Origin of the sequence: Novosphingobium flavum (assembly GCF_014230315.1) — a bacterium.
Taxonomy (GTDB): domain Bacteria; phylum Pseudomonadota; class Alphaproteobacteria; order Sphingomonadales; family Sphingomonadaceae; genus Novosphingobium; species Novosphingobium flavum.
In genome coordinates this window covers 1-56,269 of the sequence record NZ_JACLAW010000012.1, presented here as the reverse complement: position 1 = coordinate 56,269, position 56,269 = coordinate 1, and the positions used below count along the sequence as shown (strand labels likewise).

At 68.3% G+C, this 56,269-nt stretch carries 51 protein-coding genes and 1 tRNA gene (1 of these 52 cut by a window edge); 18 read left to right on the top strand and 34 right to left on the bottom strand.

Going from position 1 to position 56,269, the window contains the following annotated elements; genetic code table 11:
- The 4 genes from H7F51_RS14935 to H7F51_RS14920 form a co-directional block, all read left to right on the top strand.
- A protein-coding gene (locus H7F51_RS14935) for a fimbrial protein (protein WP_185665111.1) crosses the window boundary here: on the top strand, window positions 1–399 show its 3' portion. 135 nt of this gene lie to the left of the window's left edge; only the last 399 of its 534 coding nucleotides appear in the window; its start codon lies off the left edge, out of view; it ends in the stop codon at window positions 397–399.
- Window positions 400–467: 68 nt separating this feature from the next.
- On the top strand, window positions 468–1,241 hold the full coding sequence (locus tag H7F51_RS14930; protein WP_185665110.1) for a fimbrial biogenesis chaperone: 774 nt from the start codon (window positions 468–470) through the stop codon (window positions 1,239–1,241).
- Between the two features lie 16 nt (window positions 1,242–1,257).
- A complete protein-coding gene (locus H7F51_RS14925) occupies window positions 1,258–3,828 on the top strand; it encodes a fimbria/pilus outer membrane usher protein (protein ID WP_185665109.1) in 2,571 nt (856 codons plus the stop codon).
- Window positions 3,825–4,808, top strand: a complete 984-nt coding sequence (locus H7F51_RS14920; protein WP_185665108.1) for a fimbrial protein — start codon at window positions 3,825–3,827, stop codon at window positions 4,806–4,808. The genes H7F51_RS14925 and H7F51_RS14920 overlap by 4 nt, the downstream gene beginning before the upstream one ends.
- 4 nt (window positions 4,809–4,812) lie before the next feature.
- Here H7F51_RS14920 and H7F51_RS14915 read toward each other — a convergent pair whose 3' ends face one another.
- The 5 genes from H7F51_RS14915 to H7F51_RS14895 all read right to left on the bottom strand — a co-directional run bounded on the left by H7F51_RS14915 (window position 4,813) and on the right by H7F51_RS14895 (window position 12,872).
- Window positions 4,813–5,841, bottom strand: a complete 1,029-nt coding sequence (locus tag H7F51_RS14915) for a phytase (protein WP_185665107.1) — start codon at window positions 5,839–5,841, stop codon at window positions 4,813–4,815.
- A complete protein-coding gene (locus H7F51_RS14910; protein WP_185665106.1) occupies window positions 5,841–8,693 on the bottom strand; it encodes a TonB-dependent receptor in 2,853 nt (950 codons plus the stop codon). The genes H7F51_RS14915 and H7F51_RS14910 overlap by 1 nt, the downstream gene beginning before the upstream one ends.
- A gap of 114 nt (window positions 8,694–8,807) precedes the next feature.
- A complete protein-coding gene (locus H7F51_RS14905) occupies window positions 8,808–9,482 on the bottom strand; it encodes a response regulator transcription factor (protein WP_185665105.1) in 675 nt (224 codons plus the stop codon).
- Entirely contained in the window at window positions 9,479–10,942 is a 1,464-nt protein-coding gene (locus H7F51_RS14900) for a sensor histidine kinase (protein WP_185665104.1), read from the bottom strand. Before H7F51_RS14900 ends, H7F51_RS14905 begins: the two co-directional genes overlap by 4 nt.
- 10 nt (window positions 10,943–10,952) lie before the next feature.
- A complete protein-coding gene (locus H7F51_RS14895) occupies window positions 10,953–12,872 on the bottom strand; it encodes a KUP/HAK/KT family potassium transporter (protein WP_185665103.1) in 1,920 nt (639 codons plus the stop codon).
- Window positions 12,873–13,061: 189 nt separating this feature from the next.
- Here H7F51_RS14895 and H7F51_RS14890 point away from each other — a divergent pair, with 189 nt between their 5' ends.
- The gene (locus tag H7F51_RS14890) at window positions 13,062–13,271 is read left to right on the top strand and encodes a DUF3606 domain-containing protein (RefSeq protein WP_185665102.1); all 210 of its coding nucleotides are present in this window, start codon (window positions 13,062–13,064) and stop codon (window positions 13,269–13,271) included.
- 271 nt (window positions 13,272–13,542) lie between these two features.
- The gene (locus H7F51_RS14885) at window positions 13,543–13,968 is read left to right on the top strand and encodes a DUF983 domain-containing protein (protein ID WP_343061303.1); all 426 of its coding nucleotides are present in this window, start codon (window positions 13,543–13,545) and stop codon (window positions 13,966–13,968) included.
- Here H7F51_RS14885 and H7F51_RS14880 read toward each other — a convergent pair.
- The 16 genes from H7F51_RS14880 to H7F51_RS14805 all read right to left on the bottom strand — a co-directional run bounded on the left by H7F51_RS14880 (window position 13,965) and on the right by H7F51_RS14805 (window position 34,926).
- The gene (locus H7F51_RS14880) at window positions 13,965–15,281 is read right to left on the bottom strand and encodes a family 1 glycosylhydrolase (protein ID WP_185665100.1); all 1,317 of its coding nucleotides are present in this window, start codon (window positions 15,279–15,281) and stop codon (window positions 13,965–13,967) included. The two genes, H7F51_RS14885 and H7F51_RS14880, sit on opposite strands and share 4 nt — an antisense overlap.
- A gap of 33 nt (window positions 15,282–15,314) precedes the next feature.
- Window positions 15,315–15,758, bottom strand: a complete 444-nt coding sequence (locus H7F51_RS14875; protein ID WP_343061302.1) for a hypothetical protein — start codon at window positions 15,756–15,758, stop codon at window positions 15,315–15,317.
- Entirely contained in the window at window positions 15,751–16,608 is an 858-nt protein-coding gene (locus tag H7F51_RS14870; protein ID WP_185665099.1) for an alpha/beta hydrolase, read from the bottom strand. Before H7F51_RS14870 ends, H7F51_RS14875 begins: the two co-directional genes overlap by 8 nt.
- Before the next feature lie 16 nt (window positions 16,609–16,624).
- Window positions 16,625–17,605 carry an MBL fold metallo-hydrolase gene (locus H7F51_RS14865; protein WP_185665098.1) on the bottom strand — a complete coding sequence of 327 codons (981 nt, stop codon included), beginning with the start codon at window positions 17,603–17,605 and terminating at the stop codon, window positions 16,625–16,627.
- Window positions 17,605–20,013, bottom strand: a complete 2,409-nt coding sequence (locus tag H7F51_RS14860; RefSeq protein WP_246448558.1) for a TonB-dependent receptor — start codon at window positions 20,011–20,013, stop codon at window positions 17,605–17,607. The genes H7F51_RS14865 and H7F51_RS14860 overlap by 1 nt, the downstream gene beginning before the upstream one ends.
- Before the next feature lie 23 nt (window positions 20,014–20,036).
- Window positions 20,037–20,870 carry a fumarylacetoacetate hydrolase family protein gene (locus H7F51_RS14855; RefSeq protein WP_185665097.1) on the bottom strand — a complete coding sequence of 278 codons (834 nt, stop codon included), beginning with the start codon at window positions 20,868–20,870 and terminating at the stop codon, window positions 20,037–20,039.
- A gap of 88 nt (window positions 20,871–20,958) precedes the next feature.
- Window positions 20,959–21,864, bottom strand: a complete 906-nt coding sequence (locus H7F51_RS14850) for a VOC family protein (protein WP_185665096.1) — start codon at window positions 21,862–21,864, stop codon at window positions 20,959–20,961.
- Window positions 21,861–22,292, bottom strand: coding sequence for a GlcG/HbpS family heme-binding protein (locus H7F51_RS14845; RefSeq protein ID WP_185665095.1), 432 nt, complete (start codon window positions 22,290–22,292; stop codon window positions 21,861–21,863). The genes H7F51_RS14850 and H7F51_RS14845 overlap by 4 nt, the downstream gene beginning before the upstream one ends.
- The gene (locus tag H7F51_RS14840; protein ID WP_185665094.1) at window positions 22,289–23,809 is read right to left on the bottom strand and encodes a bifunctional 3-(3-hydroxy-phenyl)propionate/3-hydroxycinnamic acid hydroxylase; all 1,521 of its coding nucleotides are present in this window, start codon (window positions 23,807–23,809) and stop codon (window positions 22,289–22,291) included. The genes H7F51_RS14845 and H7F51_RS14840 overlap by 4 nt, the downstream gene beginning before the upstream one ends.
- Before the next feature lie 3 nt (window positions 23,810–23,812).
- On the bottom strand, window positions 23,813–25,042 hold the full coding sequence (locus tag H7F51_RS14835) for an amidohydrolase family protein (RefSeq protein WP_185665093.1): 1,230 nt from the start codon (window positions 25,040–25,042) through the stop codon (window positions 23,813–23,815).
- 78 nt (window positions 25,043–25,120) lie between these two features.
- Window positions 25,121–26,029, bottom strand: coding sequence for a LysR family transcriptional regulator (locus H7F51_RS14830; protein WP_185665092.1), 909 nt, complete (start codon window positions 26,027–26,029; stop codon window positions 25,121–25,123).
- A gap of 19 nt (window positions 26,030–26,048) precedes the next feature.
- Window positions 26,049–29,450, bottom strand: a complete 3,402-nt coding sequence (locus H7F51_RS14825) for a glycosyl hydrolase (RefSeq protein WP_185665091.1) — start codon at window positions 29,448–29,450, stop codon at window positions 26,049–26,051.
- 28 nt (window positions 29,451–29,478) lie between these two features.
- Window positions 29,479–30,534, bottom strand: a complete 1,056-nt coding sequence (locus tag H7F51_RS14820) for an alpha/beta hydrolase (RefSeq protein ID WP_185665090.1) — start codon at window positions 30,532–30,534, stop codon at window positions 29,479–29,481.
- Between the two features lie 49 nt (window positions 30,535–30,583).
- Window positions 30,584–31,873, bottom strand: coding sequence for an L-rhamnose catabolism isomerase (rhaI, locus tag H7F51_RS14815; RefSeq protein ID WP_185665089.1), 1,290 nt, complete (start codon window positions 31,871–31,873; stop codon window positions 30,584–30,586).
- Window positions 31,870–32,799 (bottom strand): alpha/beta hydrolase, encoded by a 930-nt coding sequence (locus H7F51_RS14810; protein ID WP_185665088.1) that lies wholly within the window; start codon window positions 32,797–32,799, stop codon window positions 31,870–31,872. Before H7F51_RS14810 ends, rhaI begins: the two co-directional genes overlap by 4 nt.
- A gap of 18 nt (window positions 32,800–32,817) precedes the next feature.
- On the bottom strand, window positions 32,818–34,926 hold the full coding sequence (locus tag H7F51_RS14805; protein ID WP_185665087.1) for a bifunctional rhamnulose-1-phosphate aldolase/short-chain dehydrogenase: 2,109 nt from the start codon (window positions 34,924–34,926) through the stop codon (window positions 32,818–32,820).
- A 122-nt stretch (window positions 34,927–35,048) separates the two neighbouring features.
- On the opposite strand from H7F51_RS14805, the gene H7F51_RS14800 reads away from it, so the two are divergent.
- Genes H7F51_RS14800 through H7F51_RS14785 form a run of 4 tightly spaced genes read left to right on the top strand, consistent with a single transcriptional unit; the run spans window position 35,049 to window position 39,683 of the window.
- Window positions 35,049–36,464, top strand: coding sequence for an FGGY-family carbohydrate kinase (locus H7F51_RS14800; RefSeq protein ID WP_246448546.1), 1,416 nt, complete (start codon window positions 35,049–35,051; stop codon window positions 36,462–36,464).
- Window positions 36,461–37,609: an FMN-dependent L-lactate dehydrogenase LldD gene (gene lldD, locus H7F51_RS14795; RefSeq protein WP_185665086.1), complete on the top strand. Its 1,149-nt coding sequence runs from the start codon at window positions 36,461–36,463 to the stop codon at window positions 37,607–37,609. Before H7F51_RS14800 ends, lldD begins: the two co-directional genes overlap by 4 nt.
- Window positions 37,610–37,611: 2 nt before the next feature.
- On the top strand, window positions 37,612–38,880 hold the full coding sequence (locus H7F51_RS14790) for an MFS transporter (protein WP_246448536.1): 1,269 nt from the start codon (window positions 37,612–37,614) through the stop codon (window positions 38,878–38,880).
- Window positions 38,881–38,903: 23 nt separating this feature from the next.
- Entirely contained in the window at window positions 38,904–39,683 is a 780-nt protein-coding gene (locus H7F51_RS14785) for a DeoR/GlpR family DNA-binding transcription regulator (protein WP_185665085.1), read from the top strand.
- Between the two features lie 89 nt (window positions 39,684–39,772).
- Here H7F51_RS14785 and H7F51_RS14780 read toward each other — a convergent pair.
- Window positions 39,773–39,847 (bottom strand) — tRNA-Gly (locus H7F51_RS14780).
- 212 nt (window positions 39,848–40,059) lie between these two features.
- On the opposite strand from H7F51_RS14780, the gene H7F51_RS14775 reads away from it, so the two are divergent.
- Window positions 40,060–40,959, top strand: coding sequence for a tetratricopeptide repeat protein (locus H7F51_RS14775; protein ID WP_185665170.1), 900 nt, complete (start codon window positions 40,060–40,062; stop codon window positions 40,957–40,959).
- Window positions 40,960–41,574 (top strand): LON peptidase substrate-binding domain-containing protein, encoded by a 615-nt coding sequence (locus H7F51_RS14770; RefSeq protein WP_185665084.1) that lies wholly within the window; start codon window positions 40,960–40,962, stop codon window positions 41,572–41,574.
- Between the two features lie 133 nt (window positions 41,575–41,707).
- Here the strand turns inward: H7F51_RS14770 and H7F51_RS14765 are convergent, their stop codons facing one another.
- The 6 genes from H7F51_RS14765 to H7F51_RS14740 form a co-directional block, all read right to left on the bottom strand.
- Entirely contained in the window at window positions 41,708–42,478 is a 771-nt protein-coding gene (locus H7F51_RS14765; RefSeq protein ID WP_185665083.1) for a hypothetical protein, read from the bottom strand.
- 38 nt (window positions 42,479–42,516) lie between these two features.
- Complete coding sequence (folD, locus tag H7F51_RS14760) at window positions 42,517–43,410, bottom strand: bifunctional methylenetetrahydrofolate dehydrogenase/methenyltetrahydrofolate cyclohydrolase FolD (RefSeq protein WP_185665082.1); 894 nt, start codon at window positions 43,408–43,410, stop codon at window positions 42,517–42,519.
- The gene (locus H7F51_RS14755) at window positions 43,407–43,706 is read right to left on the bottom strand and encodes a YggT family protein (RefSeq protein ID WP_185665081.1); all 300 of its coding nucleotides are present in this window, start codon (window positions 43,704–43,706) and stop codon (window positions 43,407–43,409) included. The genes folD and H7F51_RS14755 overlap by 4 nt, the downstream gene beginning before the upstream one ends.
- Window positions 43,707–43,842: 136 nt before the next feature.
- Window positions 43,843–44,436 (bottom strand): hypothetical protein, encoded by a 594-nt coding sequence (locus tag H7F51_RS14750; protein ID WP_185665080.1) that lies wholly within the window; start codon window positions 44,434–44,436, stop codon window positions 43,843–43,845.
- Window positions 44,437–44,471: 35 nt separating this feature from the next.
- A complete protein-coding gene (argB, locus tag H7F51_RS14745; RefSeq protein ID WP_185665079.1) occupies window positions 44,472–45,404 on the bottom strand; it encodes an acetylglutamate kinase in 933 nt (310 codons plus the stop codon).
- A gap of 41 nt (window positions 45,405–45,445) precedes the next feature.
- Window positions 45,446–46,078 (bottom strand): queuosine precursor transporter, encoded by a 633-nt coding sequence (locus tag H7F51_RS14740; RefSeq protein ID WP_185665078.1) that lies wholly within the window; start codon window positions 46,076–46,078, stop codon window positions 45,446–45,448.
- Between the two features lie 119 nt (window positions 46,079–46,197).
- Between H7F51_RS14740 and H7F51_RS14735 the strand changes: the two genes are divergently transcribed.
- From H7F51_RS14735 to H7F51_RS14725, 3 genes are all read left to right on the top strand, one after another.
- Complete coding sequence (locus H7F51_RS14735) at window positions 46,198–47,490, top strand: NupC/NupG family nucleoside CNT transporter (protein WP_185665077.1); 1,293 nt, start codon at window positions 46,198–46,200, stop codon at window positions 47,488–47,490.
- 102 nt (window positions 47,491–47,592) lie between these two features.
- Entirely contained in the window at window positions 47,593–47,973 is a 381-nt protein-coding gene (locus H7F51_RS14730; protein WP_185665076.1) for a thermonuclease family protein, read from the top strand.
- 99 nt (window positions 47,974–48,072) lie between these two features.
- The gene (locus H7F51_RS14725) at window positions 48,073–48,324 is read left to right on the top strand and encodes a hypothetical protein (RefSeq protein WP_185665075.1); all 252 of its coding nucleotides are present in this window, start codon (window positions 48,073–48,075) and stop codon (window positions 48,322–48,324) included.
- Between the two features lie 4 nt (window positions 48,325–48,328).
- On the opposite strand, the gene nadA is transcribed toward H7F51_RS14725, so the two are convergent.
- From nadA to H7F51_RS14695, 6 genes are all read right to left on the bottom strand, one after another.
- Window positions 48,329–49,315: a quinolinate synthase NadA gene (gene nadA / locus H7F51_RS14720; RefSeq protein ID WP_185665074.1), complete on the bottom strand. Its 987-nt coding sequence runs from the start codon at window positions 49,313–49,315 to the stop codon at window positions 48,329–48,331.
- A 118-nt stretch (window positions 49,316–49,433) separates the two neighbouring features.
- Window positions 49,434–50,168, bottom strand: a complete 735-nt coding sequence (locus tag H7F51_RS14715) for an adenylate cyclase (RefSeq protein WP_185665073.1) — start codon at window positions 50,166–50,168, stop codon at window positions 49,434–49,436.
- Between the two features lie 208 nt (window positions 50,169–50,376).
- Window positions 50,377–50,754 carry a UrcA family protein gene (locus tag H7F51_RS14710; protein WP_185665072.1) on the bottom strand — a complete coding sequence of 126 codons (378 nt, stop codon included), beginning with the start codon at window positions 50,752–50,754 and terminating at the stop codon, window positions 50,377–50,379.
- 191 nt (window positions 50,755–50,945) lie between these two features.
- Complete coding sequence (locus tag H7F51_RS14705; protein ID WP_185665071.1) at window positions 50,946–51,818, bottom strand: MBL fold metallo-hydrolase; 873 nt, start codon at window positions 51,816–51,818, stop codon at window positions 50,946–50,948.
- A 69-nt stretch (window positions 51,819–51,887) separates the two neighbouring features.
- Entirely contained in the window at window positions 51,888–52,367 is a 480-nt protein-coding gene (locus H7F51_RS14700; protein WP_185665070.1) for a DUF1465 family protein, read from the bottom strand.
- 147 nt (window positions 52,368–52,514) lie between these two features.
- On the bottom strand, window positions 52,515–52,697 hold the full coding sequence (locus H7F51_RS14695) for a YdcH family protein (protein ID WP_221774168.1): 183 nt from the start codon (window positions 52,695–52,697) through the stop codon (window positions 52,515–52,517).
- Window positions 52,698–52,949: 252 nt separating this feature from the next.
- Here H7F51_RS14695 and H7F51_RS14690 point away from each other — a divergent pair, with 252 nt between their 5' ends.
- The 3 genes from H7F51_RS14690 to H7F51_RS14680 all read left to right on the top strand — a co-directional run.
- On the top strand, window positions 52,950–53,105 hold the full coding sequence (locus H7F51_RS14690; protein WP_185665068.1) for a YdcH family protein: 156 nt from the start codon (window positions 52,950–52,952) through the stop codon (window positions 53,103–53,105).
- Window positions 53,106–53,257: 152 nt separating this feature from the next.
- A complete protein-coding gene (gene ptsP / locus H7F51_RS14685) occupies window positions 53,258–55,531 on the top strand; it encodes a phosphoenolpyruvate--protein phosphotransferase (RefSeq protein WP_185665067.1) in 2,274 nt (757 codons plus the stop codon).
- 131 nt (window positions 55,532–55,662) lie between these two features.
- Window positions 55,663–56,269: helix-turn-helix domain-containing protein (locus H7F51_RS14680; RefSeq protein WP_185665066.1), on the top strand; the 607-nt coding region annotated here is incomplete at its 3' end.

Here is a 56,269-nt window from a genome sequence, read left to right as displayed (position 1 = left end):
GGCGGCTCGGCCAGCGGCACGGTGACCCTGCCGACCGTCTCGACCAGCGCCCTCCCCTCGACCGGCAGCACCGCCGGCTCCACGCCCTTCACGCTCGACATTTCCGGCTGCACCTTCACCGGCGCGACGGCGGTGACCGCCTATTTCGAGGCCGGCGCCAACGTCAACGGCACGACCGGGCGGCTGACAAACACCGGCGGGGCGAGCAATGTCGAGCTGCAGCTCTACCTCGGCTCGAACTACGCCAGCAAGGTCGCCGCGGGCCAGTCCAACCAGAACGCCGCCACCCCGCTGACCGGCAACGGCCAGCTGCGCTACGGCGTCGAATACTACGCGACCGGGGCGGCCACGGCGGGCTCGGTGGCTTCCACCGTGACTTACTCGCTCATCTACAGCTGAGGCGCACGGCGCCGGCCGGGACGCCGTGGCGGACCGGCCGGCCCTCGGAGCCCCCGAAGAGGTGCGTCATGGAGAGTGAACCCGCACACGGCGCGGCGCGAGGCGCCCTGCGCCTTGCCTTGGCGGCCGCCAGTTTCGGCCTGCCCGTCCCAGCCGCCGAGGCCGGAGTCGTCGTCCACGCCACCCGGGTGGTCTATCCGGCGGCGCGCAAGGAGGTGACGGTCGACCTGCGCAACGAGGGCGCAGCCCCCGCGCTGGTCCAGGCCTGGATCGAGGCCGATGCAGAGCGCGCGCCCGATCGCCCGGCAGAAGTACCCTTCGCGCTCGGCCCGGCGATCTTCCGGCTCGATCCGGCCAGCGGACAGAGCCTGCGCATCCTCTACACCGGCAAGCCCCTGCCGGCAGACCGCGAGAGCGTGTTCTGGCTCAATGTCCTCGACATTCCGCCCAAGGCGCCGGCCAATCCCGATGCGCCCAACCGGCTCGATTTCGCCTTCCGCCACCGGATGAAGCTGTTCTTCCGCCCCGCCGGGCTCAAGGGCCGGCCCGAACAGGCCGCGGCCAGCGTCGGCTGGAGCCTGCGCAACGATGCCGCCGGCACGGTGCTGGTCGCGGTCAACCCCGCGCCCTACCACGTCTCGCTGGTCCGGATCGACCTCAGCGGCAGCGGCTGGAGCGCGGCGGCGGCGCCGGTCATGCTTGCCCCCCTCTCGACCACGACGATCCCTCTCGCCAAGCCGGTCCAGACGGGGGCGGTGCGGGTGCGCTATGCCTTCGTCGACGATTTCGGCGCCACGCGCGAGGCCGAGGCCACCGCGCCGGGCGGAACCCCGGCATCCTGAGCCCGGAATCCTGACCATGGCCCGGCGCCCCGTCCGTCACGCTGCCACCTGCCTTGCCGGCAGCGCCGTGCTGGCGCTCGCGGTACCGGCCGCCCGCGCGGCGGACGGGGCGGCTGACGGCGTGCCGGGCAATCCGCCTGCCGCCACCGAATTCGATCCCGCCTTCCTCCACGGCACGGGCGGCCGCGCGGTAGACGTCTCGCGCTTCGAGCGCGGCAACGCGGTCCTTCCGGGCGACTACCTCGTCGACCTCGTGGTCAACGGCACCTATGTCGATCGCCTCCACGTGGCCTTCCGCGCCCAGCCGGACGGCGATGCGCGGCCCTGCCTCACCCCGTCGCTGCTCGAGATCGCCGGGCTGGTTCCCGCCGCGCTCCCGCGCGAGGCGCGCGGCAAGCTGGCCGCCGCGCCCGCCGGGTCCTGCGTCGATCTCGCCAGCCTGTCGGACGAGATCCGCGCCAGCTTCGACCAGTCGCGCCTCGCCCTCGCGCTGAGCGTGCCGCAGCAATTCCTGTCGCGCGCGCCGCGCGGCTATGTCGGCCCCGATGCCTGGAACAAGGGGATCGATTCGGCGACCCTGCGCTACGACCTCAACTTCTTTCACACCGATACCAGCGCGGCGGTCGCCAATTCGCTTTACCTCAGGATGGATGCCGGGCTGAACCTCGGCACCTGGCACCTGCGGCAGAGCTTCACCATCACCGCCGACAATGACCGCACCCGCTACGACGGGATCGCCACTTACCTCGTTCACGACCTCCCCGCGCTGGAAAGCCGCCTCGTCATCGGCGATGCCTTCACCGACGGGGCCGTGTTCGACAGCTTCGCCATGCGCGGCGTCATGCTCGGAACCGACGACCGGATGCGGCCGGATTCGCGCGCCGGCTATGCCCCCACGGTGCGCGGAATCGCCCGCACCAATGCCCGGCTGCGGATCGTCCAGAACGGCGTGGTTCTGCTCGAAACCACGGTCCCGCCGGGCCCGTTCGAGATCGACGACCTCTATCCCACCGGCTACGGCGGCGACCTCGAGGTGACCGTGCTCGAGGCCGACGGCAGCCGCCAGTCATTCACCGTGCCCTATGCCGCCCTGCCGCAGATGTTGCGCCCGGGGGTCATGCGCTATGGCCTGGCAGGCGGGGAATACCGCGACAACGGGATCGCCACGGGCGAGGATTTCTTCCAGCTGACCCTGCAATATGGCCTGTCCAACGCCCTGACCGGCTATGGCGGCGTGCAGTTCGCCGGAAACTATGCCGCCGGCCTTGTCGGCGCCTCGCTCAACACCCCGCTCGGCGCGCTTGCGCTCGATGCCACGATCGCCCGCACCGATCCGCCCGGCCAGCCCCGTACACAGGGCACGTCGATCCGCGCCAGCCTGGCCAAGACCCTGACCCCCACCCAGACCACGCTGTCCTTCGCGGGCTACCGCTATTCCTCCAGCGGGTTCTACAGCCTGCAGGATGCACTGCGCGCACGGCTCGGCCGCTTTTCACTCGCTCGCCAGCGCGAGAGGATGCAGGTCAATGTCAGCCAGAAGCTCCCGGGCACGGGCGGCAACCTCTATTTCACCGGCAGCACAACTCGCTACTGGGGCCAGTCCGGCCAGGTCCTCGCGCTGCAGGCGGGCTACAACAATTCCGCGCGGCTGCTCGATCGCAGCGTCAACTACGGCTGGTCCTATGTCCACCAGAAGGACGAGGTCAGCGGGCGCGACGACGACCGCGCCCTGGTCACCATCGCCTTCGGGCTCGGCAGCGGGCCGAACGCGCCGCAGGTCTCGGCCAATGTGTCCCATGCCTCGGGCACGGGGCAGGGCGGCGACGCGGCGGGCCAGATCTCGGTCTCGGGCACGCTCGGTCCGGGGGCGCGGCTGAGCTATGGCCTGATCGCCACGGCCATGCCCGATTTCACCGCGCTCGGAGTGAACCTGGGCTATACCGGCAAGCGCACGACGCTGTCGGGCTCGGCCAGCGTCGGCAGCGGCTTTCGCCAGGCCTCGTTCGGGATGAGCGGCGGGGTCGTCGTCCACGCCGGCGGGATCACCTTCGCCAACCGGCTGGAAGATACCGTGGCCCTCGTCCACGCGCCGGGCGCGAAGGGCGCGGCCGTCAAGGCCGCGCTGGGGATCGAGGTGGACGGCAAGGGCTTTGCCGTGGTGCCCTATATCCGCCCCTACCGGATCAACGAGATCGCGCTCGACCCGGAAGGGCTGCCGCTCGATGTCACCCTCTCGGCCACCAGCCGCCGGATCGCCCCGCGCGCCGACACGGTCGCGTTGGTCCGCTTCGATACTTCGGCCGGGCAGGCGCTGGTCTTCCGCGTCACCCTGCCCGACGGCAGCGATGCCCCGTTCGGCGCCGCCGTGCTTGACAGCGCCGGGCACGACGTCGGCGTGGTCGGACAGGGAGGCCAGGTGTTCCTGCGCAGCGAGGCACTGTCCGGCCGCCTCACCGTGCGCTGGAACGAGGGCGCGGACGGGTCCTGCCGCTTCGCCTATGCTTTCGACGCGGCCGCCCCGGCGGGGCCGATCATTCGCAACGCAGACCAGGTCTGCCGTCCGCTGTCCCCGGAGAATCCGGCATGACCCAGTTCGCTCGCCTCCTGTCCGTCCTCGGCAGCTTCCTGCTGATGCTACTCGCCAGTGTCCCGGCCCATGCGATCTCGCTGCAGTTCGCCCCGGCCGCGCTCGCCCTCAGCCCCGGCGGACCCTACTCGTCGGCGCGCGACAAGCCGGTCGGCACGGTGATCGCCACGGCCAGCTCCACCCTTTCGGCCACCGACATCTCCGCACTGGGCTGCGCGGTGACCGCGCTGATGCTCTCGGGCTCACCCGCCAGCGGCAATACCTTCACCACCGGGGTCGCCGGGCTGGGGGTCAATCTCTACTACACCAGCGGCGGATCGCGCATCCAGATCACGCCCGGCATTCAGGCCAGCATCATCGCCACTCTCGGCGGCCCCGGCACGGTAACCGCGATCGAGGCAGACCTGATCGTGACCGGGCAGGTCGGCTCGGGCACCATGTCCAGCCTGCCGAGCGTGACCGTGACCTTCCTGGCAGCGGGCCTGGGCTGCGGCGTGCTCAACCTCGGGCTCAAGACCCTGACCGTGACCGCCACCGACGCTACCGTGGCGGGCCTGTCCTGCACGGTCACCACGCCTTCGCTGTCAGTCGCCCTGCCGCGCGTCTCGGCCTCGACGCTGGCCAGCGCCGGGACAACCGCCGGGGCAACGCGCCTGCGCGTCGGGCTCAATTGCGCCAGCACCGGGGCCAACGTCTACGTGACCTTCACCGATGCCAACAATGCCGCGAACCGCACGACCAGCCTCAGCCTCGGCGCGTCCTCGACCGCGTCCAACGTGGCGATCCAGCTGCTGCGCGATGATGGCAATCTGGTCGCCTATGGCCCGGATTCCGCCGCGACCGGCAATACCAACCAGCTCCTCGTCGGCCCCTCGGCCTCGGTCACCGGCATCCCGCTGACCGCGCGCTACGTGGCGACAGGTGCCGCCACGCCGGGGTCGGTGAGCGCGGCGGCGACCTTCACGATGAGCTACCAGTGAGCGGCTAGCGGCGGCGCAGCGCGGCCATCACGTCGCGCCACGAGACCAGCTTGAAGTTCTGCGCAGCCGCGCCGTTATGCCCGTCCTGCGCCACGAACAGGCCGTCCGGGTAAATCGCGCCGAAGCGGCCCGGCATGGCGGCGATACCATCGGTCTCCTCCGTCGCGCCGAACTTTCCGGCGGCGATGCGGAAGCGCCCGGCAGGGGTCATGCCGGGCAGGCGGTAAAGCGCATAGGCATTATCGCCCTGGCTCGAGGCGATCAGCCAGCCGCCCCGCGCGCCGACCGGTAACAGCGTCAGCCCCTCGGTATCGGCCACGAGCTGGCGCCCGTCCGCCTCGGCCACCAGCGCGCCCTTGCGGCTGGCCGGGTCGGTCGAAAAGGCCCAGATGCCGCGGTCCTCCTCCCCGACGTAGAGCGTGCCGCTGCGCGGATCGACCACGCAGCCCTCGGTCTGGGTCGCAAGCTGGAGGCTGCGCACGATCCTGCCCTCGGCCCGGCCCCCCGCCCCCTCGCCTGCCAACGCGATCCGCACCTGCTGGATGGCGCCATGCTTGAGAATGGAAAAGGCTTCGAGCCCGTCCTTGCCGGCCACGAGGCAGACCCCATAGGCCTCGCCCGCCCCGCCGCTGACGCTGCCGAGCGAAACCAGCCGCGCACCGGCCGTGTCGAGCCGGTAGACCTGCAGTTTCGCCGCCGCCACGTCGTTCCGGTCGCTCGCCACCACGATCACCCCGCGCGGACCAAGGTCGACCAGATCGACATTGTTGACCCGCCCGGCCGGGACATAGGACCGCGGCTTGCCGTCGAGGCCATAGACATGCAGCCCCGCCTTCTTGTCGGTGGCGACGATCAGGCTGTCCGCCGGGCGCAGCGGATTGCGCCAGATCGCCGGATCGTCGGCCGCATCGCCCCGCGCCGTGTCGACCGGGACGGTCTCGGCGCGGGCCGTGACCTGCACGGCCGGGAGCGAAGTCCCGGCCGTGCCCGCCGCCGCTTGGCCCGCAAGAGCCAATGCAAGCGCGATCCCCATCAGAAGTTCACCCGCACGCCGCCGCTGAAGCGCCGCCCGAAGCGTTCCCACTCGATCGTCTGGCTCTTGATCATCGCCGTGGGCGTGCCCCTCGCAGTGAGGATGCCCGCCGGATCGGAGAAGCGCCGCCCCGGCTGGTTGAGCAGGTTCGAGGCATCGAAATAGACCTCGACATTGCGATTGATCGCATAGCGCGCCGAGAAATCCAGTTCGTCATCGGCATCCCAGTAGGTATCGCCGCCTTGCGTATCATCGTCAGCCATGGCGTCCAGCCACAGGCTGCGGCGCTGATACTGCAGACGAGCCGACAGACCATACTTCTCGTAGTAGACGCCCACGTTGTAGACCGAGTCCGACGTATTGGGCAGGCGGACCTTTCGTGCCGCCACTGCCTGCGTGACGGCGGTCGTCGTGACCCCGCCCGTGGTCGTACTGGTAACATTGTAATAGGCCGGCTTGGTCACTTCGCTGTCGTTCAGGGTCAGGTTGGCGCTGATCCCGAAGCCACCCATCCAATCCGGCAAGCCGAGGCTCCGGGTCCACGGCTCCAACTGGACCTGGGCGGCGACCTCCATGCCGTAAAGGCGTCCGTCGCCGCCGTTGACGATGCCGGAATAGATGTAACGGGAACGATCAACCCCGTCGCTGTTAAGCGACGTCGAACCGAACGAGCGCGTCGAGGTGTAGAGTACGTTCGACACCTTTTTGTAGAACGCGCCGATCGAGATGTAGCCCTGAGGGCGCACATACCACTCGAAGTAGGCGTCCAGGCCCTTCGCACGCTCCGGCTTCACCGCCGGGTTTCCGCCCGAAACGGTCTGGTTGAGATCCGAATAGGTGACGTTGGGACGCATCTGGTCATAGTCGGCCCGCGCTGCGCCGGTATTGAACGAAAGGCGCAGCTTCTTGGTGTCGTCCAGATTGTAGTTGAGGTGCAAGCTGGGGAACACCATGGTCTGGCCGGACTCTGCCGTAATCAGCTTGGAAACGGAGTTTGTCACGGCATAGGCGATGCCGCGATTGGTCACTCGCTCCACCCGGACGCCGCCGATCAGCGATCCCCAATCATACCGCACGGTGCCCATCACGTAACCAGCCAGAACCTGTTCGCGCACGTCGTAGAAGTTCGCATTGACCGGCGTCAGCGCAAAGCTGGCGCGAGCGGCATCGGCAACGGCCTTCATCTTCGCGGTATCGAAGTAGTTGAAGGTGTAGCCGAGGTAGAGCTTGCCCATGAACGGCTGACTGATGGAGAACTGGTTGTAGTCGGTCGGAATGCCCACAGTGGCATACTGGGCCGCCGTGTTGAGCGACAGGGTCTTTTCGTCGACTACCTTGGTCCGTTGATCGAACTGCACACCGGCCTTGAAGGTGGCGTCCCCACCGAAGAGAGGCATATCGCGTGAAACAGCCAGGCGCCCGGTATAGGCCGTGGTCGTGTCCACGGCATCAGTGAAGGTGATGCCGCCCAGCGGCTTGTTGAAGGTGTCGATCGCAGTAACCTGGGTCCCGGCCGAATATTGGGTCGGGCTGCCGCTGGCCAGCGTGGTGTAGAGCGTCAAGCGCGAGATGCCCGGATCGGAGAAATCGTAACCCACCGTCGGGCGCAGAGTCCGAGTGCCGGGGCTGTTCCACGAAGCTTCGCCAAGCACCGTGCGGTCATCCTTGGAGACCGTGTAGTTGCCCAGCCAGTTCACTTTCCAGCCGCCGGCCAGTTCGTGCGTACCTTCGAGCGTGTTGGTGAAGATCGACTGCTTGAATGCCCGCAAGGTTGACCGTTGGCGGATGTCGATGCCGTAGATGGTGCCCTTCATCGGGGTGTTGCCAACACACACGTCTGCAAAGCCCGAGGTGGTGGGCGAGGGGTTCACCGTGGTCGAGCAGGATGCGGTATTGGCCACAAGCGCGTTGCGCTGGTCATCCATATCGAAGCGATAGTTGTCACGCGCCTCGTCGTCGGTGAAAATGGTATAGATCGACCGCAGCGAGATCGTGTTGTTTGCATCCGGCTTCCAGTCGGCCCGGCCGGAAACCGACCAGTTCTTGCGGGTCAGGCGGTAGAGCTTGTTCTCGCTTTCCACGACCCAATACCGGGTCTCGTTGCCCGGCCGCGAGTCTTCTGGAGAAATCTTCTCCCAGTCGTTCTCGAAGTTGTCGGTGATCATGTTGCGCTCGTAGTACGAGCCGGACACCAGCACGCCCAGCTCGCCGCCGCCCACGGCAAAGCGGTCGGAGAGGACCAGCGAGCCCTCGTATTCCGGGCGCTTGCCATATTCGGCCTGGCCGTAGCCGGCCTTTCCGGCAAGGTGGAAGCCCGAATAGTCGAAGGCCGAACGGGTCACGATGTTGACGTTGCCGGCCACCGTCTCGCCCGGCATGTCCGGCGTCACCGCCTTCGAAACGACGATCTGCTTCGCGATCGCGGAGGGCACCGAGTCGAACCGCGCGTCGCGCCCTTCGGGGCTGACCACGTTGATCCCGTCGAAGCTCAGCGTGGTCCAGGTCTTGGGCGCGCCGCGCAGCGAGATGTAGCGGGCCTGGCCCTGGTCGCGCTCGACCGCGACGCCCGGCAGGCGGCCGGTGGCCTGGGCGATGTTCTGGTCAGGCAGGCGGCCGACGCTGTCCGAGGCGGCGACGGTCACCAGCGAGTCCGAATTCTTCTGCACTTCCAGCGCGGCGGCTTCGGATTCGGCGATCGGCCGGCTGCCGTTGACGACGATCTCGGCATCGGCCGCTTCGGCTTCAGCCTCGGCGGCGTGGGCCGACGAAGCGGCGAAGACGCAGAGCGCGGCGGAGCAGAACAGGACGGACTTGAACGATCCCGCGCGAGGACGGGCGGAGAGACGAGACATTCGGAAACCCCCAACATTACAGATGCGTAATGTCAGCGGCCGCTAAGAGGCCCCGGTTACAGCTTGCCGACGATTGCAAGACAGCCGCGTGTCAGCCTTGTCGTAAACGGGCTCTCAGGCCGCCCGGTAACCGATCCCCGGCTCGTTGCGGATCAGCATGGGCTGGGCCGGGTCTTCCTCCAGCTTGAGCCGGAGGGCGCGGACCACCACGCGCAGGTATTCCACGTCGTCGCGGTGCGCCTTGCCCCAGACCTGCTCGAGCAGTTCGGCATGAGTGACGATCCGCCCCCCGGCGGTGAGCAGGACCCTGAGCACGGCGAATTCCTTGGGGGTCAGCGCCACCGGCTCGCCGGAGAGGCGCACCGCGTGGCGCGGAATGTCCAGCTCCACCGGCCCGTGGACCAGCACCCCGCCCGCACCGACCGTCGCCCCCGCCGCCCGCAGCGCCGCGCGCAGGCGGGCGAGCAGTTCGTCGCCGTCGAACGGCTTGGTCACATAGTCGCTGGCACCAAGATCGAGCGCGGCGACCTTTTCCGCCACGTCGCCGCGCGCGGTGAGCACGATCACCGGCAGCCCTGCGCGCGCCCTGAACAGCGGGATCAGTTCGAGCCCGTCGCGGTCGGGCAGGCCAAGGTCGAGCAGCACCGCGTCGATCTGCCCGCGCCCCAGCGCGGCGAGCGCGGACTGGCCGTCCGCCGCCGTCACCGCCTCGTGCCCGTCGCGCGCCAGCACGGCGCCGATCAGGCGCAGGATGGCGGGCTCGTCGTCGACGCAGAGGATGCGGCTCATGGCGCCGCCGCGCCGCGACTGGGCGGCAGGATCAGGGCGAAGCGGGCCCCGCCAAGCGGCGATTCGTCGAGCGTCACGGTCATCCCCATGGCTTCGGCAAAGCCCCGCACGATGGCAAGCCCCAGCCCGCTGCCCGCACGGTCGCTGCCTTCGAGCCGGGCGAAGCGCTCGAACACCCGCGCCCGCTCCGCCTCGGGAATGCCGGGGCCGTCGTCCTCGACCGTGAGCATCACGCCCGTCCCGCGCGCCGCGCCGGCGATGGTCACCACCCCGCGCGCATGGCGCAGGGCATTGTCGATCAGGTTGACGAGGACATGGCCGAGCAGGACCGGGTCGGCTGCCACGAAGGGCAGGTCCGCCGGCACGCGCCGCTCCAGCCTCACCCCCTCGGGCACGGCCAGCCCGGCACAGGCCGCGGCCACGGCATCGACCGGATCGACGCTCTCGATCCGCGGCACGAGCGAGCCTTCTTCGATCCGCGCCGCGCCGAGCAGGTCGCTCATCGTTCGGTCGAGCCGCCGCGCCGCCTCCAGCGCCTCGCGCGCCTCGGCGCTCGTCGCGCCGAGCTGTTCGAGCCGCCCGGTGATCACGGTCAGCGGCGTGCGGAAATCGTGGGCGAGCGAGGCGAGGAAGGTGCGCCGCAGGCGCTCGCTCTCCTCCAGGACCGCACGGCCGCGCAGCGCCGTTTCCAGCTCAGCCCGGTCGCGGCACTGGCCAAGCAGCAGGCAGAGCTGGGCGAGATGCTCCAGCTCGGCCTCGCTCCGGGTGGTGCCGGTGGCGGGCCGCGCAATCGCGGCGACCGGGGCGCCAAGCCGGTTCTTCGGCGCGAGCGGGAAGAAGGTCCATTCGGCCGCCGGCATGATCTCGGTGCCGTGGCCGGTCCAGTCGCGGTTGTGCAGGGCCCAGCCGGCCGCCGCCTGATCGAGCGAGGACAGCGCGCCATCGCCGCCGGCCGCCTCTGCCTCGTCCAGCAGGCGGATCGCGCCGTAGCGCTCCGTCAGCCAGGCGATCCCGGCGGTCAGTGCCGGGCCGGGCGCCCCCTCGGCAAGGACGGCGGCAAGGGCCGCGGCCTCGTCGCTGCAACGCGCCCGCTCCAGCGCCTCGGCCTCGCGCGCCTTGAGCCGGGTTGCGAGGCGGCTGGTAACGATCGCCACGGCGCCGAGCACGAAGACGCTGACGAGGTTTTCCAGCTCGTGGACGCGGAAGGTATAGCGCGGCTCGAGCAGGAAGAAGTTGTAGGCCGCCGCCCCGCCAAGCGCCGCGACCAGCCCCGGCCCGACCCCGCCGACACTGGCGGCGAGCAGGACCGGGAGCAGGAACAGCAGGGCCGCCGAAGTCAGTCCCAGCACCGGCAGCAGGGCCGCGCTCAGCCAGCTCACCCCCGCCACGGCCGCGAGGGCAATGGCCGATGCGGCCAGCGGGCCCAATGCAGCGAGCGGGGAAGAGGCGGCGCGGGACATTACATGGCCTCTATAGCTCGATCTGGCTGCCAAGTTCGACCACCCGGTTCGGCGGGATCGCGAAATAGGCGGTGGGATCGGCGGCGTTGCGATGGAGGAACATGTAGAGCACCGTCATCCATCGCGGCAACAGGGGCTTCCTCGCAAAGCGGATCGCACTGCGCCCGACGAAGAACGACGTGCCCCCCTTGGCCGACAGCAGGCCGCCGCCCTGCGGTCCGGGATGGCGGGCCAGGTCGCTCGGCAAGTCGACCTTGTCCATGTAGCCATAGCGCAGGCGAACGCGGGTGAAGCGCTCGTCCAGCACCTCGAGCTTCACCCGCTCCGCCGGGTCGACCCAGGGCGTGTTGACCGTCTCGACCTTGAGCAGGATCGAGCAGCGGTGCAGCGCCTTGTTGTGCTTGAGGTTGTGCAGCAGGGCCGAGGGCGCCACCTCCGGGTCCTGGGTGAGGAAGACCGCCGTGCCCTCCACGATCACCGGCGGGCGAACCGCCAGCGCGGCGGCAAGGTCGGCCATGGCCACACCCTGCTCGCGCGCCCGTTCGAGAGAGACGCGGCGCCCCCGCAGCCAGGTGTAGATCACCGTGCCGACCATGGCCGCGACCAGCAGCGGCACCCAGCCGCCCTCGGTCACGCGCAGGATGTTGGCGCCGAAGAAGAACAGGTCGAGGCAGAGGAACGGGGCGATCAGCAGGGCGGCCCAGACCGGTTCCCACTTCCAGTATTTCCACGCGATGATGAAGGAGAGGCAAGTGGTCACCACCATGGTCCCGGTCACGGCGATGCCATAGGCCGCCGCCATCGAGGACGACGAGCGGAAGCCGAAGACCAGCGCGATCACCCCCGCCAGCACGCCCCAGTTGACCGCCGGCATGTAGATCTGCCCAACCTGCGCGGCAGAGGTCTGGCGGATGGTCATACGCGGCAACAGGCCGAGCGCGATGGCCTGGTGGCTGAGCGAGAAAGCCCCGGTGATCACCGCCTGGCTGGCGATGATCGTGGCCAGCGTGGCGAGCACCACCAGCGGCGCGCGCAGGGCATCGGGGGCCATCAGGAAGAACCAGTCCTCGTTGCCCATCAGCTGGTGGTGCGCCTCGGACACGGCGAGGTGATGCAGCGCCAGCGCGCCCTGCCCAAGGTAGTTGAGGGTGAGCGCCGGCCAGACCAGCACCAGCCAGCCAAGCTGGATCGGCTGGCGCCCGAAATGGCCCATGTCGGCAATCAGGGCCTCGGCCCCGGTCACGGTCAGAAACACCGCGCCCAGCACGAAAAGCCCGGTCACCCCGTGGCTTTCCATGAAATCGAGGCACCAGGCCGGGTTGAACGCCGCCAGCACGCCCGGATCGCGGCTGATGTGCCACAGGCCCAGACCCGCCAGCGCCGCGAACCAGACAAGACAGACCGGCCCGAACAGCCCGGCCACGCTGGCCGTGCCGCGCGGCTGGAGCGCGAAGAGCCCGACGAGGACCAGCGTCGTGGTGATCAGGATGGTGTGTTCGCCCATCCCTTCCAGCCCGGGGATCGTGCGCATGCCCTCGACCGCCGAGAGCACCGAGAGCGCCGGGGTGATGATGGCATCGCCATAGAACAGCGCCGCCCCGGTCGCGCCGAAGATCAGCACCAGCAGCCAGCGCGCACCTGTCGCACGCGAAGCGAGCGCCATCAGCGAAAGCACCCCGCCCTCGCCGTTGTTGTCCATCCGGCTGAGGAACAGGACATATTTGAGCGTGACGACCAGGATCAGCGCCCAGAGCGCAAGCGAGAGCACGCCAAGGATCTCGCCCCGGCTGATCCCGTCGGCGGCGGACTGGGCGAGCGCCTCGCGGAAGGCATAGAGCGGGCTGGTGCCGATATCGCCATAGACGACGCCGATCGCCCCGAGGGTCAGCGCCGCCAGCGAGGTGCGCGGCAGATGCGTGGATTGCGACACGAGGAATCTCCGTTGGAACGGGGATTCTCCTGCACCCTGAACGCGTTAGGGCGCGACGGGGATCGCGGCGGTCGCCCATAAGAAACCCGTAAAGGTGCCGCCCCCTGCGCGCGGGAACAAATGGAGAGTGTCTCGCGTTCGACTCGGTACGAGCCCCGCACGAAAACGGACGGCTGGGGAGTATGGACGATGACCGACAACACCATGATACGCGACCGCGACGACAGTCGGACGATGGCCGCGAGCCAGGGCTACGAACTGCGCTATTTCGCTCGCAAGCACGGCCTGACCACGGCGCAGGCGATGGACCTCATCCGCCGCATTGGCAATGACCGGGCCAAGCTCAACGAAGCGGCCGTGCGCCTGCGCCGCAGCCTGCCGCGCTCTGCGCCCAACTGATGGTAAAAATACGGCGCGGCTAGCCGCCGACCAGAACCCTGACCGCCGCCACGATGAACGTGCCGGTGATGATGACCATCGCCCCGGCGATCGACGATAAACGACCCAACCCCGTCATGGTCCGTCCTCCTCTGCCAGCATATTTATCCGTGCCCCGTGACAGGTGCGAGACCTTTGCGACGAACCGGAACAGCCCGGCGCGGCCGGCGCGCAGCCCACCGCAAACCGCCAATCCTTGCGGGAACCGATCGCCGCGCGCATGACGCGGCGCGTGAGCGAAAGCGCGAATCATCAGGGGCAGATCGCCCGCGCCCCGGCCCTGCCGGCAACTTTCCGCGCCGTACTGGCGCGTGCCCTGCGCGGCCGCTGCCCGCGCTGCGGCGAGGCGCGCCTGTTCGCCCGCTGGCTGAAGCCCGAGCCCGCCTGCCCGGCCTGCGGGCAGGACTGGTCGCACCAACGCGCCGACGATTTTCCCGCCTATATCGCGATCCTCGTCACCGGCCACCTGCTGGCCCCGGTGATCATCGCCATGGTGGCCGATTTCGACCTGTCCCCCGCCGCGGTCGCCGCGATCCTGCTGCCCTCCGCCGTGGTGATGATGCTGGCCATGCTCCAGCCGGCCAAGGGCGGCGTGATCGCCGCGCAGTGGTGGCACGGCCTCAACGGCTTCACCCGCGAGAGGCCGCCCGTCTCCTAAAGCGAATTGCGCCGGGCGATGGCGCCGAGCACGGCCGCGCTCGGCTTGGGCGCGCGGGCGAAAGTCACGGGATCGACCGTGTGCAGCCCGAACTTGACCTTGTACCCCGAAATCCACTCGAAATTGTCGAGCAGCGACCAGTGGAGATAGCCGAGCACCGGCACGCCATCGGCCATGGCGGCGCGCAGCCCGGCCAGCGCCGCCGGGATCAGATCGCAGCGGATCTGGTCTTCCACCGTGCCGACGCCGTGCTCGGTCACCATGATCGGCAACCCGCTGGCGGCATGGGCATAGCGCACCGAATTGCCGAGCGAGGGCGCATAGACCTCCGCCCCCATGTAGTTGACCGGCACCCCGGCGGGGGTCGGCAGCTTGCCCGAAGCGGTCCAGACCTGCCGCTCGTAATTCTGCACGCCAAGGAAATCGTCGCCCTTCACCGCCGCCAGCCACGGGCCGTAAAGGTGATCGCGCATCTTGTCCCGGATCGAATCCTTGCCCGCCGCCTGATCATCGAACATCGACAGGCTGACGCCGACCGGAAGATCCGGCCGCACCGCCTTGATCGCCTCGCGGCCGGCCTTGTGCCCGGCGATCAGGTTGGTCGTGGCAAGGTCGATCTGGTCGATCTCGATCGCATTGCCGGCGGCGAAGGTCGCGCTGCCCGCCGCCCTGGCGCCCGCCACCAGCATCTCGTGCTGGGCGGCAACCACCTGCGGCGGCAGGACCACGCGCAGGATGTTCATGATGTTGGGCTCGTTCAGGGTCGTCGCATGGTCGATCCCGGCGGCAAGGTGCCGCGCCGCCCGGTCGCAGAACCGCGCGAAGCTGGCGGCCGAGCCGGGGTGAGTCCAGCCGCCGCGCGCCGCGAACCAGCGCGGGGTGGTATAGTGGTTGAAGGTGACGATGGGGCGCAGGCCGCGCTCGCGGCAACCCTCGATCATCGCCTTGTAGTGATCGAGCATGGCCATAGAGAACAGGCCTTCCTCCGGCTCGATCCGCGGCCATTCGAGGCTGAAGCGATAGGAATTGAGCCCCATCGCCTTCACCAGATCAAGATCGGTGCGCCACAGCATGAACGAGTTGCAGGCATCGCGCGATGGCTCGGCGAACAGCGTCGGCTTGACGTTCTCCAGCACCCAGCAGTCAGAATTGACGTTGTTGCCCTCGACCTGATGGCCGGCCGTAGCCGTGCCCCAGATAAAGCCCGCCGGGAAGGCAGGCGGCACCTTCACGGCCGCTTTGGCGAAGGCCGGAGTTCCGGCGGCGAGGCCTGAGGCCAGCCCCGATGCCATCAGGGTGCGGCGGTCGATCATTGTCTTCTCCCTTGGTCGGTCGTCTTTTCGCGCCTAGCGGGTACGCAGGGCGAGACGGGTAATGGTGGCGCCGAGCACCGCCCCGAAGGCGAGCTTGAGCGCGAGGGCTGCCGCCCCGTCGATGGACTGGGCCAGCCGCGCGCAGGCAAGGCCCAGAATGCCGCCCAGCGCGAGCGCGCACAGGGCATAGGCCAGCGCGGCCAGAACGATCGCGCGCACCGGCCGCATGGCGGTTCCGGCAGCGCGGGCCACGGCGCGGCGCTCCACCAGAACCGGCACCAGCGCGCTCATCAGCGCGACCATGCCCGCCTGCGGCAGGAAATCGATCGCCAGCCGGTCCGGCCAGCCCCAGGCGAGGCGGCGACCGGGCAGGCCAAACACGGCGAGGAAAAAGCCAAGGCTGAACACTGCGTTGATCGCCGCGCTCAGCGCCATGTTGCGGCGGACCAGCGCGCGAAGCGCTGCCCTGTCAACCACAGCAATCGCTCACGAAAGCGGCGATCTCGCCCTCCAGCCGCCGGTCCGCCGTGCCGAGGTGCATGGCCATGGTGTAATGGTTGTGGCCCGACGCATAGTGACAGCGCGGCAGGGCGCCGTGGCGCTCCAGCCGCTCGGCGATCAGGCCCGCCCACTCGGCCTGGAAGCGCGGCGGATCGAACTGGGCGCAGGCCAGCAGCAGCGGCAATCCGGTCCCGGCCACGGCCTCGCGCGGCATCCGCTCGGGATAGAGCGCCTCCTCGCCGTAATAGAGCCCGTCGCGCCCGTCGAGCGGAGTATACCCGTAGAGCCCCGAGAGCAGGACAAGGCCGCGCGCGGCAAGGTCCGGCCGCAGCTTGAGCGCCCCGGCGCAGTGCACCGCGCCCGCCGAAGTGCCGATCAGCACGATCCGCTCGGGATCGCCGCCATGCTGCGCGGCGTTGTCACGCAGCCAATCGAATGCCGCCAGCACGTCCTCGCTACCCGCCGGCCATTGATGATCGGGGGCAAGGCGATAGTTGATCACCGCCCCCAGCCAGCCACGCTCGGCCGCCATCCGGCCGACCGCGGCGTTGGGCCAGCGCCCCTCGCCGCCCTTGTCGCCCATCAAGAAACCGCCGCCGTGGACGAACAGGAGCACCGGACGCAGGTCCGTCCCTGCTCCGCCGCCGTAAAGATCAAGACGGTGGCGTTCATGCGGGCCATAGGCACAGTCGCTCGCGGCAACCGGGACGCGGGCGGCGAGCAACTGCTGCTCGCCGTCAAACAGGGCGCGGCACCGCTCCAGCACGTCGGGACCCAGCCTCGTGCCCAAAGCGGCGATGGCCTTCCGGATCGCTTGCTGGCCCATCTCCCCGTGCCCTCTCCTAGTTGCAGCCGAGCGCAAACGACGACAGGTCCCGCGCAAGGTCCACCGGTCCGGCATAGGCCGTGCCCACCCCGCCGCGCAGCGCGGATTCAGAAGGTGCGAGCGGGCCCGGCACGGCAAAGTGCGTGAGCACGACCCGCCGCGCCCCGGCCTCGGCCGCCATGCGCCCGATCTCCTCGGGGCGCAGGTGGTGGGTCGAGAGGTGGCGGGCCATGTCGGTCAGCATCTGCGGCGAGGCATCGGCGCGGCGCTGGCGAATCTCGGCGATCAGCTGGTCGAGCGCGATAACCTCGGAGACCAGCATGTCAGTGCCGCGCGCGAGCGCGGTGACCGCCGGGCTCGGACCGGTATCGCCGGTATAGGTGATCGAACGGGCGCCGATCTGAAAGCGGAAGCTGAGCGACTGTGGCTCGTCCGGCGCGCGCGGGCCGGGATGATCGAAATGGCTGTTGGCGGCGGCGTGGACGGTCATCCCGCCCAGCTCGACCGTGTCGCCGTCCTTCATTTCCAACACCCGCACCGATCCGGCCGGCGGCAGCGGCGCCGCGCCGAGGCCAAAGCCGATCCGCGCCTGCGGCTGGAGCGAGGCGACGATGCCGTCGACCATTTGGCGAGTGCCGACCGGGCCATAGACGGTCAGCACGCCCGGAAACTGGTTCATCCAGCGCAGCGCGATAACCGCGGCCAGCCCGCCGGTGTGATCGCTGTGATGGTGGCTGATGAAGACCGCGCCGATCGCGCCAAGATCGAGACCCTGCCGGGCGAGCTGATTGACCGTGCCGTCTCCGGTATCGACGAGATAGGCCCCCTCGCCCGCCACCAGCAGGTTGGCCGGTTCGCCGCGCTCGGCGGTCGGCACCGGGCCGCCCGCCGTGCCCAGCGTGGTCCAGCGCAGCGCCGGGCAGGCCCCGGGCTGGGCCGGGCTCGGAGCGGCGGCGAGCGCCGCCGCTCCGAGCAGGGTGAGGAGGCCCGCCGGCATCAGAACTTCATCTGCGCCGAAACACCGACCGTGCGGCGGCCTTCGCGGGTCAACCAGTTGACGTAGGCGCCCGGGTTGGCGAACGGCAGGCCGATAACCGCCGAGACGAAGTGCTTGTCCAGCAGATTGCGGGCAAACACCCCGATCCGCCAGTTGCCGTCCGGATGACCGATCCCGGCATTCAGACCGATCGTGGCATAGCCCGGCTGGAAGGCATAGGCTTCGACCACGGCATACTGCACCGAGCTGCGGTAGTAGACGTTGGCTGCCCAGTCGAAGGCGAGATGATCGTTGATCGGCAGGTTGATGTTGGCGCCGAAGGTAGCGGCATACTTGGGCGCGCCCGACAGGGGTTCACCCTTGGCCTGAACCACCTTGACCGGGTTCCCGTCCCTATCAAATTGCAGCACACCGGCGGCGTCCCGCGCCTGATAGCAGGCGTAGCCAGCCTTCACCACGTTCGGGCAGGCAGTCACATAGTCGGTGAAATTCGTGTCCGAATAGGTGAAGCTGCCACTGAAGCTAAGTTCCGGGCTGACCCGCCATGACGCGTCGACCTCGAAGCCCTTGGCATCGAAGCCACCGGCGTTCTCGGTGAGGAACTCGGTGCCGTTGAAGACCGAGGTCTGAAGGTTCTTGTACTTATCCCAGAACACGTTGGCGTTGAGCGTTACCGCACGGCCGAACAACTGCGACTTGATGCCCACTGTGATGTCACGCACCGTCTGCGGATTGACCGAGGACTTGGTGCCGGTCAGGCCCGAGAAGGTCACCGTCGGCCCAAGGTAGCCACGCGCGATGGTGCCGAACAGCATCACGTCGCGAGCAGCCTTGTATTCAAGCCCAGCACGACCTGACCAGCCGGTCTTGCTGACGTTGCCAGTGGCTGCGGCCGCAGCGGAATAACCCTGGACCAAGCCCGGGATGGTGGTCGAGTAGTCTACGGTGCCAGGCAGGTAGTTCGGATCGAGAATGGAGAAATACCGGGCGCGAACCTTGTCGTTCTGAACGCGGAAACCGCCCAGGATCGCCAGTTGCTCGCTCACATGGAACTTGCCGTCGATAAACCCGGCATAGGAATCCGACTTGGTCTGAGTGTTGCCCTGACCCGCCGAGATATCGACCAGCGGGGTGGTGGCAACGGTCGTGAAGAAGGGAATCGGGGGGATCGGGGCGAACGGGAGGGCTGGGCGCAACTGGGCGCGGTTGAAGTCGTTGCCGTCACCCACTTTGCGGGTGGACAGATAGACGCCGCCGGTGAACTCCAGCATCGATCCCTTGGGCGAGGACAGGCGCAATTCCTGCGACAGGAACGACTGGTCCACGCCGGTCTGCTGCGCCGTGAAGATCGGCAGACTGGTTCCGTCGATCGCGAAGACCTGCGGACCTTCGTCCAGCCGCCGCCATGCGGTGACCGAGGTCAGATTATAGCCGCCGCCCAGTTCCTTGTTGATCTCGAGGCTCGCGCCGTAGTTCTCTTCCGAGGAGTACCCGGCATAGTCCTCGACCGACTTTTCGTTCTTGGCGCCGGGGGTAACGCCCAGCGAGGCCAGGTTGGCGAAACGTCCCTGGGTCTGCGGGTTGAAGGCGATGTCATCCGGCAGGCGGGCAAGGGTCCAAAGCTGGCCCGGGCCAGTGCGCTTGATCTTCGAATAGTCGCCGATCAGGTAGAAGCTGAGACCGTCCTGCGGCTCCCACAGCAGCTTGGCGCGCGCGCCATAGCTCTTTTCCCCGCCCCACATTTCCTTGCGATAGACGTTCTCGAGGAAGCCATCGTTGCTGCGGGTAAAGCCATAGACGGCCAGCGCGGCATTGCTCGACAGCGGCAGGTTGATGCTGGCGTTGGCGTTCACCTCGTTGAGTTCGCCATAGGAGACAAAGGCCTTGCCCGAAATGGCATCAAACTTAGGCTTGGCGCTGGTGATGTTGATCACGCCCGAGGACGCGTTCTTGCCGAACTGGGTCCCCTGCGGTCCCTTGAGCACTTCGACCCGCTCCAGATCGCCAAGGCTGTTGACCGGATTGCCGAAGGGAATGACGACGTTATCGACGACGGTGCCGACGTTCTGCTCCGAGGAGGACGAGAAACCGCCGGCAGAACCGACACCGCGCAGGCGGAAGCCGCTGTCGTTGGGCGACGAGCCGAACTGGAGGCCCGAAACCTGATACTGCAGGTCGGTGAGCTTCTGGAAGCCGCCCTTGGAAATCTGCTCGGCGCCAAGCGCGGACACAGCAAGCGGAACTTCCTGAAGTCGCTCGGCGCGGCGCGAGGCGGTGACGACGATGTCGCCGGGCGAGATCGCTGCGGAATCGCTGGCGTCGGTCTGGGCCTGCTGCGCCATGGCCGGTGCGGCCAGAGCGGCAAGGCTGATCGATGCGGCGAGATGAATCTTCCTCATGGTATACATATGATTTCTCCCTCTCCCGTTATTCAGATTTCGTCGATGATGCGGTTGGTGAGCGTGCCGACCACGCCGACCGAGACTTCGACCGTGTCCCCGGCCTTCATGTAGAGCGGCGGATTGCGCTTATCGCCGACCCCGCCGGGGGTGCCGGTGGCGATCACGTCGCCCGGCGCCAGTTCGGTGAAGGCCGAGCAGTATTCGATGACCGTGGCGATATCCCAGATCATGTCGGAGACCGGCTGGTCCTGCACCAGCTCGCCATTGAGCCGGGTCTGGACGCGCAGGTCGGCGAGCCCACCCACCGCCTCGGGGGTGACCAGGGCCGGGCCGAAGGCGCCGGTCGCCGGGAAGTTCTTGCCCGGGGTGAACTGGATGTTGTGGCGCTGCCAGTCGCGCGCCGAAGCATCGTTGAACACCGAGAAGCCGGCGATGTGGGACATGGCATCTTCCTTGCGGATGCGGCGCCCGCCCTTGCCGATCACCACGGCCAGTTCGCCTTCATAGTCGAACCGGGTGGTTTCCTTCGGCCGCACGATCGGCTCCCCCGCAGCGACGAGGGTATCGGCCCAGCGGGTGAAGATCGCCGGGTGCTCCTTCTGCTCGCGTCCGGTCTCGGCCACGTGAGCGGCATAGTTGAGCCCGACGCAGAGGATCTTGTCCGGATTGGGCACCAGCGGCAGCAGCCGCACCTCGGCCATGGCAAAGCTGCCGGTCGCGGCGAGCGCGGCAAGATCCCCGCCAAGCGCGTCCCTGAGCCAGGCCGGAGCGCCCGGCGCGCCGAGATCGTGGACCGTCTCGCCGTCGAGCCGGCCGAAGCTCGGCGTGCCATCGGGGCGGCGGAAAGAGATGTACTGGGTCATTCGATAGTCTCCCCTGCCCTTCGCCGCCGCCCGGAGCGTCCCCGGTGCCCAGGCCAGCCATGCTGCGCCCGCGGCGAAAGTGCGTCTGTCAATCGTCAAGCGGCTGGCTCTCCCAGTCGCGGCGGAAACGGAATCGCTGCTCGGCCTCGCGCAGGCCCGCGAAGTCCTTGTCGGACACGCCCCACTGGTCGATGCGCTTTTCGGGCCAGGTCCAGTCCTCCGGCTTGCCCGCGGCATAGTCGGCCGGAACCTTCTCCACCGGGGTCGAATATTCGATCACCGGGCCAAACGGGGCGATGTAATAGGCATAGACATTGTCGCCGGGGCCATGGCGGCCGGGGCCCCAGGCCGGGGCGAAACCATTGTCGCGCATCCAGCCGATCCCGCGCATCACCGTGTCGAGGTCGTCCATCTCGAAGGCGATGTGGTTGAGGCTGGAAAAGCCGGCGCGGGCAAAGGCAGTCGAATGGTGGCTCTCGTTGCAGCGAACGAAAACCATGCCCGCCGTACGGTCCGAGACGCGGAAGCCGAGCACGTCCTCGACCGCATGGCCGCTCGCCTCGGCATCGGCCGCGTTGAACACCACGTGCGTGAGCTTCACCGGCATGACCCGGCGGCTCTTCTTTTCGTAGCCCGCGATCGGGGCCACCTCGGCGCTGTCCGTCAGGAAGCGCAGCAATTCGCCCTCCGGCAGTTCGACGAGGAGCCCATGGCCGCCGCCGGGATCGGCCGAGACGACCGGGCGCGCCGCCCAGCCCTTCTCGATCACCCGCGCCTTCACGCCGGCCAGTTCGTCTTCGCCGCACACGAAGGTGGTCGAGCGAACAAATTCTTCGCCCTGCTCGAAAGCCACGAGATAGGGATAGGCGCCCGAGCCGCGCAGGTAATGGGCCGTGCCCCTGACCTCGGCCGGGACCAGACCCCAGATGTCGACCATGAACGCGGCAGCCGCCGCCGGATCGGGCAATGACAGTTCGATCGAGCGCAGCTTCATGCCGCCTCCTCCGCCAGCAGCCCGGCGGCGCGCAGGCCGGCGCGGGCGCAATCCTCGTCACAATCCCCGGTATCGCCGCTGATCCCGACCGCGCCGATCACCGTCCCATCCCGGCGCACCAGCACGCCGCCGGGCGAGAAGGCGATCTCGCCGCCGACAGTCACGGCCACGCCTTGATAGAAGGCGGCATTGCCCGCCGCGCGCTGGGCCAGCACGCGGGTATCGGCGCCCATGCCAAGCGCGCCCGTGGCCTTGGCCCGGGCGATGTCGAGGCGGAAGAAGGTCGCCCCGTCCTCGCGCGCGAAAGCCACCGGGTGGCCCCCGGCGTCGAGCACGATCACCGCCAGCGGCTGCGCGCCGCGCCCACGGGCATCGGCCAGCGCACCGGTAACGATCGCCTGGGCTTCGGAGAGGGAGAGCGCGGTCATGCGGTATGCTCCATGGTCTGGCCGAGAAGTCCGGCCCGCGTCCGCAACAACGACAGGGCCGAGCCTGCCTCCGCGCCGAACACGTAATGGTCGGGCCGGATCAGCACGGCATCCATGCCGCGCGCATCGAGCCAGCCGAGCACGGCGCCGCCATCGGGCAGGCTCGCGGCATCGAACCGCTTCACGCCGGCATCCTCGCCGGCCACGGCCGGGCCGCGCACGAACAGGCGCCAGCCCTGCCCGGCAAGGTCGTCAAGCCGGCGGCCATCAGCCAGGAGCGGCTGGATGAAGCGCTCGCCCGCGCCCGGGGTGCCCGGGGCGATCAGGCCGGCAGCGATCGCCGGGATCAGGTCGGCGGCGGTCTCACCCTGCTTTTGCGCGGAGGCCGCGCGGATCGCGGCATCGCGCGCGGCGGCCTTGGCCGGATCGAGTTCGCAGATGTAGCGCCCGGCGGCCACCGCCGCGCCGATCACCGCGCGGACATGCGGATCGCGCTCGGGCTGGTAGGTCGCAAGGATCGCCTCCGGCGCGCCCGTGGCTACGGCGGCCAGCTTCCACGCCAGGTTGGCGACGTCGCGCAGGCCGTGGCACATGCCCTGCCCGAAGAACGGCGGGGTCTGGTGCGCGGCGTCGCCGGCAAGGAACACCCGGCCCACCTGCCAGCGCTCGGCGACAAGGCCGTGGAAGCGATAGGTCGCGGCGCGCACGATGGTATGAGGCACGTCCTTCATCCAGGCGCCGACCAGTTCGCCGACCTTTTCCGGCTGCATCATCGCCGCATCGTCCTCATGCGGCAGCAGCATGAATTCCCAGCGCCGATGATTGCCGCGCCCCGGCACCACCGTGGCGGGCCGCGCGGGATCGCACATCATCACCGAAAGGCGCTGGAGGTCGGCCCCGGCGGGTACGCCGGTCAGCGGCGGAAAGGTCACCGGCCCCTCGACCTCGGCGTCGACGACGAGCCACGGCTCCTCGAAGTGCAGATCGTCGAGCGCCACGCCCAGCGCCTTGCGCACCGGGCTGCGCGAGCCATCGGCGGCGATCACCCAGCGCGCGCGAACCGAGCGCTCGGCCCCTTCGGCCACGTAGCGCAGGGTCACGCCATCGGCGTCCTGCTCCAGCCCGGTGAATTCGGCGCCGAGTTCCAGCTCGACCCGCTCCAGCGCATCCATGCCTTCGCGCAAATGCGCTTCCAGCTCGGGCTGGTAGAAGAACCAGTCGTTGGCCCAGCCGAACGGCTGTGGCTTGCCGACCGTGCCCATGTAACGGATCACCCCGTGATCGGCGCCGACATGGAGGTGACCGTCGGCGGCGATCATGTCGGGCAGGACCCGGCCGATCACCCCGGCGCTCTGGAACAGGCGCATCATCTCGTGGTCGAGATGGACCGCGCGCGGCAGAGGGTAGTGCTCCAGCTCCTTCTCGAGCACGAGGACCGACAGCCCCGCGCGCCCCAACAGGTTGGCTGCAAGCGCGCCGACCGGCCCGCAGCCGACAATGGCAACATCATAAATCATAGGTCAGGCCGCAACTTCAGCGGGCGCCTTGTGCAGCGCGCCATCCTTCATGATCATGTGCAGGCGGTCCTTGTCCTGCAGGATGGCCACGTCCTGCGTCGGATCGCCGTCCACCAGCAGCAGGTCGGCCAGCCAGCCTTCCTTGACCTGCCCGACGTCGATGCCCATCAGTTCCCCGCCCAGCTTCGTCGCAGCCGTCAGTGCCTCTGCGGGCGCGTACCCGAAGTGCTCGACGAAGATCTGGAGGTCGCGGGCGTTGCGCCCGTTGGGATTGAACGGAAAGCCATAGTCCCCGCCGATCAGGATCCGCATGCCGCGCGCCTTGAGCGCGGGCACAAGCTTGCTTTCCAGCTCCATCCGCTCGGCCGCGCTCGCCTTCATCGCGCTCATGTCGATGTGCGGCGGCGGGCTCGCTTCGAGCGCCGCCACCGACACACCGGGGGAAGGGGCGTAAAAGGTGGTGTCCTTGGCCGCGATCATCGCGTCGGCCGCCACGCTATCGGCGTAGGAGGCGTGATAGATGATCCGCGCGCCCGCGCTCAGCGCCAGTTCGATCGCCTTGGGGTAATAGGCATGGCAAGCGATCCACAGCCCGTTGTCGCGCGCGGCACGGCCGGCCTCGGCCATTTCCTCTTCGGTGTAGAGCACGTTCTGCGCGGTACCGGGCTTGAGCGCATCCTCGCCCGAGACGACCAGCTTGACCGTCTCGATGCCCTGCGCCTTGCAGTATTCCATGAAGGCGCGCATCGCCGCCGGGCCGCGCCCGTTGAACACGTCGCCGGTCTCCACGCCCTCGCCGCCTTCGGGGCTGCGCTCGATGGTCGAGGGGATCAGGCGCGGGCCGGGCGTTTCACCCGCCGCGATGGCGCGGGCAAGGTCAGGCTCGATCCCGTCACTGAGCGCGCCGGCCGAATAGGCACTGGTGAAGCCATGATCGAGCAGGACCCGCGCATTGCGCCAGGCCGCGACCTTGAGTTCCTCGGGCGGGAGGATGAACTGGTGGTAGATCTTCTCGACCGACGAGGCCCAGGTCAGGTGAGCATGGGCTTCGACCATGCCGGGCATCAGCGTGCGCCCGGCGGCGTCGATGACCGTGTCGGCGGCTTCCCCGGCCAGGGCGTCGTCGCCATAGGCCAGGCGGGCAATCCGGTTGCCTTCGACCAGCACCGAGCCCACCTGCGGGGCCGCGCCGGAACCATCGAAAATGCGGGCGTTACGGATCAGGGTCCGCATCAGGTCTCTCCCGGTGTTACGCTTGCTTGTTGAACAGCGTTTTCGCGCGGCTGACCCTCAATGTAAAATATTGGTTCTCTATGTATCCATAGCCACGGAGTTATGGCTGAACCCCAGTTGCTCGACCAGCCGCCGCGCCATCGGGGAGAGCACGCTGTCGCGGTGACGGCGGATGCCGATCGAGCGGGAAATCGTCTCGGGCAGCGTGATCGCGCGCAGCACCCCGATCGACAGTTCGGCCGAGGCGACCTGCCGGGGCAGGATCGTCACGCGCGGGCCGCTGCGCACGATGGTCTTGGTGGTCAGCAGGGAATCGCAGCGGATCACGTCGCGCGGGGCGGAAAGGCCGCCGGAAATGAAAAGGGCATCGACCTGCCGCCGGAACGCCCCGTGCGCCTCGGGCAGGACCCATTGGAGCCCCGCCGCATCGCGCAGGGCAAGGCTACTTGGCAAGCGGTCGTGCGCCCGGCCGACGATCAGCGTGAAGGGATCGCGCGAGAAGGTCGCCTCGATCATGTCCGCGTCGGGCTCCTCGATCTCGGTGGTGACGAAGGCCAGCTCGATCTCCCCGTCGCGCAGCATCTGGCCGAGCATTGCGTCCGGCCGTTCGACCACGTTCAGCTCATAGCGCAGCCCGGCCTCGTCCAGCGCGCGGATCGCCTGCGGCAGCAGGCTTACCAGCGCGCCGGGCGTCCCGCCGATCCGCAGCGGCCCCAGCACGCCGCGCGCGGCATTGCTCACCTCGGTCTCCGCATCGCGCAGCAGGTTGGTGATCATCCGCGCCCGCAGCAGCAAGGCCTCGCCGCCCGGGGTCAGCGCGATCCCGCTGCGCGAGCGCTCGAACAACCGCGCCCCCAGCCGCGCCTCCAGGGCGGAGATCGCGTTGGAAACCGACGGCTGCGAAATGTTGAGACTGCGCGCCGCCCCGCTGATCGAGCCGGCCTCGCACACCCGCTGGAAAGTGATGAGCGCGCGCGGATCGATCATCGGCAGCCTTTCCTCTGGTTCAACGCTGCTCCTGCACCAAGGTGACCGGCCCGATCAAGCCCGAGGGGCGCAGCGGCGCATCGGCGCGATAGGTCGGCATGGCGGTCCAGGTCACCTTGCTGGCCCCCGGCTGGGCATCGCCGATCAGCCGGTTGATCCACAGGTTGGCGACCGTGACCTCGATCGTGTTCGCCCCCTTCTTCAGGGCCGGGCCGACATCGACGCGGTAGGGCTCGTGCCAGGCATAGCCAACCTCGCGGCCGTTGACCGTCACCCGCGCGATCTCGGCCACCTTGCCAAGGTCGAGCCACAGGGCCGCGCCGGGCCTCGCGCCCTTGGGCAGGGTGAACGAGCGGCGATAGGTCGCTTCGCCCGAGAAGTACTTCACCCCCGGCTCGACATTCTCGCTCAATGAGGCCAGCGCCGGCAGGGTGATCGAGGCAGGCGCCCCCCGCCCCGGCTGGAACGACACCGTCCACGGCCCGTCCAGCGTGGCGAGCGGCGTCAGCGTCGCCGGCCTGACCTCCGCCGAAGTGGCCGTCGCCGCCTTGCGGAACACGACGAAAACCGAATCCTCCGCCGCCATGGTCAGCGGCACCACCGTCTCGCCGTTCTCGATCCGGTAGGAGACCGGCTCGATCCGCCCATCGTCGGCATGCCACAGTTCGGGCACCTTGCCGGTCATGCGGAAGCGCGCGGCAAAGCGTTCCTCGCGCGCCTTGCGATTGTTCAGGAACCACAGGTCGCCCCCCGGCGCGGTGCGGTGAACGAACATCACCTCCGCATCGGCCGCGCCGCCCTCCATCCGGAAGTCGGAAGCCACCCCCGCCCCGGTCAGGGCATTGTCGGCATCGCGCGAGGCGATCACCTGTCCCGCGCCGATCCGGTTCATCGGCCCCGCGCCCCACAATTTGGCGACCAGCGCGGCGAATTCGGCCGGATTGTCGTTCAGCGCGGGCGAATCTTCCGGCGCCATGCCGATGATCGTGGCCCCGGCCTCGGCCAGAGCCGCGATCCGCTTCAGTGTCGCCACGGTCATCCGCTTCGACGACCCGCCAAGATAGAGCGCCCGGTAGCGCGCCCCGCCGGTGCTGACGATCTCCCCGTTCTCCACCTTGACCGCATCCATCAGCGCATCGCGGTTGATGAAGTCATAGGCATGGACCTTGGGCGCGTCGGCCACCGGCTTCTGTCCGTAAAGCGCGGTTAGCGGCCCTTCCTCGCCGTAGAAATAGGCAAGGTCCGCCACGTTGCGGCCCGATTGCAGCAGCAGCGAGGTCCGCGCGATATAGTCCACCCACGGCCGGGCAAGCCCCGCCCAGGCCTCGTGCCGGTTGAAATACTGCCCGAAGATCGAAAGCGACAGGCCCGGCACCTTGTCGTCGACCGGCTGGTGGACCGAGGTGTGGATCACCGGACGGTTGACCCCGCTGGCGAATTCCAGATCGATGATCCGGCGCAGCCCGCTCGGCGCAAAGGCCCAGGGGGAGAGCGCGGCGGTCATCGATTCGGCGGCAACGAGGTTCTGGCCGTAGAGGTGCGCGGTCGAGGCCGCGCCCTTCATGTCGGCAAGGTAGGAAGGGTTGGGCCCGGCCGCGCGGCCAAAGGTCCACAGCGCCGCCATCGGCACATCGGCATGGCTGCGCATGGCGATATCGTCGCCCAGCGAAGGCCGGTTGTCCTCCAGCGCCTCGCCATAGACCTTGAGCCCGTTCTCATGCGCCACCTTGGCAACCGTGCCGTAATGCTCCGAGGCCATGAGATCGGCGAGGGTCTGACGCCAGTCGCGCAGGAAGCGGTCGGCCTCGCCCCTCGTGCCGACGAGCTGCCCGGTCAGGGTCGGCAGCCACGGCAGCGGGTCATAGCCGCGCAGCCGCTTGAACTGGTCGATCATCCTCGGCGTCCAGTTGGCCGCGCCCACCTCGATCGAATCGGTCAGGATCGCCCGCACCCCGCGGCTGCCGACAAGGTCCGCCCCGGCCGCATCGCGGTACATGCCGATGTAATGCTCAAGATAGCGCCGCACCGCCGCGCCGTCGAACTTGTCCACCTCCAGCCCGGTCGCCTCGGGCGGGGCGGGATGGTTGGTCGTGCCGAGCAGGCTGGACCCGAGCCGGATCACCCGCCAGGTCCCGGCCGGCGGGATCCAGTCGAACGAACCATCGGCCTGCATCCGCCCGGTCAGGTCGATCACCTGCGCCGGATAGGCGCCGCGCGTCCGCGCATCGGGGGCGCCCAGCGCGTCATAGTCCCGCTCGATGGCGAAGCCCGCCTTGCTCTCGAACTGGTCGACCTGCGCCGAGGAGGACAGCGCGAAGCGGCGAATGTCGAACGGCGCCTTGGCCGATGCAGCCATGGCGGCAACAAAGCCCCCCGCCACCTCGGCCCCGGCCGGCGGATCGCCGATATTGGAACCCTTGAACGGCAGGGGATGGAGCACCAGCCGGAAATAGCGCGCCGTCACCGGGGCGAAGCTGACGGTCGAAGGGGCAAAGGTCACCGCAAAGCTCGCGACCTTGCGCCACACCTGCCCGTCGTCACTCGCTTCCAGCACCGGCTCCACCGTCGGGCCGGAGAACATGCCCTTGGCGCCGGGGATGAACAGGCTGGCCGAACGCAGCGTCTGCGGCGCGGCATAGGTCGCGAGCAGGGCGGTCGGCGCCTCTGCCGGCCCGCGCGGCACGGTCACGCCGGTCATCAGGCTGGCATCAAACAGCGGCGCGGGATCGACCGCCTTGCCGTCCGGCCCGGTCAGCCTGGGCAGGGTTTCGGCCGCGGGCGTCACCGGCACGGCCAGCACGGCAATGTCGGAATAAAGCTCCGGAGCGACGAAATTGTGCTCGCCGGTGATCGCGGTCAGCGCGTCCGCCTCGTGGAAGTCGAGGAACGATCCGGTGGCATGCGGCGGCGCGGGCAGCTTGCCGGCAAAGCGCTTGCCGCCGCTGACCAGCACCTCGCTCCACACCACCTTCTTCAGGCCGTCCTCGGCCTTGACCCAGGGCCCGCCGGTTTCCGACCAGCCGGGCGATGCGGCGATCGCCAGCTCCAGCCCGAGCCGGTCCGCCTCGCCCGCGGCGAAGCGGAAGGCGTCCTTCCACTCCGGGGTCATGTAAACCAGCCGCTTGTCCACCACCTGCGGCGTGGCAAGCCCGGCATCGAAGTTCTGCAAGCCCCCGATCCCGACGCGCTTCATCCAGGCTAGGTCCTTGGCGATCCCGTCCTTGGTGATGTTGCCGTTCATCCAGTGCCACCACACGCGCGGACGCGCGGCGGCGGGCGGATCGTTGAACTGCTCTTCCAGCGAGGGCTGCGCGCCGGCGGCCGCCTCCTGTGCCAAGGCGGCGGCGGGAAGCAGCACTGCGGCGGGCATCAGTGCCGCAGTGGCCAGAAGATTGAACGCGAGGCGGGTGCGAGTGCGCATGAAGGTCAGGCCCATCGTTGAATGTGGATTATGCGGCGGTGAGTGCGGCACGAAGCGCGGCAAGCCGAGCGGCGGCAAAGGCCTTGGCGGGCGTCGTGGCGGCGCCGATCATGTCGAAGCCATGGAACGCGCCGGGGATAACGAGAAGCTCGGCCGCCACGCCCGAATCGTTCAGGCGCCGGGCGTAGTCGATGTCCTCATCGACGAAGAGATCGATCCCGCCGACCCCGATAAAGGCGGGCGGCAACCCCCTGAGGTTGGCGCAGCGTGCGGGTACGGCCGCCGCCGGAACCTTCGAGGTTCCAGGAGCCATTCCCAGAAACGAGCTCCAGCCGAAACGGTTGGATTGCGCCGTCCAGAGCAACTTGCCGATATGGGCCGGCACGGCGCGCGCGCTGCCGGTCCGGTCGTCCAGCATCGGCTGGGTCAGGCATTGGAACGCCAACGGGATTTCCCCGCGATCGCGCGCCGTTATCGCCAGCAGCGCCGCATGGCCGCCGCCGGCGCTCTCCCCCATCACCGCGATCCGCGCGGGATCGGCCCCGATCGCCTCGGCATTGGCGTGAAGCCAGGCCAGCCCGGCGTAATTGTCCTCGATCGAACCGGTCCACCGCACTTCCGGGGCCAGCCGGTAGTCCACCGTCACGATCACGCAGTCGAGTTCGGCCGCAAAATCCTGCAAGGCGCGCAAGCCGTCCTCCGCCGCCCCCGCGATGAACCCGCCGCCGTGGGTATGAAGAATGGCCCCGCGCGGCTTGCCGGGCCGGGCATTCACCACGAACAGCGGCACGTCCACCTGGCCCGCCCGGCTGCGCGCCGCCTTGCGCTCCACGGCAATGTCCGGGCGCAGCGGCTGGCGCCACTGCTTGCCCATCTGCCGCAGGGCAGGCAGCGTCTCAGCCGAATAGGCCGGCACCGCCGTGCGCAACATCTCGGCGGCAATGCCGCGCAGCTCCGGGTGGACATGGCGCAGCGGATCATCCGCCGCGCTCGCCGCCCGGGCCAAAGCCCCAAGCGGATGCCCCATCAGCGTCCCCGCGCCAAACAGTACCGATCCGGCCATCATCCATCGCCGTGTGGTCATCCGCCCCCCCTGTTCCGTCAGTCACGCCGGTCTTGTGCCGGCTCGTAGTTCAAACGATCCCCGCGCCGAGCCCCACGGGCTTGCGCTCCTGCGCCTTGCGGTCACGGTATTGGCTGTCGCGGTAAACCGCCAGCACGTCATAGGCCCCGCCCGCCTCGACCCGAGCCTTGGCCAGGATCGGAGCAACGTCGACGTTGTAGGCCCGGCGCAGCGCCTGGAAAGCCATCATCGTGTCGTTCTCTTCCTGCGCGGCGTGAAGCGCCTTGCGGTCGACAAGGCTGGCCTTGGCGAAGCACTGGGCGATCGTCTCGGCGCTGGAGAGCATGGACTCGATCGGATCGGTCACGTTGTGCGACTGGTCGATCATGTAGCTCGGATTGAACCCGTCCCGCGGGTTCGCCTCGGCCTCGGCCAGTTCGTTGAACACGAGGAACAGCTGGTGCGGGTTGATCGAGCCCGAATCGAGATCGTCGTCGCCATACTTGCTGTCATTGAAGTGGAAGCCGCCGAGCTTGCCGAAGCGGTGGAGGCGCGCCACGATCTGCTCGATGTTGACGTTGGGCGCATGGTGGCCAAGGTCAACGAGGCACTTGGCCTTGGGGCCCAGTTCCTGCGCGGCAAGGATCGAGCTGCCCCAGTCGCTGATCACGGTCGAGTAGAACGCCGGCTCGAACATCTTGTGTTCGAGCAGCATCCGCCAGTCGTCGGGCAGGGCGGCATAGATCGCGGCGGCCCCTTCGAGATAGCGGTCAAGGCTGCGGGTGAAGTCCTGCTGGCCGGGGAAATTCGTGCCGTCACCCACCCACACCGTCAGGTCGGTCGATCCGAGCTGGCGCCCGATCTCGATGCATTCGATGTTGTGGTCCACCGCCTGCTGGCGGGTCGCCGCGTCCTGCGCCGAAAGCGAACCGTTGGCATAGGTGTGGGCCTGCCCGACCTGGTCCTGGAAGGTGTTGGAATTGACCGCGTCCCAGCCCAACCCCTGTTCGGCGGCTTCCTCGCGCAGGGCCTTGTAGTCGCTCACCTTGTCCCACGGGAAATGGGGCGAAACGCGCGGCGTCAGGCGCGAGAGCTGGTTGATGACCGCGCAGTCTTCCAGCTTTTCGTGGATCGTGGTCGGCTCGCCGGGGATCGGGAACTTGGCGAAGCGCGTGCCCCCGCGCCCCGCGCCCCACGAAGGCACGGCAACGGAAAAGCCCGCCACCCGGTCCTTCACCGCATCGATATCGATGCCGGTGCGGGCCAGCTTGCGGCCAAGGGCGGCATAGTCTTCCTCAAGCGCATCGGCATTACGCGCGTTGGATTCTGCGATCAGTTCGTCGGAGATAGGGAGGGTCATTTGCTGTCCTTTCGCGTGAGGAAGCCCTGCATGCGGAGCCACGCGGTGAATTGATCGATCATCAGGGTCGTGGTCGTGCCCGGCACGCCCAGTCCGAAGCCGTGGTTACCTGCCTGATAGCCGTGCACTTCCACCGGTCGCCGGGCGGCAAGATATGCCTGTGCGATGGGGAAACCCTTGCTCGGAAACAGGCTGTCGTCGAGCGCGATGGCATCGAACATCGGTGGCGCGTCGGCGGGCACCGGCTCGCCGTCCTGCGGGCCATAGATATAGCCAAGGAAGGCGGGGCGCGATGAAGCGTCGGGATCAAGCCCGACCCGCCGCGTCGTCATGGCCCCGGCCGAAAAGCCGATCATGCCGACCCGCGCCGGATCGACGCCATATTGCGCGGCATGGGTGCGCACATAGGCCAGGGCCGCCTTGCCATCGGTCGGTGCCATGCTTTTGCCGAGCAGGTCGCCGGTCATCGGATGACCTACTTCACCAGCCATCTGCTGGCCGATAAAGCGGTCGGCTTCGGCCGCATCCCGCGGTGTGGGCAAGAGCCGGTACTTGAGCACGAAGGCGGCGATCCCGCGATCGGCCAGGGCCTTTGCGACGGCCCAGCCCTCGTGGCTGATCGCCAGCCCCATGAAGGCCCCGCCCGGTGCGACCACCACCGCGGCGCCGGTCGCTCGCGACGCTTCCGGAAGAAACGGGGTGATCGTCGGCCGGGTCACGTTACGGACGGAATAGCTGCGCTCCGGGCCCATGGTCGCCCAGTCCTCGCTCGCCGCCGTGCCCGGCGTCTGCGCGCCGTAGAGCGGAACCGCGCCAGGTTCGGCGGGCGCCGTCGCGGCCACCATCGGCGGCGGCCTGTTCTGCGCTTGCACAGCCCCGCCCGCCGCAAGAGCGGCGGAGCAGAACAGGGTGATTATCTTTTTCATTATCCTCTCCCCCGGTGATCAGCGGGTGAAGGCCTGGACGTTGCCTGCATCGACGTTGATCATGTTGCCGGTCGACTTGGCCGATGCCTCGGAGCCCAGCCAGTAGGCCGCCTCGGCGATGTCCTCTGGCAGCACGTCGCGCTTGAGCATCGAGCGGTTGCGATAGTGGGCTTCCAGTTCGTCGCCGGCGTCGATCTTGTTGGCGGCGGCGCGCTCCTTGCGCCAGTCGCCGTCCCAGATCTTGCTGCCCCGGATCACCGCGTCGGGGTTCACCACGTTGACGCGGATGCCCTCGGGCGCCCCCTCAAGGGCGAGGCAGCGGGCCAGATGGTTCGCCGCAGCCTTGGCCGAGGCATAGGCCGAAGCGCCGGCGGCAGCAGCCACGGCATTCTTCGAGCCGATGAAGACCACCGAGGTCCCGCCCTGCTCCTTCATCCGCTTGAGCAGCGGCCATGCCGCGCGGGCGGTGAGGAAATAACCCTGGGCGAGAACGTCGTAGTTCTTGTTCCACAGCGCGAGGGTCGTCTCCTCGATCGGCGCCGAGGAGGCGATGCCCGCATTGGCCACGAGCAGGTCGAGCCCGCCGAATTCACGCGCGGTGGATTCGAAGGCGGCGGCCACCTGGGCCTCGTCGGTCACGTCGCAGACCGCCGCGCGGACCACGTCCTTGCCGAACTGCCTTGCAAAGCCGTTGCAGACCTCTTGCACCGCGTTTGCATCGCGGTCCGCCAGCATCACGCAGGCCCCTTCGCGCAGCAGCCGCGCAGCCGTTGCCGCGCCGATCCCGCCGGCCCCGCCGGTCACCAGCGCGATCCGCCCGACCATCGGCTTGGGTGCAGGCATGCGCTGCAACTTGGCTTCCTCGAGCAGCCAGTACTCGATGTCGAAGGCCTCCTGCTCGTCGAGCGCGATATAGTCGCCGATCGCCTCGGCTCCGCGCATCACGTTGATCGCATTGCCGTAGAATTCCCCGGCGAGCCGCGCCGTGGTCTTGTCGGTGGCGAAGGTCATCCGGCCGACGCCCGGAACCAGCACAACCACCGGGTTGGCATCGCGCATGGCGGGAGAGTTGGCGCGCTTGCAGCGCTCGTAATAGGCCGCATACATCGCGCGGTAATCGGCAATCTTTTCCGCGAGATAGGCATCGTCCTGCAGGCGCGCCGGATCGAGCGTGAGCGGCGCGATCTTGGTGCGCAGGAAGTGATCGGGGCACGAGGTGCCGAGCGCGGCGAGCCGCTCGAAATCGGCCGAGCCGGCAAATTCCAGCGCCTCGGCATCGTCCGAATAGTGACCCAGCTTGCGCCGTGCCCCGGTCATGAACCCGCGCAGGCGCGGCATCAGGTCAGCCGCGATCGCGGCGCGGTCCGGATTGGGGGCAACCACGGCGCCGCCGAAGGCCGGCTTGTCCGCCAGCTTGGCATTCAGATAGTTCGCGGCGTCGGCGATCAGTTGCACGGTGTGCTCGTAGCAGGCCTTGGCGCTGTCCGCCCAGCAGATGATCCCGTGCCCGGCGAGCATGACGCCCTCCACGCCCGGATTCGCCGCGACATAGTCGCGCAGCATGACGCCGAGGGTGTAGCCCGGGCGCTTCCACGGCAGCCAGCCGATCTTGCCGCCCCAGATCTCCTGCGTCGCCGCTTCACCGCCCGACGAGGCGGCCAGCGCGATGATCGCATCGGGGTGAACGTGGTCGACATGGGCGAAGGGCAGCAGCGAGTGCAGCGGGGTGTCGATGCTTGCCGCGCGGCCGTTGAGGTTGAAGGTACAGTGCGGCAGGTAGCCGACCATCTTGTCGTCGTCGTCCGGCCCGGCGTAGTGCTGCTCGAGCCCGAGCAGCTTGTCCTGGTAGAGCGTGGCGAAGCCGTCGAGCTTCATCGAGCCGATATCGCCGCCCGAGCCCTTGACCCACAGCACTTCCACTGCCGCGCCGTTCAGCGGATCGGTTTCGCTGAGCTTGGCCGAAGTATTGCCGCCGCCGAAATTGGTGACGGTGAGATCGGAGCCAAGCAGGTTCGAGCGATAGAGCAGCAACTCGGCCGGCGAGAGCGTGGCGGCCACCGAGTCGTCCCAGCGGCTGGCGGGCACGGCAAACGGAATGGCGGCGGAAATCTGCGAATGGGCGTTCATGGCATCCCCGTGGATAACTGACGGCTTTGCGCCGATGCGAATGCTTGCTAACATTTCTGCTGGAAATGATCAAGAATGATTGATAGTGATCATTTCCAGCAGAAGAACGGGAGAGAAGCGCTTTGCATACGGGCGCCACCATCGTCATCGATCTCGGCAAGACGCTGAGCAAGGTAAGCCTGTGGGACCGCGAGGGCCGCATGGTCGATCGTCAGGTGCGGCCGAACAAGCCGATCGCGGTGGACGGCCTGCGCCGTCTCGATCACGCGGGCATCGGCCGATGGCTGGTGCGCACCCTTGCCCGTTATGCCGCCCATCCGGTCGAGCGGATCGTTCCGGTCGGCCACGGCGCGGGCGTGGTCGCGCTCGCCGAGGGCAAGGTCGCCTTCCCCCCGCTCGACTACGAGCAGGCGGTCCCCCCGGCGGTGATGACCGCCTACCGCGCCGAGCGCGATCCCTTCGCCGTGACCGGCTCGCCCGCCCTGCCCGAGGGGCTGAACATCGGCAGCCAGCTCTACTGGCTGGACCAGCTCTACCCGCAGGCGATGCAGGAGGCCGTGCTCCTGCCCTGGGCGCAATACTGGGCCTGGTTCCTGACCGGCCGGGCGGTGAGCGAAGTCACCAGCCTCGGTTGCCATTCCGACCTCTGGTCCCCGGCGACAAGTGACTTCTCCCCGATGGCGCGTCGGCTGGGCTGGGCCGACCGTTTCGCCCCGCTGCTGCGCGCCGCCGACGTGGTCGGCACCCTCAGCCCGGCCATGGCCAAGGCCACCGGGCTTTCCTCCAAGGTCGAGGTGCTGGCGGGCCTGCACGATTCCAACGCTGCCCTGATGGCCGCGCGCGGCTTTGCCGAGATCGCCGACAATGAGGCGACCGTGCTGTCCACCGGCACATGGTTCATCGCCATGCGGCTCCCGGCCAGCCCGGTCGACACGGCGAGCCTGCCCGAGGGGCGTGATTGCCTGGTCAATGTCGACGCCTTCGGCCGCCCGGTGCCCTCGGCCCGGTTCATGGGCGGGCGCGAGATCGAGACCCTGATCGAGATCGACACCCGCCGGGTCGACATCAAGCCGGACCAGCCGCTGCTGCTCGCCGCCGTGCCCGAAGTGCTGCGCGAGGGCCGGATGATCCTGCCCACCCTGGCCAGCGGCTTCGGCCCATTCCCCCACGGCGCGTTCGACTGGGTGAACCGGCCCGACGACTGGTTTCAGCGCCGCGCCGCCGCCTGCCTCTACGCCGCCTTGGTGGCCGACGTCTCGCTCGGCTTGATCGGATCGAGTCAGCGCGTGCTGGTCGAGGGCCGCTTCGCCGAGGCGGAGGTCTTCGTCCGGGCGCTGGCCGCGCTGCGGCCGGACGTTGCCGTCTACACCGCGAACGCTCATAACGACGTCTCGTTCGGGGCGCTGCGCCTGATCGACCCGGCGCTCCGGCCCGATGGCGAACTGGTTCGCGCCGAACCGCTGGGCGCCGACCTCGCCAGCTACCGCCGCGCCTGGCTCGAGCGGGTGGACGCCGTCAAGGCTGGGGCTGCCGCATGATCACCGCTTGTGTTGCCGACTTTCGCGAGGCGGCCCGCCGTCGCCTGCCGCGTTTCCTGTTCGACTATATCGACGGCGGCTCCTACGGCGAGGTGACCCTGCGCCGCAACAGCACCGACCTCGCGGACATCGCCCTGCGCCAGCGGGTGCTGCGCGACATGTCGAGCCTTGACCTCACGACCGAGCTGTTCGGCCAGAAGCAGGCCCTGCCCATCGCCCTCGCCCCGGTCGGCCTGTCGGGCATGTATGCCCGGCGCGGCGAATGCCAGGCCGTGCGCGCGGCCGAAGCGGCAGGCATTCCCTTCACCTTGTCGACCGTCGGCGTCTGCCCGCTGGGCGAGGTCGCCGAGGCCGCGAGCAAGCCGTTCTGGTTCCAGCTCTACATGATCCGCGACCGCGCCTTCATGGAGAACCTGCTCGATCAGGCCGAGGCCGCGCAGTGCTCGGCCCTCGTGTTCACGGTCGACATGCCGGTGCCCGGCAGCCGCTACCGAGACTATCATTCGGGCCTCGCCGGAGTCTCCGGCCTGAAGGGCACGGCGTGGCGCGCCGGCCAGGCGATGCTGCGGCCGCAATGGGCGCTCGACGTCGGGCTGATGGGCCGTCCGCACACGCTGGGCAACATCGCCCCGGTGCTCAAGGGCAAGACCGGCATCGAGGATTTCATGGCCTGGATGCGGGCCAACTTCGATCCCTCGATCAACTGGCGCGACCTTGAATATATCCGTCAGCGCTGGAAGGGCCCGCTGATCATCAAGGGCCTGCTCGATCCCGAGGACGCGCGCGAAGCCGCCGCGCTGGGGGCGGACGGGATCATCGTTTCCAATCACGGCGGCCGCCAGCTCGACGGGGTGCTGTCCTCGGCCCGCGCCCTGCCGGCGATCGCCGACGCAGTTGGCGACAAGCTCACCGTGCTGGCCGACGGCGGCGTGCGCTCGGGGCTCGACGTGGTGCGGATGCTCGCGCTCGGCGCCAAGGGCGTGCTGCTCGGGCGGGCCTGGGTCTATGCCCTCGCCGCGGGCGGACAGGCCGGGGTGGAGCAGGTGCTGCGCCTGATCGAGGCCGAGATGCGGGTCGCCATGACCCTGACCGGCTGCCGCACCATTGCCGATATCGACAAGACCATCCTGGCCGGGAGAGCCTGAACATGACCCAATCCGTCCACAGCGACACGATGAGCACCAAGGAACACTGGCGCAACACCGTGCTCGCCGGCCTTGCCAACTATATCGACGCGGGGTCGATCGTGTCCGGCTCGGTCGCCCTGGCGCTGTGGAAGGAGCAATACGGCCTGACCGACACCTTCATCGGCCTGATCGGCGCCTTTTCCGCCAATGCCATTTCCGCAGGCGTCGGCGCCCTGATCGGCGGGCGGCTGTGCGACATCTTCGGGCGCAAGAAGATCTACCAGTTCGACATGCTGTTCTACGCCTTCGGCATGCTGTTCCTGATCTTCGCGGCGGCGCCGTGGATGATCATCACCGGCTTCCTGCTGGTCGGCCTCGCGGTCGGCGCCGACATTCCGGCCAGCTGGTCGCTGATCGCCGAACAGGCGCCCGACGATGCGCGCGGCGCCCATTCCGGCGTCGCCCAGATCCTGTGGTATCTGGGGCCCGTGGCTGTGCTGGTCGCGGGCTATTTCCTCAAGCCCTTCGGGATCGACGGCGTGCGCTGGTTGTTCATCCACCTCGCCGTCCTCGCGCTCGCCCTCACTTTCCTGCGCAGCCGGATGAAAGAGAGCGAGCGGTGGGAGGAATCCGTCGCCGCCGCCGGGGAAGGCAAGAAGCTTCCCGGCTGGTCCGACGTCCTGAAGCCCCAGCATCTCGCACCGATCCTTTATCTCGTCGTCATGTACGGGATGTGGAACCTGTGGGCGGGCTACAACGGCTTCTTCACGCCTTATCTGATCAAGCAGAACAACCTGCCCGAATGGGCCGAGACCGTCGTGCCGGCGAGCTACTTCTTCATCGGCATGATCTCGATCTTCTTCGTCTTCATGAAGCTGGCCGACAAGGTCAACCAGCGCACCCTGTTTGCGATCTCGGCCGTGATGCACGTGGTCGGCATGGCGCTGCTGGCCGTCTTCGGCTTCACGCTGGAAGTGGTCATCGTCCACATCGTGATCATGGGCATTGCCGGCGGTTTCGGCGCGCAGAGCTTCTTCCAGCTGTGGAGCGCGGAACTGTTCCCGACCGCGATCCGCTCGACCGCGCAGGGCCTGGCCTTTGCCCTCGTGCGCATTGGCCTGGGGATCTGGAGCCTCGCCGTACCTTCGCTCGCCTCCAGCAATTTCACCGAGCTGGCCTGGATCCTCACTGGGTTCCTCGTCGTCAGCGGGGTGGTCGGCTTCATCTGGGCGCCGCGTAACGAAGGCAAATCGCTTGAACAACTCGATGCCGAACGGCAAGGAGCCTGAAGGCTGACCCGGGGACTGGATTGATGCATGCTGCCGAGCGCGAAAGGCTGATTGTCGAGGCCATGCGGCCGAACGGCTTCGTCAGCTATCGCGATCTGGAGGGCATGCTCGATGCCTCGCCCGCCACGATCCGGCGCGACCTGTCGCGGCTGGAGGAGACCGGGCAGATCGTCCGGGTCCACGGCGGGGCCAAGCTGCCCGAGGGCGAAGGCGCACGGCCCGGTCCGTTGCAACTGGCCGGCACCCCGTTCGATCAGGCGATCACCCAGAACCTCGCCGCCAAGCTGACGATCGGCCGCACCGCCGCCGCGCTGGTCCAGCCGGGCGAGGGGGTGATGATCGACGGCGGTACCACCACCCTGCAGATGTGCCCCCATCTCGAAGGGCTGGACTGCCAGGTCCTGACCAATTCGCTGCACATCGTCACCGCCCTGCTGCCGCAGGCGGGCACGCGCATCCTCGTCCCATCGGGCACGGTCTTTCGCGAGCAGAACATCATACTTGCCGCCGCCGGCGAGGAATCGATGCCGCGCTTCCATGCCCCCAAGCTGTTCATGGGCGCCGCCGCGATCGGTCCGCAGGGGGTGATGCAGGCCGACGTGGTGCTGGTCGCGGCCGAGCGGCGCCTGATCGACCGGGCCGAGGAAGTGATCCTGCTGGTCGATTCGACCAAGTTCCGCACCCAGTCGGGCACCATCGTCTGCGGGCTGGATGAAGTCGACACGGTGATCACCGACGCCCTCCCCCCGCAGATGGAAGAGGTGCTGCTCGCGGCCGGGGTACGGGTGATGATCGCCAGCTGAGCCGGCAAGCCGCCGAATTTTCAGGATGGGCAAAACGAAAAAGGCCGCGCTTTCGCGCGGCCCTTTTTCCTTGTTTCCGCAAGGGAAACTGGAGCGGGCGAAGGGATTCGAACCCTCGACCCCAACCTTGGCAAGGTTGTGCTCTACCCCTGAGCTACGCCCGCTCTGGCATCGCGGCGGCGCCTTTTTCAAGGCCTCCGCCGGGGTGGAGGCGCGCCATTAGCAACGGTCTCCCAAGGCCGCAAGGGGAAAAGTCAGGAAAAATGACAGCGGCCTTTTTTGCTTCACAAATCGCAGCGAAACCCCACATTGGGCCCGCCGCCCGGCTTCACCCCGGCGGGCAGGAATGAGCAGGGAGAATTTGCGCGTGGCAAGCATGGGCCTCAGCCTCGACGAGCAGAAGGCAGTCGACCGGTTCCGCAAGACCGTGGTCGAACCTTCGATGACCTCGCTGGTCGTGCTCGATTTCTGGGCCGAATGGTGCGGCCCGTGCAAGAACCTTGCACCGGTGCTGGAAAAGGTCTGCGCCGACTATGCGGAGCGCGGCGTGATCCTCGCCAAGGTCAACGTCGACGAGGACGCCTTCATCGCCGCCCAGTTCCGCGTCCAGTCGATCCCCACGGTCTATGCCCTGTTCCAGGGCCAGCCGGTGGCCGACCTGACCAGTGCCCGGACCGAGGGACAATTGCGACAGACGCTTGACCAACTGCTGGGCAAGCTGCCGATCCAGGCCGGCGATGCGGCCGCGCCCGACCTGGCCCCGCTGCTCGCCATGGGCGACGAGGCTCTGGACGTGGGCGATGCCCCGCGCGCAGTCTCGATCTTTTCCCAGATCGCGGAAATGGCGCCCGACAGCGCGCCGGCCCATGCCGGGCTGATTCGCGCCTTGATCGCGGCGGACGAGCTGGCCGAGGCCGAGGCGGTCATCGCCGCCCTTCCCGCCGAGCTTTCCGCCGACCCGGCGATCGCCCAGGCCAAGACCCAGCTCGAATTGCTGCGCGACCGGCCGGACGATTCGGCCCTTGCCGCGCTGCGCGCCGCCGCGGCCGAGCGCCCGGCCGACATGGAGGCCCAGCTCGCCTTTGCCGAGGCGGCCTTTGCCGCCGGCGAACGCGACAGCGCGGCAGAGACCCTGCTGCGCATGATCGCGCTCGACCGGGCGTGGAACGAAGGCGCGGCCAAGGCCAAGCTGCTCCAGATCTTCGAGGCGATCGGGCTGGAAGACCCGTGGGTGGCCGCGACCCGGCGCAAGCTCTCGACCATATTGTTCGGCTGAATGAGCGGCACGCGCATCTCGATCTTCCCGCTGTCGGGGGCCATGCTCTATCCGGGGCTGCACCTGCCGCTGCACATCTTCGAGCCGCGCTACCGGGCGATGATCACCGATGCACTGGCGCGTGACCGGCGGATCGGCATGATCCAGCCGCAGCGTGCGGACGAAGGGGCGCCGCTCTTTGCCGTCGGCTGCCTCGGCAAGATCGACGAGGTCGAGGCCCTGCCCGACGGACGCTTCAACATTGTGCTGGAGGGCGAAAGCCGGTTCCGCACCCTGCGCGAGCTGGATGTCTCCACCCCGTTCCGCCAGGTCGAGGCCGAGCTGATCGTTGATCCGGCTGACGAATTCCTGGCCCCGGTCGAACGCGCGCTGTTCGAGCGCGAGGCGCGCCGCTTTGCTGATGCGCAGGGCTATCAGGTCGACTGGGAATCGCTGACCCGGCTCGACGACCAGACCGTGATCAATGCCGCCGCGCAGATCGTGCCGTTCGACCCAGCCTCCAAGCAGGCCTTGCTGGAGGCGGATTCGCTGCGCGAACGCTGCGACCTCCTGGTGCAATTGCTCCAGTTCTTTTCGCGCCGCGATGGCGACGAGGACCACACGACCCTGCAGTAGACCAACGCTTCGTCATTGCGAGCGGCCACAGGCCGCGCGGCAATCCAGGGCCGTTGCGACCGAATCCTTGTGCACAGCCGCCCTGGATTGCTTCGCCGCTGTGCTCCTCGCAACGACGAGTGGGTGGCTTACCCTAACCGGCAACCTTCTCGTCGAGGATCGTCTCTTCGCCGCCCTGGTGTTTCCAGCGGGCGAGCAGGCGCCATTCGCCGGCGGGCTGGACGGTCATCTCCCACGACAGCGAGCCATCGGCGGCGCGGCCCGCGCGGCCCTTGGGATCGAGCGGGGGCAAGTCCTTGGCCTTGACCGGCTTGGACTTCTCGGGCTTCGCCGGTTTGCCATCCTTGCCAAGTGCCGCGCGGGCCCGCTCGGGGCAGTCCGCAACGCGGGCGACGATCATCTCGGGCGGCTCGGCCGGGCCTGCGCGGGAGGCAAGATCCTGTTCGATCAGCCAGCGATACTTGCCGTCGCCCTGGTGCTGCCAGATCGCCGCGAAGCTGCCCGTGCGCCCCTCGTGCCGCCATGCCCCCCGGCTGACCACCAGCGAGCCGTCACAGCTCGACCAGACCTCATAAGGCTCGCGCGTGCCGCCGGGGAGGATCTGGCTGCGCCCCCTGAACCATTGCTGGGCCCAGACCAGACCGGGAGCGCCGACGCCGCCGGTGAGCAGCACCGCCTCGGGCGCGGCGGCATCGGCCAGCGCCGCCCATTGCCCGCGTTCGCGCCCGTCCTTGGCCAGAGCCAGTTCGGCGGCGATCACGGCGCTGGGATTGGCATAGGATTGGCCGGGCCGTCCCGCGCCCCCGCGCCCCTGCGCCTGAACGGGCGCCGGAGCGGCCAGCGCGAGGCCCGCGGCGGCAAGGCCTGCAAAGGAGAGGGAAACGGGCCGCATCATCGCCGTCATGCCAGCCACAGCCTTGCCCGGCGATGAAGCGGCGCGGTTCAGATCGCGCCCGCCGGCAGGTCCAGGGCGCTCGCGCGGTAGGCCGAGACCAGCGTGTTGCGCAGCAGGACCGCGATGGTCATCGGCCCGACCCCGCCCGGAACCGGGGTGATCGCGCCCGCGACCGCGCTGGCCCCGGCAAAGTCGACATCGCCGACCAGCCTGGTCTTCCCCTCCTCGGCGCCGGGGACGCGGTTGATGCCCACGTCGATCACGGTGGCGCCGGGCTTGATCCAGTCCCCCTTGACCATTTCCGGGCGGCCGACGGCGGCGATGACGATGTCGGCGCGGCGGACGACTTCCGGCAGGTTCTTCGTGCGGCTGTGGGCAACGGTGACCGTGCAGCTTTCGGCAATCAGCAATTGCGCCATCGGCTTGCCGACGATGTTGGAACGGCCGATCACCACGGCATCGAGGCCGGAGAGGTCGCCGAGCTTGTCCTTGAGCAGCATCAGGCAGCCGAGCGGCGTGCAGGGCACATAGCCCGGCAGGCCAACCGCGAGGCGCCCGGCATTGACCACGTGAAACCCGTCGACGTCCTTGTCGGGGCTGATCGTGGCGATGACCTTCTGCTCGTCGATATGCTTGGGGAGGGGAAGCTGGACGAGGATGCCGTCAACCGCCGGATCGGCGTTGAGGCTTTCGACCACGGCCAGCAGGTCAGCCTCGCTGGTTTCGGCCGGCAGCTTGTGCTCGAAGCTGGCCATGCCGGCGGCCACGGTCTGCTTGCCTTTGCTGCGGACATAGACCTGGCTGGCCGGGTCCTCGCCCACCAGCACCACGGCAAGGCCCGCCTTGCGCCCGGCCTTGGCCTCGAAGGCGGCGGCCAGTTCTGCCACGCGCTCGCGCAGGCCCTCGGCGAAGGCCTTTCCGTCAATCAGCTGGGCAGTCATGGCATCACGCTCGCATAGGCCAGGTTCTTGAGCACGATCTGGACGATCGTCAGCCCGATGATCAGGACCATCGGCGAAAGATCGAGCGCGCCGGTGGCGGGCATCATCCGCCGGATCGGGCGCAGCACCGGATCGAGCAGGGCGTTGACCGCCTGCCACAGCGCCGCGACGATATTGTTGTGGATGTTCACCACGTTGAAGCTGATCAGCAGGCTCAGCACGAACTGCACGATGACCAGCGTTACGACGATGGAAATCAGGTATCCGACAATCTCGAACAGGGTCAGGAACAGCACCGGTGCGCCTTTCACTCGCGATGGGAAGGGCGCTGATAGCGGCTTGGCGCGCGCAAGTCACGGGCGGGGATCGGTCAGGTCTGTGCAACGAATTGGCGGCGGCGCCAATCCGTTCACCGGCGTTCCCGGGACATCGCTAGCGCGGATCGGTCCAGGGCGCGCGGACGGCAGTGTCGAAATGCCAGCGCAGCTGCTCGGCCGCCGCACCGGGGACGTCGTTGACCCGGCGCAGGGTCACGGTTCCGGCGATGGTCTTCGCGCCGTCCTCGATCCGCACCGGAGCGGTGTAGAAGCTCGATCCCGCCGCGCCCTCCTGCTCGCCGGGGCCGACGACGACGCGGGGCTGGGCAAGGCGGCTCCAGCGCCGCTCGAAGGCTTCCGGGCTCAGGCCGCTGTCTGCACCGCGATGGCCCCAGAGGGCACGGACGCGGTGCCAGTCATGAGCCTCGATCGCGGCGGCCCAATCCTTGAGCACGGCCTCCGGCGCCTGCACACCAGTGGACCGGGTGGGCAGGGCCTGAGCGGGAACCCGCGCGGGTGCGGCAACCGGGGGCGCCTCGCTCGCGGCGATGCGCGGCGGCGGATCGGAGGCGGCAACGGCCGGGGCCACGCTGCCCCCGCTCGCGGCCTCTGCCGAGGGCTGGGGCGCGGGCGGCCGCCGGTCGCACCCGGCGATGTGCAGCACCGCGGCGAAAGCGGCGGAGATTGACAGCGTCTGGCGCAGGCTCATGGCCTGACGACGCGCGAACCTCCGATCGGGTTCCCTTACTCGGCGCGGATCAGCGTGCCGGCGCCCTTCGAGGTGAAGAATTCAAGCAGCATGGCATGGGGCACGCGCCCATCCAGCACGACCGCCGCCTCGCACCCGGCCTCGACCGCGTGGACGCAGGTTTCGAGCTTGGGGATCATCCCGCCGCTGATCGTGCCCTCATCGGCCAGCTTGGCGATATCGGCCGGGGTCAGGTTAGTGAGCAGGTCCTTATTTTTGTCGAGCACGCCGGGAACGTCGGTCAGCAGGAACAAGCGCGCCGCGCCGAGCGCGGCAGCGATGCCGCCGGCCATGGTGTCGGCATTGATATTGTAGGTCTCGCCATCCTCGCCCACGCCGATCGGGGCAATGATCGGGATCATCCCCGCGCCGCAGATCGTGTCGATCACCATCGTGTCGATCTTGTGCGGTTCGCCGACGAACCCGAGATCGACCACCAGCGGCTCGCCGCCGTCGTCGATCGCCTTGGGCGCCTTCTTGGACTGGACCTTGCGGGCAATGACCATGCCGCCGTCCTTGCCGGAAATGCCGATCGCCTTGCCGCCGGCGCGGGCGATCCAGCTGACCAGTTCCTTGTTGATCGCGCCGGCGAGGACCATCTCGGCCACTTCGGCGGTCTGCTTGTCGGTCACGCGCAGGCCATCGACGAACTGCGATTCGATGCCGAGCGCCTTCAGCATCCGCCCGATCTGCGGGCCGCCGCCGTGGACCACCACCGGGTTGATCCCGACCGCCTTGAGCAGGACGATATCCTCGGCAAAGTCGCGCGCCAGCTCGGGATCGCCCATGGCGTGGCCGCCGTATTTGACCACGAAAGTGCGGCCCTGATAGCGCTGCAGATAGGGCAGCGCATCGATCAGGGTCTCGGCCTTGGCCAGCATGGCTCGATCATGGGCGGGATCATGCCCGGAAGCGTGCGGATTCGTCATGTTCGCGCCTTTAGCCCCCTCGCGCCGGAATTGAAGTATTTTTACTCGCCGTCGAGCCGCCGCCCCAGCCGCACGACCAGCGAAATCAGTACCGGCACCAGCACGGCCGACAGCACGACCTTGGCCAGCATCTGCCCCAGCATCAGGTCGAGGATCGGACGCACGCCGAGAAACGAGACGGTGATGAAGATCAGCGTGTCGACGATTTGTGACAGCATCGCGGCGATCGCCCCGCGCACGACGGCGAACTGGCCGGTGGCGCCCCGCAGCCGGTCGAAGATCCAGACGTTGAGCGTGACCGAGGTGCCATAGGCGACAATCCCGGCCCCCATCATCCGCCACGACTGGCCCAGGATCACCGGGAAAGCCTCCTTGGCGGGCGGGTACATGTTGGGGTCGGTTGGCAGTTGCAGGACGAACAGGGTGATCAGGATCGCCGCCACCAGCGGGGCGAAGCCGTAGCGCACCAGCTTGTCCGCCACCGCCTTGCCGTGCAGCTCGGCCACGGCGCTGGAAAGCGAGACGAGGATCAGGAAGGGGAAGATACCCGCTTCCACCGCGAGCGGGCCGAGCGCCACCTGCTTCGCGCCCAGTACCGCGGCGATGGTGACCATCCCGCCGTAGAACAGGGCCGAGGCGAAGAGCGACCGTGGCAGCGAGATCGGTTCAGACATGGGGCAAGGGTCTAGCGCGGCCGGCGCGATTGGCAAAGGGTTGCAATTACGGCTTTCCCGGGGCCACGCCGGCCATTACGCTGCCCCGATCTGCGCGGCGGAAGGGAACCGGACAGCTCATGCACATCGTCACCAGCCTGCTCGGCATGGCGCTCATCATCGCGCTGGCCGTGGCGCTTTCGGCCGACCGCAAGGCGATCCGGCTGCGCGTTGTGGGCGCGGCCTTCGCCCTGCAGGCCGGGCTGGCGGGCCTCGTGCTCTACGTGCCGCCGGGGCGCGCGGCGCTCAACGGCGCGGCCTACGGGGTGAGCCAGCTGCTGGGCTATGCCCATGCCGGGGTGGACTTCCTGTTCGGGCCGCTGGCCAAGCCGGAAATCGGCGGCGCCTCCTTTGCGATCTCGGCCCTGCCGGTGATCATCTTCTTCGCCGCGCTGATCTCGATCCTTTATCACCTTGGCGTGATGCAGTTCGTGATCCGCTGGATCGGCGGCGGGCTGGAGAAGGTAACCGGGATCAGCAAGGTGGAAAGCCTCTGCGCGGCCTCGAACATCTTCGTTGGTCAGTCGGAAGCGCCGTTGGTGATCCGGCCCTATCTGGCCAATCTCACCCCCTCGCAGCTGTTCACCGTGATGACCGTGGGCATGGCCGGCGTGGCGGGCACGATCCTGGCCGCCTATGCCTCGATGGGAATCCGGATCGACTATCTCGTGGCCGCCGCCTTCATGTCGGCGCCGGGCGGCATCCTGATGGCCAAGCTGGTCATGCCCGATCCGCTGCCCGCCCCGGTTGATCCGGAGGGGCTCGATGCGGGCGGGCTCAAGCGCGAGGTCATTCATGAGGTGCCCGCGGCCGAGCCTGCGGCCGACGATGACGGCCACGGCGAGGAACGCCCGGCAAACCTGATCATGGCCGCCGCGCAAGGGGCGCAGACCGGGCTCAAGCTGGCCGTGGCGGTGGGCGCGATGGTGCTGGCTTTCGTGGCGCTGGTGGCGCTGGCCAACGGCCTGCTGGGCGGGGTGGGCGGCTGGTTCGGCTATCCGGGCCTGTCGTTCCAGGGCCTGCTCGGCACGCTCTTCGCCCCGGTGTTCTGGTTGCTCGGCGCCGGAGACTGGTCCGAAGCGGCGCAAGCCGGCGGCCTGTTCGGGACCAAAGTGGTGCTGAACGAATTCGTCGCCTTCATCGACCTTGGCCAGATGACCAGCCTCTCGCCGCGCACGGCGGCCATCGTCACCTTTGCCCTGTGCGGCTTTGCCAATTTCAGCTCGATCGCGATCCAGATGGCGGTAACCGGGGGCCTTGCCCCGAACCAGCGGCCGGTGATCGCCCGGCTCGGGATCAAGGCGCTGGTCGCGGGGAGCCTGTCCAACCTGATGAGCGCGGCATTGGCGGGCCTGTTCCTCAGCCTGCAGTAAAGCGCAAATACCTGAATAATGGAGGTTTGATCCTCCGTTTCGGCGGGAAACACCGTATTCGCCCGGATACCGGGGCAAGCCTGTGCGAGCCAGTCCGGGGGGATGGCACTCGCACTCCTTTCCCTCACCGCCGCCGCCTTCGCGCTCTGCCCCGAAGGCCCTCGCACCACCTGCGTCGTCGATGGCGACACCTTCTGGCTGGCGGGCGAGAAGATCCGCATCGCCGACATCAACGCGCCCGAGACTCACGGCGCCCGGTGCCCGGCCGAGCAGGCGCGCGGCGATGCGGCGACGCGGCGGCTGATCGCCCTGCTCAACGCGGGTCCGTTCGAGTTGGCGCCCTATGCGCGAGACCGCGACCGTTATGGCCGGCTGCTGCGCGTGGTCCTGCGCGGCGGGCAAAGCGTTGGCGCGAAGCTGGTCAGCGAGGGACTGGCCGAGCCGTGGCGCGGGCGGCGCTCTTCGTGGTGCGGCCCGGCCTGAGCGCGATCTTTACGCGACATTAACCTCTTGCGCCCAGGTTTTGCGTCAGGTCCGCGCGGGCACGAGTCGCTCCGGGACCCTCACCACGGGAGTACGCCCATGGTACTGAGCGATCTGCTTGCCAAGATAATCGAACGCCGCAACGCCGACCGGCGCCTGCTCGGCGATGGTGACCGGCGCGAGGAAGATCGCCGCTCGGACGAACCGGCCACGGCCGATCGCCGCCAGCAGCTGATTTCGATCACCTTCGCCGACCGGCGCGGCGCTGTCGGAAACGGCGGCGATCGCCGCAAGGCGGCACGCCGCGCGGCGTTCGGCCGCCGCTCGGGCGAGGACCGGCGCGGCAACTGAGCCGTCAGGCCCGGCCGAGATCGCCCCGGCCCACCGTGCCTTTGGCCATTTCCAGCATCCGGTCGAGGCTCTTCTTGGCCTGGAGGCGCAAGCCTTCCTCGATATGCACCTGGGGCTTGAGGTCGCGCAGGGCGAGGTAGAGCTTTTCCAGCGTGTTGAGCGCCATGTAGGGGCAGATGTTGCAGTTGCAGTTGCCGTCGGCCCCAGGCGCGCCGATGAAGGTCTTGTCCGGCAGGGCGAGCTGCATCTGGTGGATGATGTGCGGCTCGGTCGCCACGATCAGCGTGTCGCCCACCATGGTCTTGGCATATTGCAGGATGCCGCTGGTCGAGCCGACATAGTCGGCATGGTCGACGATGTGCGGCGGGCATTCCGGGTGCGCGGCGACCGGCGCATCGGGATGCTGCCCCTTGAGCTTGATCAGCTCGGTCTCGCTGAATGCCTCGTGGACGATGCAGACCCCCGGCCAGAGCAGCATGTCGCGCCCGAACTTGCGGTTGAGATAACCGCCGAGGTGCCGGTCGGGCCCGAAGATGATCTTCTGGTCGGCCGGGATCTGCTGGAGGATCGTCTCGGCGCTGGAGCTGGTGACGATGATGTCGGACAGCGCCTTCACCTCGGTCGAGCAGTTGATGTAGGTCAGCGCGATGTGATCGGGGTGCGCCTCGCGGAAGGCCTTGAACTTCTCCGGCGGGCAGGCGTCCTCGAGGCTGCAGCCGGCATCGAGATCGGGCAGGATCACGGTCTTCTGGGGCGCGAGGATCTTGGCCGTCTCGGCCATGAACTTGACCCCGCAGAACGCGATAACGTCGGCGTCCGATGCGGCCGCCTTCTTCGACAGTTCGAGCGAATCGCCGATATAGTCGGCCAGGTCCTGGATTTCCGGCTTCTGGTAATAGTGCGCGAGGATGACCGCGTTGCGCTCCTTGCGCAGGCGGTTGATTTCCTCGCGCAGGTCGAGGCCGGAGAGGTTCTCGGTCAGGACGGTCATCGCAGCTTACCCCAAGGCGGTTTTGCCGCCTGAAACGGCAGGCGGTTCCGGCGCCCAGATAGGTATGGCGCGAGGCAAACCCAAGCGGAATCTGAGCCCGGCGGCGCGCCGGCTCCGCTCACCCCTGGCCGGACAGACGCGCCGCCAGCGCGATCACCGGGCCGGAACGGGCCGCCAGCGCGATCACGAGGTGCGCTAGGATCACGACCATGCCGACCGTGACAGTCGCCGGGTGAACCCGTCCGAGCGTGCGCCGGTCATGCGCCGCGATCAGGGCGACGAAGACCATCATCAACGCGGTGGTGACCCATTCGCCCATTTCGCCGCCAAGCAGCGGGAAGGGCACCAGCCGCCCGAGCGCGGCATCGAGCAGGATGATGGTCGCCCCCGCCATGAGCCGGCGGTGCCGCTCGGTATCCCGGCGGTTGACGATGGCAGCGAAGACGAGGCCGCCGAAACAGATCGCGCCGACCTGGGTCAGCATCAGGAAGAAGGCGGGATCGAAGAACGGCGGCTGGCGGTGCAGCTCCACGGCGCGCACGCCCGCGAGGCTGGTCAGGCCGACGATCAGGCAGACCACGAAGGCGCTGACCCAGCCGAGCTTGCGGTGCAGCGCGATATTGCCCGAGGCAGCCAGCCGGTTCTGATTCACGAACAGGCCAAGCCAGGTGAGCATGGCGAGGCCGTGAATATGCACCCAGTAGGGCACCTTGGGAATGTCGACCCGGCCCAGCGCCGCGTTCTGCGCAAAGGCGAACAAGATCAGGATGGCCATGACCCATGACAATTTCACGAAAAACGATTGATCGGACAGGTAGGACTGCGCCCCCTGCCCTTCTGCAAGCGTTGCCATCACCGATACTCCCCACCTGTATTGTGGAGCGTAAAATAAACCATCGTGATGGATTCACAATAATGAACGCATCGACATTGGCCGGGCCAGCTCGGTCAGGCCCGTGACGGCCGGAAACTTGCGCAGGTCAGCCAAGCGGCCGAACCGCCACGGACCGTCGCCGCACCCGAAGCGTGGCTGACGCCTCGGGTACGGAGACCGATGCCGCTTACCTGCGGGCGAACCGCAAGATGATCGGAGCCCCGGTACCGCTGGCCAGCGTACCCGCCTGCTGGATCGCTGCGACGACCTGCGGGTCTGCCACGCGCTGGGCCTTTGCCTGGCAGGTCCAGCTGTCGCTGTGCGGGAGGATCGGAAACAGCTCATTGCAATTGCCGCGGATCGCCACCTTGACCCGACTCTTCAGTTCCCTGGCCTGGTCCGGCTGGGTCAGATTGAGATCGCCATAGGCGATGCGCAGCACGTACATGTCTTCCGTGACGGGTTGCCCCTCGACGGTCATGGGTTGATTGTCAGGCTCGGCAGCAAGCGCGGCCGAACCCGGGATGCCGGCAAGGAGAGCCAGCGAAAGCAGCGCGATCTTCATGGTCCGTCTCCTGTGAGAGAGCGTTGTGTGACCTGCGATCTTAGAAGCTTCGAGCATAGACCCGGCCGCCCCGGCGAACAAGCAATTTAGCGCTGCAAAGGGCAATTATTCTGCCCGGAAAGGTAGCATTTCAGCCACCTTCCCGGCGTTTCAGCCGCTTAGCGGAGCTGGTGTCCTGGCCCTGTTCGAAGTCAGCTCGCCAGTGCCCAGAAATCCCCGTCCCGAACCACCACGCCGCGCTGTTGCAGTTCGATCAGATGAGCCAGAATCGATTGCCCGGCCGCCGGCCAGAGCTTGCGGTCGAGCCCCTTGTACATCCGCGGCACCATGGCCGCGATCTCGCCCTCCCCGGCGCCGAGCAGCTTCAGGATCTGCCGCTCGCGCTGGCGGCGATGGCCGATCATCCCGCGCACCAGCTGGCGCGGCTTGTCGATCTGGTCGCCGTGGGCCGGGTAATAGACCCGGTCCTCGCGCGCGTGCAGCTTCTCGAGGCTGGCCATGTAGGCCGCCATGTCCCCGTCCGGCGGGCTGACCACGCTGGTCGACCAGCCCATGACGTGATCGCCGGTAAACAGTGCCCCGCTTTCCTCGAGCGCGAAGCAGAGGTGGTTCGAGGTATGGCCCGGCGTGGCCACGGCGGTCAGGGTCCAGCCCGGCCCGCGCAGCTGCTCGCCGTCCACCAGGACCCGATCCGGCGCATAGGTGGCATCGAACGGCACGTCGCCGCGCGGGCCGAGCGCATCGAGCACCAGCGGCGCGCAGCCGGCGATCTCCGCCCCGGTCAGCGCCTTCAGCGGCGCGGCGGCGGGCGAATGGTCGCGGTGCGTGTGGGTGCAGCAAATCGCGGTGACGCGCGCCGGGCGGATGGCCGCCATCAGCGCGGCGATGTGGGCGGGGTCGTTCGGGCCGGGATCGATCACCGCCAGTTCACCGCCGCTGCCGATGATGTAGGTCTCGGTCCCGGTATAGGTAAAGGGCGAGGGATTGGGCGCGAGCACGCGCCGCACGAGGGGTTCGAGCTGCTGGGCAAGGCCGGTCGGCCAAGGCTGTTCGGGAAGGTCCATTGCCCCCGCGATATGGGCAGGATGAGCGCCGCTGTCGAGCGCCGTGCGCCGCGCGCCCGCGCGGGAGGGTTAGTGCACCGAGCGCGAGAGACGGTCGCGTAGCCGCCGGATCGCCGGCACAGCGTCGCCGTGGCTGGCCTGCTCGCGCTCGCGCCAGCCGGTATCGAGCCGGACCAGCCGGGCATAGAACCGCTCGGTCGCGCGGATAAGCTCGCGCACGTCGGGCTCCAGCAGGGCCAGCCGTTCGGGATCGGCCTCGGGCAGCCCCCCGGCGATCCGCCCGTGGCGCTTGAGCTGGAAGGCGCTGATCTCGCCGTTGAGGTAGGCGCGGTGATTGAGCAGCCAGGCCACGGCATGCATCATCCGGGTGGTAGTGCGCAGCGCCTCGCACGAAAGCGCGATCCGCCCTTCGTCCTCGCGGCCGCACTCGCCGTCCAGCTCCGGCCGGCGCGACAGGTCGAAGGCCGCGCGGACATCGTCGGACAACATCAGCCCCTCGACATAGAGCGACTCGATGATCCGCGGATTGAGGTTGGACGTGTGCTCCATGGTAGTGCCCAGTTAGACCCGGCGAATCCCCCGAGACAACCGGGGTTACCGCCCGCAGCCAGCCCAATTCGGGACTGTGCCGCATTGGAACGCTCCGCGCCTGCCGCGGGTTCCGGCCGCGCCCCGCGCCCCGCGCCCCGCGCCGGGTCAGGCGATGATGTCGGGAATCAGGTAGTCCTCGATCAGGGCGATCTGGTCCTTCAGGCGCAGCTTGCGCTTCTTCAGGCGGGCCACCTGGAGTTGGTCACCCCCGCCGGCCATGGTCAGCGCATCGATCGCCGCGTCGAGATCGCGGTGCTCGATCCTGAGCATTTCCAGGCGCTTGCGCATTTCCTCTTCGTTCACTGGGCCCGGTCCGATCCGCTGTGCGACGAAGCGGCCGATCCGGACGATGCACCGCTTGCCGCGCGCAACGCCGGATCTGCCGCTTCGGGTTCGTATTCGCTTCGCTAAGTAGGCTTATTGTGCTTCTCTGACAATCGCGCTGCTCGGGTCCAAACGTCCGAGTCGGCATCAATAACGGACCGTCCTGACAGGATCTTCCGGCGGCGCGAGAGTTGGGCAAACTCAGGAGGAATGCTCATGGAATCGACGCATGTCAGCGCATTGCAAATGAAGCACGCGGGCCTCGAAAGGCAGATCGCCGAAGAAATGTCCCGGCCATCGCCCGATCAGTCGGCCATTCAGATGCTCAAGAAGCGCAAGCTGCGTATCAAGGAAGAACTCCAGTTCCATTGAGGATTTGTTGAGCAAGGCACGGGCGCCCCGCCGCATGGCGGGGCGCCTTTGCTTTGTCCGGCGCGGACTTGTAGTGCCGGCCCCCACGGTGAATCGCTGCAAATCCGGTAGGGCCCGTTCCCAAACCGCGCGGTTTGTTATAACCGACCATAATGCTCAATGCCGTTGCCGCCGCCCGCAAGATCCTGACCCGCCTGCACGAGGTGATGGCATCGCGCAGCCACGCGCAGGCCAAGCTCAACACCGTGGTCGAGGTGATCGGCAAGAGCCTCGATAGCGAGGTCTGTTCGATCTACCTGCTGCGCGAAGGTTCGCTCGAACTCTTCGCCACCCGCGGCCTTGCGCAGGAGGCGGTCCACGTCACCCGCATGGCGATCGGCGAGGGTCTGGTCGGCACGATCGCCGGCAACACCGAGACCCTCAACCTCGCCGAGGCGACCGCGCATCCGGACTTCTCCTATCGCCCCGAAACGGGTGAGGAAAAGTACCATTCCTTCGCCGGCGTCCCGATCGTGCGGCGCGAGCGCTGCGTTGGCGTGCTCTGCGTCCAGCATGCCGATCCGCGCCGCTATGAAGAGGTGGAGATCGAGGCGCTGCAGACCGTGGCGATGGTCCTGTCCGAACTGATCGCCAACGCCGACCTTGTCGACGAGGACGAGGCCTGGGGCCTCTCCCCCAGCCAGACCGGGACTGAGCGGCTGCGCGGCCTTGCCCTGGTCAAGGGCCTCGCCATCGGCCAGGCGGTCTACCACCAGCCGCGCGTGACGATCGAGCACACCGTGGCCGAGGACATCGAGGCCGAGCGCCAGCGGGTCTACCTCGCCTTCGACAAGATGCGCGACCAGATCGAGCGCATGGCGGCCCAGGCCGAATTCGGCGTAGGCGGCGAGCACGAGGAAGTGCTCCAGACCTACAAGATGTTCGCCTACGACGAGGGCTGGGCCCGCCGGATCAACGAGGCGATCGATTCCGGCCTCACCGCCGAGGCGGCGATCGAGCGCGTCCAGCAGCGCACCCGGATGCGGATGCGGCAGATCGACGATCCGCTGCTGGCAGACCGGATGCACGACCTGGAGGACCTGGCCAACCGCCTGCTGCGGATCGTCTCGGGCCAGCTCGGCACGGCCGCGGCGCAGGGCCTGCGGCAGGACGCGATCCTGATCGCCCGCAACCTCGGCCCCGCCGAGCTTCTGGAATACGACAAGCGCCGGCTGAAGGGCGTGATCCTCGAGGAAGGCTCGCTCACCGCGCACGTGGTGATCGTCGCCCGGGCCATGGGCGTGCCGGTGCTGGGCCGGGTGCGCGGCCTGCGCGGGGCCCTGCGCGAGGGGGACCAGGTCCTGCTCGACGCCGATGCCGGCACGGCCACGATCCGCCCGACCCCCGCGCTGACCGAGGCCTTCGAGGCCCGCTTCGCCAAGAACCGCGAGCGGCAGGCCGTCTGGGCCGGCATGCGCGACGTCGAGCCGATCACGGCCGACGGCACCCGCATCACGGTGATGATCAACGCCGGTCTGCGCGACGACGTGCCGATGCTCAACCTCACCGGGGCCGACGGCATCGGGCTCTACCGCACCGAGTTCCAGTTCCTCGTCTCGGCCACCCTGCCCCAGCGCGAACGTCAGACCCGGCTTTACCGTGAGGTGCTGGAGGCCGCCGGCAATCGCCCGGTGGTGTTCCGCACGGTCGACATCGGCGGCGACAAGGCCCTGCCCTACCTCAACCACGACGACGGCCACGGCGAAGAAAACCCGGCCATGGGCTGGCGCGCCCTGCGCGTCGCGCTGGAGCGCGGGGGGCTGATGAAGGCCCAGGCCCGGGCGCTGCTCGAGGCATCGGCCGGGCGCACGCTCAACGTGATGTTCCCGATGGTCTCGGAGCCGTGGGAGTTCGACGCGGCCAAGGCCGTGTTCGACCAGCAACTGGCCTGGCTCAAGGGCCAAAAGAAGATGTTGCCCGAAGCGATCCGCTACGGCGCCATGCTCGAAGTCCCGGCCCTGGCCGAGGTGCTCGACATTCTCGCGCCCAAGCTGTCGTTCCTGTCGATCGGCACCAACGATCTCACCCAGTTCCTGTTCGCGGCCGATCGTTCGAATCCGAAGCTGGCCGAGCGTTACGACTGGCTCAGCCCATCGATCCTGCGCTTCCTGAAGCGGGTGATGAACAATGTCGCCGGGTACAAGGTCGACGTCACGGTTTGCGGCGAGATGGGCGGGCGCCGGCTCGAGGCGCTGGCCCTGATGGGCCTCGGCATCCGCCGCCTGTCGATCACCCCGGTCGCGGTCGGGCCGCTCAAGGAACTGATCCGCAAGGTCAACCTGCCGGAACTGACCGCCCAGATGGATCTGTGGCTCGCCAATCCGCCCGCCGACATGCGCAGCGCGCTGACGCGCTGGGCCTGCGAACACGGAATAGACTGCGACTGATCGCCGTACCGGGCCGGACTGTCGCTTTAACCCGTTATAATTCCGCGCGTCGCGCTTGACAATTTCATGCCGCCCGCCTTGTCTTTCCGCCTTGCGGGGGCGCATTTCCATCCATATCCGACGGGACCGGAATGGCAGACGATTTTGATCAGCAGGCGCTTGCGCCAAACCCGGGCGTTGGCCCCAGGCTGAAGGCTGCGCGTGAAAGCGCGGATCTTTCGCTTGCCCAGATGGCCGACCGGACCAAGATCCCGGCGCGCATGTTGCTGCTGATGGAAGCGGGCGATTTCGCGGCCCTTCCGGCGCGCACCTATGCCACCGGCTTCACCCGCACTTATGCCAAGGCGCTGGGGCTCGACGCGGATTCCTACGTCGCCGCCGTCCGCCAGGAACTGGGCTATGGCGAGCCGGTCGACCGCTATGTCCCGCAGGCCTTCGAGCCGGGCGATCCCTCGCGGATTCCCTCGGCCCGCTTCGCCTGGCTGGCCGCCCTGGCCGCCCTCATCGTCTTCGCCGTAGGGCTGTTCTTCTGGCGCAGCTACTATGCCCCGGCGGCGAGCCTGCCGCCGCTCCAGCCGGAGCCGACCGCCACGGCCGCGCCGCCGCCAGTGGCCCTGCCGCCCGCCCCGCTGCCGACCGACGTTGCCACCGACGGGGCGACCGAGGAGGCCACCGCCGCTGCCGCGCCGTCCGCTACCGCCCAGCGGCGCAGCGCGCCGCGGCCGGCCCGCCCCGCCG

What these genes read in the sequence shown, in the direction of transcription:
- H7F51_RS14930 (WP_185665110.1), top strand. Translation starts at nt 468, where the DNA reads ATGGAGAGTGAACCCGCACACGGCGCGGCGCGAGGCGCCCTGCGCCTT.
- H7F51_RS14925 (WP_185665109.1), top strand. Translation starts at nt 1,258, where the DNA reads ATGGCCCGGCGCCCCGTCCGTCACGCTGCCACCTGCCTTGCCGGCAGC.
- H7F51_RS14920 (WP_185665108.1), top strand. Translation starts at nt 3,825, where the DNA reads ATGACCCAGTTCGCTCGCCTCCTGTCCGTCCTCGGCAGCTTCCTGCTG.
- H7F51_RS14915 (WP_185665107.1), bottom strand. Translation starts at nt 5,841, where the DNA reads ATGGGGATCGCGCTTGCATTGGCTCTTGCGGGCCAAGCGGCGGCGGGC.
- H7F51_RS14910 (WP_185665106.1), bottom strand. Translation starts at nt 8,693, where the DNA reads ATGTCTCGTCTCTCCGCCCGTCCTCGCGCGGGATCGTTCAAGTCCGTC.
- H7F51_RS14905 (WP_185665105.1), bottom strand. Translation starts at nt 9,482, where the DNA reads ATGAGCCGCATCCTCTGCGTCGACGACGAGCCCGCCATCCTGCGCCTG.
- H7F51_RS14900 (WP_185665104.1), bottom strand. Translation starts at nt 10,942, where the DNA reads ATGTCCCGCGCCGCCTCTTCCCCGCTCGCTGCATTGGGCCCGCTGGCC.
- H7F51_RS14890 (WP_185665102.1), top strand. Translation starts at nt 13,062, where the DNA reads ATGACCGACAACACCATGATACGCGACCGCGACGACAGTCGGACGATG.
- H7F51_RS14880 (WP_185665100.1), bottom strand. Translation starts at nt 15,281, where the DNA reads ATGATCGACCGCCGCACCCTGATGGCATCGGGGCTGGCCTCAGGCCTC.
- H7F51_RS14870 (WP_185665099.1), bottom strand. Translation starts at nt 16,608, where the DNA reads ATGGGCCAGCAAGCGATCCGGAAGGCCATCGCCGCTTTGGGCACGAGG.
- H7F51_RS14865 (WP_185665098.1), bottom strand. Translation starts at nt 17,605, where the DNA reads ATGCCGGCGGGCCTCCTCACCCTGCTCGGAGCGGCGGCGCTCGCCGCC.
- H7F51_RS14860 (WP_246448558.1), bottom strand. Translation starts at nt 20,013, where the DNA reads ATGTATACCATGAGGAAGATTCATCTCGCCGCATCGATCAGCCTTGCC.
- H7F51_RS14855 (WP_185665097.1), bottom strand. Translation starts at nt 20,870, where the DNA reads ATGACCCAGTACATCTCTTTCCGCCGCCCCGATGGCACGCCGAGCTTC.
- H7F51_RS14850 (WP_185665096.1), bottom strand. Translation starts at nt 21,864, where the DNA reads ATGAAGCTGCGCTCGATCGAACTGTCATTGCCCGATCCGGCGGCGGCT.
- H7F51_RS14845 (WP_185665095.1), bottom strand. Translation starts at nt 22,292, where the DNA reads ATGACCGCGCTCTCCCTCTCCGAAGCCCAGGCGATCGTTACCGGTGCG.
- H7F51_RS14840 (WP_185665094.1), bottom strand. Translation starts at nt 23,809, where the DNA reads ATGATTTATGATGTTGCCATTGTCGGCTGCGGGCCGGTCGGCGCGCTT.
- H7F51_RS14835 (WP_185665093.1), bottom strand. Translation starts at nt 25,042, where the DNA reads ATGCGGACCCTGATCCGTAACGCCCGCATTTTCGATGGTTCCGGCGCG.
- H7F51_RS14830 (WP_185665092.1), bottom strand. Translation starts at nt 26,029, where the DNA reads ATGATCGATCCGCGCGCGCTCATCACTTTCCAGCGGGTGTGCGAGGCC.
- H7F51_RS14825 (WP_185665091.1), bottom strand. Translation starts at nt 29,450, where the DNA reads ATGCGCACTCGCACCCGCCTCGCGTTCAATCTTCTGGCCACTGCGGCA.
- H7F51_RS14820 (WP_185665090.1), bottom strand. Translation starts at nt 30,534, where the DNA reads ATGACCACACGGCGATGGATGATGGCCGGATCGGTACTGTTTGGCGCG.
- rhaI (WP_185665089.1), bottom strand. Translation starts at nt 31,873, where the DNA reads ATGACCCTCCCTATCTCCGACGAACTGATCGCAGAATCCAACGCGCGT.
- H7F51_RS14810 (WP_185665088.1), bottom strand. Translation starts at nt 32,799, where the DNA reads ATGAAAAAGATAATCACCCTGTTCTGCTCCGCCGCTCTTGCGGCGGGC.
- H7F51_RS14805 (WP_185665087.1), bottom strand. Translation starts at nt 34,926, where the DNA reads ATGAACGCCCATTCGCAGATTTCCGCCGCCATTCCGTTTGCCGTGCCC.
- lldD (WP_185665086.1), top strand. Translation starts at nt 36,461, where the DNA reads ATGATCACCGCTTGTGTTGCCGACTTTCGCGAGGCGGCCCGCCGTCGC.
- H7F51_RS14790 (WP_246448536.1), top strand. Translation starts at nt 37,612, where the DNA reads ATGACCCAATCCGTCCACAGCGACACGATGAGCACCAAGGAACACTGG.
- H7F51_RS14785 (WP_185665085.1), top strand. Translation starts at nt 38,904, where the DNA reads ATGCATGCTGCCGAGCGCGAAAGGCTGATTGTCGAGGCCATGCGGCCG.
- H7F51_RS14775 (WP_185665170.1), top strand. Translation starts at nt 40,060, where the DNA reads ATGGGCCTCAGCCTCGACGAGCAGAAGGCAGTCGACCGGTTCCGCAAG.
- H7F51_RS14770 (WP_185665084.1), top strand. Translation starts at nt 40,960, where the DNA reads ATGAGCGGCACGCGCATCTCGATCTTCCCGCTGTCGGGGGCCATGCTC.
- H7F51_RS14765 (WP_185665083.1), bottom strand. Translation starts at nt 42,478, where the DNA reads ATGACGGCGATGATGCGGCCCGTTTCCCTCTCCTTTGCAGGCCTTGCC.
- folD (WP_185665082.1), bottom strand. Translation starts at nt 43,410, where the DNA reads ATGACTGCCCAGCTGATTGACGGAAAGGCCTTCGCCGAGGGCCTGCGC.
- H7F51_RS14750 (WP_185665080.1), bottom strand. Translation starts at nt 44,436, where the DNA reads ATGAGCCTGCGCCAGACGCTGTCAATCTCCGCCGCTTTCGCCGCGGTG.
- argB (WP_185665079.1), bottom strand. Translation starts at nt 45,404, where the DNA reads ATGACGAATCCGCACGCTTCCGGGCATGATCCCGCCCATGATCGAGCC.
- H7F51_RS14740 (WP_185665078.1), bottom strand. Translation starts at nt 46,078, where the DNA reads ATGTCTGAACCGATCTCGCTGCCACGGTCGCTCTTCGCCTCGGCCCTG.
- H7F51_RS14735 (WP_185665077.1), top strand. Translation starts at nt 46,198, where the DNA reads ATGCACATCGTCACCAGCCTGCTCGGCATGGCGCTCATCATCGCGCTG.
- H7F51_RS14730 (WP_185665076.1), top strand. Translation starts at nt 47,593, where the DNA reads ATGGCACTCGCACTCCTTTCCCTCACCGCCGCCGCCTTCGCGCTCTGC.
- H7F51_RS14725 (WP_185665075.1), top strand. Translation starts at nt 48,073, where the DNA reads ATGGTACTGAGCGATCTGCTTGCCAAGATAATCGAACGCCGCAACGCC.
- nadA (WP_185665074.1), bottom strand. Translation starts at nt 49,315, where the DNA reads ATGACCGTCCTGACCGAGAACCTCTCCGGCCTCGACCTGCGCGAGGAA.
- H7F51_RS14715 (WP_185665073.1), bottom strand. Translation starts at nt 50,168, where the DNA reads ATGGCAACGCTTGCAGAAGGGCAGGGGGCGCAGTCCTACCTGTCCGAT.
- H7F51_RS14710 (WP_185665072.1), bottom strand. Translation starts at nt 50,754, where the DNA reads ATGAAGATCGCGCTGCTTTCGCTGGCTCTCCTTGCCGGCATCCCGGGT.
- H7F51_RS14705 (WP_185665071.1), bottom strand. Translation starts at nt 51,818, where the DNA reads ATGGACCTTCCCGAACAGCCTTGGCCGACCGGCCTTGCCCAGCAGCTC.
- H7F51_RS14700 (WP_185665070.1), bottom strand. Translation starts at nt 52,367, where the DNA reads ATGGAGCACACGTCCAACCTCAATCCGCGGATCATCGAGTCGCTCTAT.
- H7F51_RS14695 (WP_221774168.1), bottom strand. Translation starts at nt 52,697, where the DNA reads ATGCGCAAGCGCCTGGAAATGCTCAGGATCGAGCACCGCGATCTCGAC.
- H7F51_RS14690 (WP_185665068.1), top strand. Translation starts at nt 52,950, where the DNA reads ATGGAATCGACGCATGTCAGCGCATTGCAAATGAAGCACGCGGGCCTC.
- ptsP (WP_185665067.1), top strand. Translation starts at nt 53,258, where the DNA reads ATGCTCAATGCCGTTGCCGCCGCCCGCAAGATCCTGACCCGCCTGCAC.